Annotated in this window: 50 protein-coding genes (2 of these 50 only partly in view); 28 read left to right on the forward strand and 22 right to left on the reverse strand. The window is 67.5% G+C overall.

Features of this window, described 5'->3' with window-relative positions; all coding sequences use genetic code 11:
* A protein-coding gene (locus ASE63_RS25180) for a zinc-dependent alcohol dehydrogenase family protein (RefSeq protein WP_056808238.1) crosses the window boundary here: on the forward strand, positions 1-851 show its 3' portion. Its footprint begins 274 nt before the window's first position; only the last 851 of its 1,125 coding nucleotides appear in the window; its start codon lies beyond the left edge, outside the window; it ends in the stop codon at positions 849-851.
* 91 nt (positions 852-942) lie between these two features.
* Here the strand turns inward: ASE63_RS25180 and ASE63_RS25185 are convergent, their stop codons facing one another.
* The 6 genes from ASE63_RS25185 to ASE63_RS25210 form a co-directional block, all read right to left on the reverse strand.
* Complete coding sequence (locus ASE63_RS25185) at positions 943-2,376, reverse strand: aldehyde dehydrogenase family protein (RefSeq protein WP_056808240.1); 1,434 nt, start codon at positions 2,374-2,376, stop codon at positions 943-945.
* A 125-nt stretch (positions 2,377-2,501) separates the two neighbouring features.
* The gene (locus tag ASE63_RS25190; protein ID WP_056808241.1) at positions 2,502-3,203 is read right to left on the reverse strand and encodes an ATP-binding cassette domain-containing protein; all 702 of its coding nucleotides are present in this window, start codon (positions 3,201-3,203) and stop codon (positions 2,502-2,504) included.
* A 3-nt stretch (positions 3,204-3,206) separates the two neighbouring features.
* Complete coding sequence (locus ASE63_RS25195) at positions 3,207-3,956, reverse strand: ABC transporter ATP-binding protein (protein ID WP_056808242.1); 750 nt, start codon at positions 3,954-3,956, stop codon at positions 3,207-3,209.
* Complete coding sequence (locus ASE63_RS25200) at positions 3,953-4,906, reverse strand: branched-chain amino acid ABC transporter permease (protein ID WP_056808245.1); 954 nt, start codon at positions 4,904-4,906, stop codon at positions 3,953-3,955. The genes ASE63_RS25195 and ASE63_RS25200 overlap by 4 nt, the downstream gene beginning before the upstream one ends.
* A complete protein-coding gene (locus tag ASE63_RS25205; protein WP_056808247.1) occupies positions 4,906-5,811 on the reverse strand; it encodes a branched-chain amino acid ABC transporter permease in 906 nt (301 codons plus the stop codon). The genes ASE63_RS25200 and ASE63_RS25205 overlap by 1 nt, the downstream gene beginning before the upstream one ends.
* 144 nt (positions 5,812-5,955) lie before the next feature.
* Positions 5,956-7,260, reverse strand: a complete 1,305-nt coding sequence (locus ASE63_RS25210) for an ABC transporter substrate-binding protein (RefSeq protein WP_056808249.1) — start codon at positions 7,258-7,260, stop codon at positions 5,956-5,958.
* 237 nt (positions 7,261-7,497) lie between these two features.
* Between ASE63_RS25210 and ASE63_RS25215 the strand changes: the two genes are divergently transcribed.
* Both ASE63_RS25215 and ASE63_RS25220 read left to right on the forward strand, forming a co-directional pair.
* Positions 7,498-8,628 carry a CoA transferase gene (locus ASE63_RS25215; RefSeq protein ID WP_056808251.1) on the forward strand — a complete coding sequence of 377 codons (1,131 nt, stop codon included), beginning with the start codon at positions 7,498-7,500 and terminating at the stop codon, positions 8,626-8,628.
* A gap of 55 nt (positions 8,629-8,683) precedes the next feature.
* Entirely contained in the window at positions 8,684-9,532 is an 849-nt protein-coding gene (locus ASE63_RS25220; RefSeq protein ID WP_056808252.1) for a MaoC family dehydratase N-terminal domain-containing protein, read from the forward strand.
* An 18-nt stretch (positions 9,533-9,550) separates the two neighbouring features.
* Here the strand turns inward: ASE63_RS25220 and ASE63_RS25225 are convergent, their stop codons facing one another.
* Positions 9,551-10,513, reverse strand: a complete 963-nt coding sequence (locus ASE63_RS25225; RefSeq protein WP_056808254.1) for a LysR substrate-binding domain-containing protein — start codon at positions 10,511-10,513, stop codon at positions 9,551-9,553.
* Positions 10,514-10,841: 328 nt separating this feature from the next.
* Here ASE63_RS25225 and ASE63_RS25230 point away from each other — a divergent pair, with 328 nt between their 5' ends.
* On the forward strand, positions 10,842-11,792 hold the full coding sequence (locus tag ASE63_RS25230) for an MBL fold metallo-hydrolase (protein WP_156410613.1): 951 nt from the start codon (positions 10,842-10,844) through the stop codon (positions 11,790-11,792).
* Positions 11,793-12,007: 215 nt separating this feature from the next.
* On the opposite strand, the gene ASE63_RS25235 is transcribed toward ASE63_RS25230, so the two are convergent.
* Entirely contained in the window at positions 12,008-12,979 is a 972-nt protein-coding gene (locus ASE63_RS25235) for a LysR family transcriptional regulator (protein ID WP_056808257.1), read from the reverse strand.
* A 203-nt stretch (positions 12,980-13,182) separates the two neighbouring features.
* On the opposite strand from ASE63_RS25235, the gene ASE63_RS25240 reads away from it, so the two are divergent.
* The 12 genes from ASE63_RS25240 (at position 13,183) to ASE63_RS25295 (ending at position 26,006) form a co-directional block, all read left to right on the forward strand.
* Positions 13,183-14,007, forward strand: a complete 825-nt coding sequence (locus tag ASE63_RS25240) for a creatininase family protein (RefSeq protein WP_056808394.1) — start codon at positions 13,183-13,185, stop codon at positions 14,005-14,007.
* A gap of 111 nt (positions 14,008-14,118) precedes the next feature.
* Positions 14,119-15,795: a gamma-glutamyltransferase gene (gene ggt, locus ASE63_RS25245; RefSeq protein WP_056808258.1), complete on the forward strand. Its 1,677-nt coding sequence runs from the start codon at positions 14,119-14,121 to the stop codon at positions 15,793-15,795.
* A 41-nt stretch (positions 15,796-15,836) separates the two neighbouring features.
* Complete coding sequence (locus tag ASE63_RS25250) at positions 15,837-16,802, forward strand: 2-hydroxyacid dehydrogenase (RefSeq protein ID WP_056808260.1); 966 nt, start codon at positions 15,837-15,839, stop codon at positions 16,800-16,802.
* 119 nt (positions 16,803-16,921) lie between these two features.
* Positions 16,922-18,586, forward strand: coding sequence for a cytochrome-c oxidase, cbb3-type subunit I (gene ccoN / locus ASE63_RS25255; RefSeq protein WP_056808261.1), 1,665 nt, complete (start codon positions 16,922-16,924; stop codon positions 18,584-18,586).
* 13 nt (positions 18,587-18,599) lie between these two features.
* On the forward strand, positions 18,600-19,385 hold the full coding sequence (ccoO, locus tag ASE63_RS25260) for a cytochrome-c oxidase, cbb3-type subunit II (protein WP_056808263.1): 786 nt from the start codon (positions 18,600-18,602) through the stop codon (positions 19,383-19,385).
* 11 nt (positions 19,386-19,396) lie between these two features.
* The gene (locus tag ASE63_RS25265; RefSeq protein WP_056808266.1) at positions 19,397-19,552 is read left to right on the forward strand and encodes a cbb3-type cytochrome c oxidase subunit 3; all 156 of its coding nucleotides are present in this window, start codon (positions 19,397-19,399) and stop codon (positions 19,550-19,552) included.
* Positions 19,553-19,555: 3 nt separating this feature from the next.
* A complete protein-coding gene (ccoP, locus tag ASE63_RS25270; RefSeq protein WP_056808267.1) occupies positions 19,556-20,443 on the forward strand; it encodes a cytochrome-c oxidase, cbb3-type subunit III in 888 nt (295 codons plus the stop codon).
* A 3-nt stretch (positions 20,444-20,446) separates the two neighbouring features.
* Positions 20,447-21,889, forward strand: a complete 1,443-nt coding sequence (gene ccoG / locus ASE63_RS25275) for a cytochrome c oxidase accessory protein CcoG (protein ID WP_056808269.1) — start codon at positions 20,447-20,449, stop codon at positions 21,887-21,889.
* A gap of 49 nt (positions 21,890-21,938) precedes the next feature.
* The gene (locus ASE63_RS25280) at positions 21,939-22,463 is read left to right on the forward strand and encodes a FixH family protein (RefSeq protein WP_162261832.1); all 525 of its coding nucleotides are present in this window, start codon (positions 21,939-21,941) and stop codon (positions 22,461-22,463) included.
* A gap of 4 nt (positions 22,464-22,467) precedes the next feature.
* Positions 22,468-24,675 carry a heavy metal translocating P-type ATPase gene (locus ASE63_RS25285; RefSeq protein WP_056808272.1) on the forward strand — a complete coding sequence of 736 codons (2,208 nt, stop codon included), beginning with the start codon at positions 22,468-22,470 and terminating at the stop codon, positions 24,673-24,675.
* Positions 24,672-24,896: a cbb3-type cytochrome oxidase assembly protein CcoS gene (ccoS, locus tag ASE63_RS25290; protein ID WP_056808275.1), complete on the forward strand. Its 225-nt coding sequence runs from the start codon at positions 24,672-24,674 to the stop codon at positions 24,894-24,896. Before ASE63_RS25285 ends, ccoS begins: the two co-directional genes overlap by 4 nt.
* A gap of 93 nt (positions 24,897-24,989) precedes the next feature.
* Positions 24,990-26,006 (forward strand): NAD-dependent epimerase, encoded by a 1,017-nt coding sequence (locus tag ASE63_RS25295; RefSeq protein ID WP_056808277.1) that lies wholly within the window; start codon positions 24,990-24,992, stop codon positions 26,004-26,006.
* Between the two features lie 118 nt (positions 26,007-26,124).
* Here the strand turns inward: ASE63_RS25295 and ASE63_RS25300 are convergent, their stop codons facing one another.
* The 3 genes from ASE63_RS25300 to ASE63_RS25310 all read right to left on the reverse strand — a co-directional run bounded on the left by ASE63_RS25300 (position 26,125) and on the right by ASE63_RS25310 (position 29,265).
* Positions 26,125-27,213: an SMP-30/gluconolactonase/LRE family protein gene (locus tag ASE63_RS25300; RefSeq protein WP_162261833.1), complete on the reverse strand. Its 1,089-nt coding sequence runs from the start codon at positions 27,211-27,213 to the stop codon at positions 26,125-26,127.
* Positions 27,214-27,410: 197 nt separating this feature from the next.
* Complete coding sequence (locus ASE63_RS25305; protein ID WP_056808280.1) at positions 27,411-28,124, reverse strand: ribonuclease activity regulator RraA; 714 nt, start codon at positions 28,122-28,124, stop codon at positions 27,411-27,413.
* A gap of 166 nt (positions 28,125-28,290) precedes the next feature.
* Entirely contained in the window at positions 28,291-29,265 is a 975-nt protein-coding gene (locus ASE63_RS25310; RefSeq protein WP_056808282.1) for a tripartite tricarboxylate transporter substrate binding protein, read from the reverse strand.
* Between the two features lie 218 nt (positions 29,266-29,483).
* Here ASE63_RS25310 and ASE63_RS25315 point away from each other — a divergent pair, with 218 nt between their 5' ends.
* The 4 genes from ASE63_RS25315 (at position 29,484) to ASE63_RS25330 (ending at position 33,870) form a co-directional block, all read left to right on the forward strand.
* On the forward strand, positions 29,484-30,188 hold the full coding sequence (locus ASE63_RS25315) for a GntR family transcriptional regulator (RefSeq protein ID WP_200962623.1): 705 nt from the start codon (positions 29,484-29,486) through the stop codon (positions 30,186-30,188).
* The gene (locus ASE63_RS25320; RefSeq protein WP_056808284.1) at positions 30,178-31,092 is read left to right on the forward strand and encodes a dihydrodipicolinate synthase family protein; all 915 of its coding nucleotides are present in this window, start codon (positions 30,178-30,180) and stop codon (positions 31,090-31,092) included. Before ASE63_RS25315 ends, ASE63_RS25320 begins: the two co-directional genes overlap by 11 nt.
* 138 nt (positions 31,093-31,230) lie before the next feature.
* Positions 31,231-32,964, forward strand: a complete 1,734-nt coding sequence (araD, locus tag ASE63_RS25325) for an L-arabinonate dehydratase (protein WP_056808286.1) — start codon at positions 31,231-31,233, stop codon at positions 32,962-32,964.
* Positions 32,965-33,117: 153 nt separating this feature from the next.
* Positions 33,118-33,870: an FkbM family methyltransferase gene (locus ASE63_RS25330; RefSeq protein ID WP_156410604.1), complete on the forward strand. Its 753-nt coding sequence runs from the start codon at positions 33,118-33,120 to the stop codon at positions 33,868-33,870.
* A 33-nt stretch (positions 33,871-33,903) separates the two neighbouring features.
* Here ASE63_RS25330 and ASE63_RS25335 read toward each other — a convergent pair whose 3' ends face one another.
* Complete coding sequence (locus ASE63_RS25335; RefSeq protein ID WP_056808398.1) at positions 33,904-34,653, reverse strand: aspartate/glutamate racemase family protein; 750 nt, start codon at positions 34,651-34,653, stop codon at positions 33,904-33,906.
* A gap of 222 nt (positions 34,654-34,875) precedes the next feature.
* Between ASE63_RS25335 and ASE63_RS25340 the strand changes: the two genes are divergently transcribed.
* From ASE63_RS25340 to ASE63_RS25350, 3 genes are all read left to right on the forward strand, one after another.
* Positions 34,876-35,250: a VanZ family protein gene (locus ASE63_RS25340; RefSeq protein WP_056808290.1), complete on the forward strand. Its 375-nt coding sequence runs from the start codon at positions 34,876-34,878 to the stop codon at positions 35,248-35,250.
* A 230-nt stretch (positions 35,251-35,480) separates the two neighbouring features.
* Positions 35,481-36,935: an undecaprenyl-phosphate glucose phosphotransferase gene (locus tag ASE63_RS25345; protein ID WP_056808292.1), complete on the forward strand. Its 1,455-nt coding sequence runs from the start codon at positions 35,481-35,483 to the stop codon at positions 36,933-36,935.
* Positions 36,936-37,080: 145 nt separating this feature from the next.
* Positions 37,081-38,220, forward strand: coding sequence for an AGE family epimerase/isomerase (locus ASE63_RS25350; RefSeq protein WP_056808294.1), 1,140 nt, complete (start codon positions 37,081-37,083; stop codon positions 38,218-38,220).
* Positions 38,221-38,273: 53 nt separating this feature from the next.
* On the opposite strand, the gene ASE63_RS25355 is transcribed toward ASE63_RS25350, so the two are convergent.
* The 8 genes from ASE63_RS25355 to ASE63_RS25390 all read right to left on the reverse strand — a co-directional run bounded on the left by ASE63_RS25355 (position 38,274) and on the right by ASE63_RS25390 (position 48,347).
* Complete coding sequence (locus tag ASE63_RS25355) at positions 38,274-39,056, reverse strand: enoyl-CoA hydratase/isomerase family protein (protein ID WP_056808296.1); 783 nt, start codon at positions 39,054-39,056, stop codon at positions 38,274-38,276.
* Positions 39,057-39,216: 160 nt separating this feature from the next.
* Positions 39,217-40,836, reverse strand: coding sequence for an ABC transporter ATP-binding protein (locus tag ASE63_RS25360; protein ID WP_056808297.1), 1,620 nt, complete (start codon positions 40,834-40,836; stop codon positions 39,217-39,219).
* Positions 40,833-41,696, reverse strand: coding sequence for an ABC transporter permease (locus ASE63_RS25365; protein ID WP_348271378.1), 864 nt, complete (start codon positions 41,694-41,696; stop codon positions 40,833-40,835). Before ASE63_RS25365 ends, ASE63_RS25360 begins: the two co-directional genes overlap by 4 nt.
* Before the next feature lie 59 nt (positions 41,697-41,755).
* A complete protein-coding gene (locus ASE63_RS25370; RefSeq protein WP_056808298.1) occupies positions 41,756-42,697 on the reverse strand; it encodes an ABC transporter permease in 942 nt (313 codons plus the stop codon).
* 33 nt (positions 42,698-42,730) lie between these two features.
* Positions 42,731-44,296 carry an ABC transporter substrate-binding protein gene (locus ASE63_RS25375; RefSeq protein ID WP_244491594.1) on the reverse strand — a complete coding sequence of 522 codons (1,566 nt, stop codon included), beginning with the start codon at positions 44,294-44,296 and terminating at the stop codon, positions 42,731-42,733.
* Between the two features lie 167 nt (positions 44,297-44,463).
* Positions 44,464-45,600 (reverse strand): M20/M25/M40 family metallo-hydrolase, encoded by a 1,137-nt coding sequence (locus ASE63_RS25380; protein WP_056808402.1) that lies wholly within the window; start codon positions 45,598-45,600, stop codon positions 44,464-44,466.
* A 55-nt stretch (positions 45,601-45,655) separates the two neighbouring features.
* A complete protein-coding gene (locus ASE63_RS25385) occupies positions 45,656-46,816 on the reverse strand; it encodes a M20 aminoacylase family protein (RefSeq protein WP_056808302.1) in 1,161 nt (386 codons plus the stop codon).
* A 31-nt stretch (positions 46,817-46,847) separates the two neighbouring features.
* Positions 46,848-48,347 carry a M81 family metallopeptidase gene (locus tag ASE63_RS25390; protein ID WP_056808304.1) on the reverse strand — a complete coding sequence of 500 codons (1,500 nt, stop codon included), beginning with the start codon at positions 48,345-48,347 and terminating at the stop codon, positions 46,848-46,850.
* Between the two features lie 292 nt (positions 48,348-48,639).
* Between ASE63_RS25390 and ASE63_RS25395 the strand changes: the two genes are divergently transcribed.
* The 3 genes from ASE63_RS25395 (at position 48,640) to ASE63_RS25405 (ending at position 52,917) form a co-directional block, all read left to right on the forward strand.
* A complete protein-coding gene (locus ASE63_RS25395; RefSeq protein ID WP_056808405.1) occupies positions 48,640-49,920 on the forward strand; it encodes an extracellular solute-binding protein in 1,281 nt (426 codons plus the stop codon).
* A 156-nt stretch (positions 49,921-50,076) separates the two neighbouring features.
* Positions 50,077-51,798 carry an iron ABC transporter permease gene (locus ASE63_RS25400; protein WP_056808306.1) on the forward strand — a complete coding sequence of 574 codons (1,722 nt, stop codon included), beginning with the start codon at positions 50,077-50,079 and terminating at the stop codon, positions 51,796-51,798.
* A gap of 18 nt (positions 51,799-51,816) precedes the next feature.
* Positions 51,817-52,917: an ABC transporter ATP-binding protein gene (locus ASE63_RS25405; protein ID WP_156410605.1), complete on the forward strand. Its 1,101-nt coding sequence runs from the start codon at positions 51,817-51,819 to the stop codon at positions 52,915-52,917.
* Between the two features lie 9 nt (positions 52,918-52,926).
* On the opposite strand, the gene ASE63_RS25410 is transcribed toward ASE63_RS25405, so the two are convergent.
* Both ASE63_RS25410 and ASE63_RS25415 read right to left on the reverse strand, forming a co-directional pair.
* Entirely contained in the window at positions 52,927-53,700 is a 774-nt protein-coding gene (locus ASE63_RS25410) for a ferredoxin--NADP reductase (RefSeq protein ID WP_056808310.1), read from the reverse strand.
* 187 nt (positions 53,701-53,887) lie between these two features.
* Positions 53,888-55,216, reverse strand: a complete 1,329-nt coding sequence (locus ASE63_RS25415) for an FAD-binding oxidoreductase (RefSeq protein ID WP_056808313.1) — start codon at positions 55,214-55,216, stop codon at positions 53,888-53,890.
* Positions 55,217-55,538: 322 nt separating this feature from the next.
* Between ASE63_RS25415 and ASE63_RS25420 the strand changes: the two genes are divergently transcribed.
* Positions 55,539-56,390: a VOC family protein gene (locus ASE63_RS25420; protein WP_056808315.1), complete on the forward strand. Its 852-nt coding sequence runs from the start codon at positions 55,539-55,541 to the stop codon at positions 56,388-56,390.
* A gap of 100 nt (positions 56,391-56,490) precedes the next feature.
* Positions 56,491-56,668, forward strand: the beginning of a protein-coding gene (locus ASE63_RS25425) for an ABC transporter substrate-binding protein (RefSeq protein WP_056808317.1). It continues 1,430 nt past the right edge of the window; the window shows 178 of its 1,608 coding nt (coding positions 1-178); it begins with the start codon at positions 56,491-56,493; its stop codon lies beyond the right edge, outside the window.

Genomic DNA, 56,668 nt, shown 5'->3' on the forward strand with positions numbered 1-56,668 from the left:
TCATGGTCTTCGTGCCCTCCTGCGGCCATTGCTCGCCCTGCAGCGAGGGCCGCCCGGCGCTCTGCGAACCCGGCAACGCCGCCAATGGCGTCGGTGAACTGCTCGGCGGCGGCCGCAGGCTCTCGCTCAGTGGCAAGCCGGTGCATCACCATGTCGGCGTCTCCGCCTTCGCCGAACATGCGGTGATCTCGCGCCATTCGCTGGTGAAGATCGAGGCCGACATTCCCCATGAGATCGCGGCGCTGTTCGGCTGCGCGGTGCTGACCGGCGTCGGTGCTGCCGTGAACACGGCCAAGGTCAGGGCCGGCGAGACGGTCGCTGTCGTCGGCCTCGGCGGCGTGGGCTTAAGCGCATTGCTGGGTGCCGCCGCCTGCGGCGCCTCGCGCGTCATCGCGGTCGATCTCTCGGAGGAGAAGCTCGCCGTCGCGCGCGATCTCGGCGCGACCGACACCTTCAACGCCGGCGACCCGGGCGTCGTCGACGCCATCCGCGCCGCCACCAAGGGGGGCGTCGATCATGGGCTGGAGATGGCGGGCTCGGTCAAGGCGCTCGACCTCGCCTATCAGATCACGCGTCGTGGCGGCACGACCACGACGGCAGGCCTTGCCAACCCTGCCCACACGCTGTCGCTCGCCCCGGTCCGGCTCGTCGGCGAGGAGCGGACGCTGAAGGGCTCCTATGTCGGCTCCTGCATCCCGGTGCGCGACATCCCTCGCTTCGTCGAGCTCTACCAGCGCGGCAAGCTGCCGGTGGACAAGCTGATGACCAGTCAGAGTGGGCTCGACGGCATCAACGAGGGTTTCGACGCTCTCAACGAGGGACGCACCATCCGCCACATCATCATGATGTGAGATCGGGCGTCATTCTCGGGCGGAGCGAAGCGCCGACCCGAGAATCTCTTCCAGGAGATGGTCGGGTCAAGCCCGACCATGACGGCAACGATCAACCGTGCTTGTGCACGATCGTCTTGGTCACCGCGAACTCCTCGAGCGCCGCAAAGCCCTTCTCGCGGCCATGGCCGGACTTGCCGGTGCCGCCGAAGGGCAGTTCGATGCCGCCGCCGGCGCCGTAGCCGTTGATGAAGACCTGCCCGGCCCGCACCTTCTTGGCGACGCGCTGCTGGCGCCCGCCATCCTTGGTCCAGACGGCCGCGACGAGGCCGTATTCGGTCGAGTTCGCCAGCTTGATCGCATCGGCCTCGTCGGTGAAGGGGAAGGCCGCGAGCACCGGGCCGAACACCTCTTCCTGCTCCAGCCGGTTGCCGCGCGGCACCTTTCCGAACAGCGTCGGCGTCACGTAGAAGCCGCCATTCGGCACGCCCTGCGCGATCTGCCCCTCGGCGATCACCGGGATACCGGCCTCGCGCGCATTCTGGATGAAGCTCTGCACGCGGCCGCGCTGCTTGGCGTTGATCACCGGGCCGCAATCGAGGTCCATCTCCGGCGTGCCGGCACGCAGCTTGGTGAACTCCTTGGCGACCGCGCCCATGAAGTCGTCATAGACGCGCTCCTGCACCAGCACGCGCGAACCGGCCGAGCAGGTCTGCCCAGTGTTCTGGACGATCGCCTTGCAGACGATCGGCACCGCCGCGTCGAAATCGGCATCGTCGAAGACGATCTGCGGTGATTTACCGCCGAGTTCGAGCGTGCAGGGGATCAGGTGATCGGCGCAGGCATGCTGCACCATCTTGCCGACCTCGGGCGAGCCGGTGAAGGACATGAAATCGATGCCGTGATGGGCCGTGAGCGCCGCCCCCGCCTCATGGCCACGCCCGGTGACGATGTTGATCGCGCCGTCCGGGAAACCGACCTCCGAGGCCAGCACCGCAAGCCGCAGCGCCGTCTGGCAGGCTTCCTCGGCCGGCTTCAGCACGACCGCATTGCCCATGGCGAGCGCGGCCGTCAACGACCTCCCGAACATCTGCGCCGGGTAGTTCCAGGGCAGGATGTGGCCGGTCACGCCATGCGGCTCATGGATGACGTTGACGTTGTAGCCGTTGAGGAAGGGGATGATGTGGCCGTGCACCTTGTCGGCCGCGCCGCCATAGAACTCGAAATAGCGGGCGGTCGCATCGATGTCGGCGCGGGCCTGCGCCATCGGTTTGCCGGTGTCCTGCGCCTCGATCTTCGCCAGTTCCTCGAAATGATCGAGAACCTTGAGGCCGAGCTTCGAGATCAGCCGGCCGCGCTCGGCCGCCGTCAGCTTGCCCCAGGCGCCCTCATAAGCGGCGCGCGCCGCCTTCACCGCGTCGTCGATGTCCTCGGCGGTGCCGCAGGCGATGCGGGTGAACTCCTCGCCGGTCGCCGGAGCCAGCACGACCATGGTCTCGCCGCTGCGGCCCGCGACATGGCGTCCGTTGATGAAGTGCTGGGTCATGGCGTCTTCTCCTGTCTCGTCTCCCGTCCTTGCGAGGAGCGCAGCGAAGAAGCTCCAGGGGCGGCAGAGCTCTACGTCCCCCTGGATTGCTTCGCTGCGCTCGCAATGACGGCGGTGGTTCGCAATCAGTGCAGCCCGGCCGCTTCGAGCGAACTCGCAGCCAGGCCGCCGGCCACCTCCGTAACCTCTCCCCGCTCGATCGCATAGGCGCGTTCGGCAAAGCTGCGCAGCAGACTGGGGTTGGATTCGGTGATGAGCAACGCGATCTCGGGATGGCTGTCGCGCAATGCACGCAGGGCGGCCGCATAGCGCTGCGCCAGCACCGGCGCCAGCCCCTGGAACGGCTCGTCGAGCAGGATGACCCGGGTGCCGACCATCAGCGCCCGCGCCAGCGCCGCCATCTTGCCCTGCCCGCCCGAAAGCCCTGCCGCCGCCCGGGGACGCAGTTCGGCGAGTTCCGGCAGAACCTGGTAGATCGCATCGAGCCGCCGCGCGATCTCCGCCGCCGGCACCTTCATCACCTCGGCCGGCAGGCGGATATTCTCCTCTATCGAGAAGCTCGAGAACAGCCGCCGGTCCTCGGGCGCGTAACCGATGCCGAGGCGCGGCCGCTCATGCGGTGGCATCGTCAGGATCGGCCGGCCGTCGAAAGCGATGTCCCCCGCCGTGACCTTCATGAAGCCCATGACCGCGCGCAGAAGACTGGTCTTGCCGGCGCCGTTGCGGCCGATCAGCGCGACCGTCGCGCCCTCGGCCAAGGCGAAATCGACCCTGCGCAGCACCTGCACGCCCTCGATCTCGGCTGAGAGTCCCCTGATCTCCAGCATGGCTCAGACCCCCACGCCGATCACGGTCTCGCGGACCTCCGGATGGTTCAGGATCTCGTCAGGCGTGCCTTCGAGCGCGATCCGCCCGCCCGACCAGACCGCGACGCGGCTGGCATAGCGGGCGACCACGTCCATGTCGTGCTCGACGAAGATCGCCGTGGTGGCGCGTGCGTCGAGCGCGCGCGTCAGCGTGTCCATGACCTGGAACTTCTCATGGCTGGAGACGCCCGAGGTCGGCTCGTCCATGAAGATCAGCTGGGGGTCCAGTGCGAGCGCGACCGCGATGTCGATGAGCTTGCGCATGCCTTCCGGCAGTTCCCGCACCGGCCGCTCCGCCGTCTCACGCAGGCCGACGGAATCCAGCAACGCGACCATCTCATCGCGCCTCGGATGACGATCGAGCCGCTGGAAGGGCGACCATGTCCCCTCGCGCGCGCTCAGCGCCAGAAGCAGGTTTTCCATCACCGTGTTGTCGGTGAAGAGCTGCGGAATCTGGAAGGAACGGCCGATGCCGCGGCGCGTGATCACGCGCGGCGCCAGCGCCGTGACATCCTCGCCCGCGAAGAAGACACGGCCCGATTGCGGCTTGAGATAGCCGGTGCAGAGATTGATGAAGGTGGTCTTCCCGGCGCCGTTCGGCCCGATGATGGCGATGCGCTCATGCCGGCGCACCTCCAGGCTCGCGCCGCTCGCCGCCTGCACGCCGCCGAAGCGAAGTTCCAGGTCGCGGGCCTCGAGGATGAAGCCGGTCATGGAGCGCCCTCCCCCGCGGCCGGCGCCCGCTTACGCCCGGCGATGAGGCCGTAGAGCCCGCTCGGCGCGAAGAAGATGATCACCAGCAGCATGACGCCCAGCACCGCATGCCAGGTCTCGGGTGCATAGACCGCCGCATAGCCGCGGATGATCTGGAACATCAGCGCGCCGAGGAACGGCCCGGCCACGCCGCCGACACCGCCGAGGATCGCGATGAAGACGAACTCGCCGGAGCGCACCCAATAGGCCAGCTCCGGAGTGACATGGCCTGAGACCAGCGCGATGATCGCACCGCCCAAGCCGGCCAGCAGCCCGGAGAGCAGATAGGCGCCGTAGAGCACCTTGCGGCTCGACACGCCAAGATATTCCAGCCGCGTCTCGTTCGACTTGATCGCCTCCAGCGCCTTGCCGCCGGGCGAGGTCAGATAGCGCGCCACGGCCAGCGCCGCGACGGCCGCGAGCGCCAGCGTGATGTAGAACATCCAGAACTCGAAGGCTTCGCGCTCCAGCGTCATGCCAGCGAGCGTCGGCCGCGGCACGCGCTTGCCGTCGGCGCCGCCAGTGATCGAGAACAGTTTCTCCAGCAGCGAGAAGAACACCATCGAGATGGCGAGGTTGAGCATGCCGAAGAAGATCGCCCGGTAGCGCACGATGAAGAGCCCGACCAGCGCCGCGACAAGCCCGGAGGCGGCGGTCGCGATCGGCACCAGCAGCAGCACTTCATGGCCGAGCTTCGCCGCCGCCATGAAGGCCACGACATAAGCGGAGAAGGCGAAGAACAGCCCATGCCCGAACGAGACCTGCCCGGCCCGCAGCAGGACGAGGATGCCGAGCGCGGCCAGCCCCTCGCAGAGCGCGACCGTCAGGATCACCGTCGCCCAGGGCGAGAGCAGCGGGAAGACCATCAGTGCGGCGAGCAGCAGCGCGCCGATGACGAGCTGGCGCGACATCAGACCTTCCTCGTCTGCAGCGTCGTGAACAACCCCTGCGGCTTGATCAGCAGCACCGCGACCATGATCAGATAGGGGATCAGCACGTCGAATTCCGGCGCGAAATAGACCGCGGCCGAACGCCCGAGCCCGATCATCAGGGCCGCCACCGCCGCCCCTTCGATCCGCCCGAGCCCCGCCGTCGCCGCCACGGCGAAGGAGAGCACAATCATGCCGGAACCGATGCCGGGCGTCAGCGAGGTGGTGGCTGAAGAGAGCGCTCCGCCCAGCGCCGCCAGCGACGCGCCGATCATGAAGGTGAAGAGGTAGATGTTGGTCGCGTTGATGCCCATCGCCATCGCGGCCTCGCGGTCCTGCGTCACCGCTACGATGGCGCGACCGAAGGAGGTCCGCCGCAGGAACAGCCGCAGGCCGACGAGCACGGCCAGCGCCACGGCCGGGATCAGGATGAGCTGGTAGCTGGTGTAGTAGATGCCGAAGACCTCGACCGTGCCGAGCCAGTTCATCGGCGCGTTGGCGAAGAGCGGCCGCGTGCCGAAGATCACCTTCTGCGCATCCTCCAGGATCATGAAGACGGCGAAGGTCACGAGAAGCTGCAGCACCTCCTCCTTGCCGTAGATCCGCCGCAGCAGCAGCGCCTCGACGACGCCGCCGACCACGACGCCGACGAGGATCGCCGAAATCAGGAAGATCGGGAAGGACAGCCAGGTCGGCAGGCCCATTCCCGCCGCCGCCAACACCGCGCTCGCCGCGACATAGGCCCCGATCGCGTAGAACGAGCCATGGGCGACGTTGAGCACGCCGAGCACGCCGAAGATCAGCGACAGCCCGACCGCGACCAGGAAGATCAGCGAGCCATAGGCGATGCCGTCGAGCGCGGCGAGGAAGAGCATTTCTGGAGGCATTGCGGCCCGTTCTTCGGAGGTTCAGACCCCGCACCACGTCATTGCGAGGGGCGAAGCGACGAAGCAATCCGGGGGGAGGTAGAGCTCTTCCGCTCCTGGATTGCTTCGCTACGCTCGCAATGACGGATCAGCCTGTTGAGACGCTCACTTCGAATAATCGAAGGTCTCGATCGACTTGTCGTTGACCAGCTCGGGCTTCACCTTGGCGAACCAGTCGAGTGACTTCTCGCCGACCGGCGTCGTCACCAGCTTGCCGGGATAGAGCGCCATCTTGTCGTAGACCGCGAAGGGGAATTCCGGCACGCGCTTGGTGGTGCCGAGCATCTGGTCCTCGAGACCCTGATGGTCGGAGCGAATGGTGATCGTCCCCGTCAGCGACTTGAACTCCAGCCCCTCGAAGGCGGCGATGACCTGCTCCTTCGTCGGCCATTTGCCGCCGGCAGCCGCGCCGGCCTTCTCATAGGCCTTCACCAGTCCGGTCACGGCCTGGTTCATGTGGAAAGTCGGATAGATCGGATAGACGCCGGTCTTGTCCTTGTACCTCTTCACGAAGGCCTGCATTTCCGGCGAGTTCTTGTGCTTCGGGTGCAGGAAGTAGTGGTCGCCGCGCGAGCCGACGATCACGCCGTCGGGCAGCACATTGCCGAGGCGCTCCAGCGAGCTTTCCGCCAGCGGCAGCACGAAGGTCGACTGTTTCAGGAGCCCGCGCGCCGCCGCCTGCTGGATGAAGGTGTCGAGGTCGCCGCCCCAGGAGGTCGAGATCACGACATCGGGCCGCAGCGCCGAGAGGCGGGTGATCTCGGTCGAGAAGTCCGGCGCGCCGAATTTCGGGAAGAGCTCGGCCACGACCTTGACGTCGGGCTTCAGCGCCTTGAGCCCGGCCTGCAGCAGCGCCCAGGATTCACGACCCCAGGCATAGTCCTGGTTGACCACCGCGACCGTCTTGAAGTCGGGCTTGGTCTTCATCAGGTAGAGCAGCGTCGCCATCATCTCGGCGCCGGCATGGCCCTGGGTGCGGACCGAATATTTCCATTTGCCGTCCTCGAAGATCGTCTGCGTCCCGCAATCCCACATCACGTTGACGACCTTGAGGTCCTCCGCGACGGGAGCCAGCGCGTTGCAGGAGCCCGACGAGATCGCGCCGAACATCACCTGCGCGCCCTGGTCCTGCACCACGCGGCGATATTCCGAGATCAGCTGGTTCGTGCCGGCGCCCTCGTCGACATAGACCGGCTTCACCGGCACGCCGAGGATGCCGCCCTTGGCGTTGATCTCCTCGAAGAACAGGTCGGCCGCGTTTTTGCCGGGAACCCCGAAGACCGAGGCCGGCCCGGACAGGAAGGTCGCGATCCCGACCACCAGTTCCTTCGGCTTCTCCTGCGCCCATGCCGGCAGCGCCAGTAGCGCCCCCAATGCGAATGCGGCGGCGGCTGATCCCGTCTTGAGCATCGTGCCTTCTCCCTGGTTTCCCCGGGAGCACGCTCTTTTCGGCGCGCTTCCCAAACTGGAAGGGGTGCATGAGCCTCAGATGAGGACAAGTAGGATAAAGCGATGAGGGCCATAGCGTTTCCCTATGGGAGGCGCCGGGCCAGTCAGGATTTCGATATGGCCGGCATCGCAAATCCCTATTTGACTTCGCGTGCCGCAGCACGCCCGTGTGGCGCCCAATCCGACGGACGAGGAAAGATGACGGACGCCCTCGAGGGAATTCTGGTTGTAGCGCTCGAACAGGCCGTGGCCGTCCCGACCGCGACCTGCAAGCTTGCCGATGCCGGCGCGCGGGTAATCAAGCTGGAGCGGCAGGAGGGCGATTTCGCCCGCGGCTACGACGATTACGCGAAGGGGCAGTCCTCCTATTTCGTCTGGCTCAACCGCGGCAAGGAGTCCTGCCGGGTCGACCTGAAGCAGGCCGGCGACAGGGCCATGGTCGAAGCCATGCTGGCGAAGGCCGACATCTTCATCCAGAATCTCGCCCCCGGCGCCACGACGCGGCTGGGGCTGGGCGCGGCCGCATTGCGCGCCCGCTATCCGAGGCTGATCACCTGCGACGTCTCGGGGTATGCGCCCGGCACGCCGCATCACGTCCGCAAGGCCTATGACCTGCTGGTGCAGGCCGAATCGGGGCTCGCCGCCATCACCGGCACGCAGGATTCCGGCCCCTCCCGCATCGGCGTCTCGATCGCCGACATCGCCACCGGCCAGGCTGCCTATGCCGCGATCCTCGAAGCCCTCCTGCGGCGGGCGCGGACCGGCCAGGGCTCGGCGATCCAGCTTTCGCTCTTCGATACACTCGGCGAGTTGATGAACGTGCCCTACCTCACGCGGCGCTATGGTGGCATCGAACCGCCCCGGCTCGGCCTCGCCCATCCCTCGATCGCGCCCTACGGCGTCTTCACGACCGCCGATGGCAGCGTGCTGATCTCGATCCAGAGCGAGCGCGAATGGCAGATCCTGGCCCGCGAGGTGCTGGGCAGCCCGGCGCTGGCCGAAGACCCGCGCTTCGCGAGCAATGTGCTGCGGGTCCGCCAGCGCGAGGTCCTGGACGCCGAAGTGCAGTCCCTTCTCGCGAACCGGCCGTTCGGCGAGGTCGCCGCCGCGCTCGACCGTCATGCGATCGCCTATGGCACGGTCTCCAGCGTCGGCGATCTGATCACCCACCCCGCCGCGACCACGCTCGCCGTGGCGACGCCGCTCGGCGAGGTCGAGGTGCTGGCCCCGCCCGCTATCGTCGACGGCAACAGGGTCGCCCCACGCCCGGTGCCGGCGCTCGGCCAGCACGACGCGGCGCTGCGCGCCGAGTTCGCCTCGAACTGCTGAACGAGCGACAGACGAAGCTCGTGCAACACGCCCCCTTGCGACCGAAAGCTGCGCCATGGACATCGACCACCTCAGAAGCTGGATCGGCAACACGCAAGAGGCTTCGGACCTGATCACGCCGCGGCTCGTCGCCAGCTATGCGGCAACTTTCGCCCCGCATCTCGCGCCCTGTGCCGCCGGCGAGGCTCCCCTCGCCCTGCACTGGTGCCTCGCGCCGCCGATCGCGCCGATGGCCGCGCTGGGCCTCGACGGGCACCCGGCCAAAGGCGGCTTCCTGCCGCCCGTGCCGCTGCCGCGGCGGATGTGGGCCGGCGGCTCGATCGAAACGCTCGCGCCGCTGCGCGAAGGCGATCTGGTGACGCGGCGCTCGCGCATCGGAGACATCGTCGCCAAGGAAGGCCGTACCGGAGCGCTCTGTTTCGTCGCGGTCGAGCACGAATTCTCCACGCCGCGCGGAGTGGCTCTGCGCGAGCGTCACGACATCGTCTATCGCGAGGCTTCCGCGCAGGCGCCTACCGCCGCGGCCGCCCCGCCGGAAGCGGCCGCGCCCCAGCCCGCCGACCTGGCCTGGGAGGTCGAGGCGAGCCCGGTCCTGCTGTTCCGCTATTCGGCGCTGACCTTCAACGGCCACCGCATCCATTACGACCTGCCCTATGCCACCGGCGAGGAGGGCTATGCCGGGCTCGTCGTCCACGGGCCGATCCAGGCCACGCTGATGCTGAACATCGCCGCGACGCTGTCCGGCAGCGCGACGCTGAAGCTCGACTATCGCGGCCTGAAGCCGCTGATCGCCGGCGGCTCGTTCCAGGTGAAGGCGCGGCGGAAGGATGACGGGACAATCCGGACCTGGACGGAAGGGTCCGACGGCTATGTGCGCATGGAGGGCACGGCGCACCTCACCTGAAGCAGGGCGCCGGCCGTCTCAGCCATAAAGCTCCGGAGGCCCGCTATCTTCGCCCAATGTCGCGGACCAGCTCTCGTCGGTGACGAGGCCGCGCAGGATCTCCCAGGAGAGCTGCCCGATGGCGCGGGCGGCGGCCGGCATCGGCCGTTCCCTCGAAAAGGCGAGATAGACCTTGCGGTGGAGCGAGGGCTGCACGATCGGCCAGGTCTGGAAGATGCCGGCCCGCTCCTGTGCCGCGACCGCCATGCGCGGCAGGATGCTGTAGCCCAGGCCGTGTTCGACCAGCCGCTTGATCTGCCCATAGGACTCGATCTCGATCGCCGGCTGGATGGTGGCTCCCGCCTCCCCGGCCGCCTCGTCGATCTGGTCGCGCAGGCCATGGCCGGGACCGGGCAGGATCAGGTCGAGCGGGGCAGCATCGGCGAGGGCGACGGGCGTTCCCGCCTCGGCCGGCGCCTGCGCCGCACCCGCCGCCGCGAACAGGCAGAGTTCCTCGGTCAGGACGTGGTGGATGCCGAGCCCCTTCGGATCCGAGGTCGAGTAGATCACGGCGAGATCGACCTCGCCGCGCCTGAGCCAGTCCAGCACGAAGCCGCTCATCGCCTCGGCGATACGGATGCGGATCGCCGGATAGCGGCCGCGCGCCGCCTGGATCAGCGGCACGCTGAACTGCTCGCTGACCGTGCCGGGCAGGCCGATCCTGACCTCGCCGGCTGGCAGCTCGGCCTCGCCGCGCACCTGCTCGGGCAGTGCCGCAAATTCGGCGAGGATCGAACGTGCCCGCGTCAGCAGGCGCTCGCCTGCTTCCGTCGGCAGGACGCCGCGCGTGCCGCGATGCAGCAGCGCAACCCCCAGCTCCTCCTCCATATGGCGCAGATGCTGGCTCAACGCCGGTTGCGCCACACGCAGCTTCGTCGCCGCCTTGGAGAAGGAGCCCTGCTCGACAATGGCCGCAAAATAGCGGAGCTGGCGTAGATCCATCGCCGTTTTCGTCTCGCAGTGACCGCGCTCGTGCCTGAATAGCCGGGTGGGGTGGCGAAGGCCAGCGCGGGCGCCCCGCGGCACAGGGGAGCGCCCGTCGTTACGCAGCGGCAGCTTTGCGTTATGGTCGCTAGATCGAACCGATATTGGTCCGGCCACTGGCGCAGGTGCATCCTCCCGCCCAGGTGGCGCGACAGGGCTGCTAGGGCCGACACGTTCCACCGCCGAAGAACTGCCGACGGCCGATGCCGGAAGCCACGACCGCACAGGAGGAAATGCCGTGTCCGACGACAAGTTCGTTCCGCCGTCCGCAAGCCGCCGCGGCTTCCTGGGGTCGGCGGCGGCTCTGGCCGCAGGGGCAGTGCTGCCCTTCGGCGCTCCGGCCTTCGCCAAGGCGCCGCTCTCCAAGACCCAGCCCGCCTATTTCTATCGCTTCATGCTCGGCAATGCCGAGGTGACGGTCGTCTCGGACGGACCGCTGCCACTCGGCGACCCCGGCACCAGCTTCCTCGGCGTGCCCAAGGAAACCGTCTACGGCATGCTGGAGACGAACTTCCTGCCCAAGGACAACGTCGTCCTCGAGCAGAACATCCCGATCGTGAATTTCGGCGACCGGCTGGTGATGTTCGACACCGGCATGGGCTTCTCGAAGGCCTTCGGCCCGACCACCGGCCGGCTGATGAAGAGCCTAGAGGAAGCCGGATTCAAGCCCGCCGACGTCGACGACATCGTCTGCAGCCACGCCCATATCGATCATATCGGCGGCATCTGCACGGCGGACGGCAAGGCGCTGTTCCCGAATGCCCGCATCCATATCAGCCAGGTCGACTTCGATTTCTGGACCGACGAGAGCAAGCTTGGCTCGCCGCTCAAGGCCTTCATCGAGCATGCGCGCGCCAATCTCCTGCCGGTGCGCGACCGCATCGTCTTCTTCAAGGACCAGCAGGAGTTCCTGCCCGGCGTGCAGGCCCTCGCGGCGCCGGGGCACACGGCGGGCCACCACATCTTCAAGGTGGCCTCGAACGGCAAGTCCTTCGCCTTCCTCGGCGACCTGACGCACCACGCCATCCTGTTGACCGAGAACCCGCGCCTCGAATTCGCCTATGACAGCGACCCGAAACAGGCCGTGCAATCGCGTGTCCGGCTGCTGACCATGCTGACCGAGGAGAAGATGCCGGTGATGTCCTATCACTTCGCCTGGCCGGGCTTCGGCAATCTCGTCAAGGCAGGCGACGGCTTCCGCTACCTGCCCGCGCCTATGCAGCTCGTGCCGGTCTGAGGGGGCGAAGCAAGAAGGACGAAACGGAGCTTTTGGCTACCGCGTCATTCCGGGCTTCGCGAAGGGAAGAGCCTGGAACCCATAACCGCTGTCCAGGCAGGAGAAGGCGAGCCCGGCGCCGAGCCTACTCGCAAGGCAGGCCGTGTTCGTGGGTTCCGGGCTCAGGCCTGCGGCCTGCCCCGGAATGGCACGCGCTTACAAGCCCAAATCGTCGGCTATGCCGGGTCTGATAGCAGGACTTCGTAAACCGGCGCCCCTCCCGCTTCGTCGATCTCGATCTCCGCTTCGAGCAGGCGCTGGAAGGCGATCTCCGCCGGGCTCATCTCCAGCGACGGGTTGCAGATGAGGTAGAGGTCGGCGCCGAGGCCGACGCCCGCACCGGACAGGTTCCAGAGCGTGCCGGCATCCACCGCATCCTGCACGGACGCGAGCGGCAGGATGCCGATGCCCATGCCGGCGGCGATCATCCGCGCGACCTCCTCCAGATTGGGGCTGGTTCCAACCGTCCGGCTGCCGAGGCCCACCCCTTCCCGCAACGCGACCATCGGTTCCAGCGCCCCGTCCTGCCCGCAGGCGAGGGCGACGAAGGGCTCTTCCGCCAGATCGTGCAGCGGCACGTCGCGGCGGCCATGCAGCGGGTGGTCGCGCCCGCACAGGATGCCGAACTCCTCGCGCAGCAACCGCCTGCAGCTCAGGCCGGCGAGCGGGTTCGGCAGCAGGCAGATCCCGAATGGGCCGAGCTTCTGCGATACCGACCGTACGATGTCCTGGCTGGTCGCGACGTCGATCCGGACCATGACGGAGGGGTGGTTGCGGTTGAGCCGGGTCAGCGCCCGGTCCAGTGCCGGCAGGACGACATGGGTCACGACCTGGATCCGGACCAGCCCGGTCAGCTCGTCATGCTCCTCCGAGAGCTTGTCGCCGATCCGGGCGACACTGCGATAGATCTCGACGCATTCCTTATGGAGCAGCTCGCCGCGCTTGGTCAGGACGAAGCGGCGGCTGTCGCGCTGCACGAGTTGCCCGCCGAGCGTTTCCTCCAGCCGCTGCAGGGCGGCGCTCACCGAAGGCTGGCGCACCAGCAGCCGCTCGGCCGCGCGCGTGATGCTGCGCTCCTCGACGATCACCAGGAACGTGTGCAGGAGGTTCCAGTTCAGGTGATGCAGTTTCGGGCGCTTTGCCGTCACGAACCCTCTCTCCGGCTGCCCGCCGCCCCCGCTCGCGGAGCCCCCTTTTCGCGCCCGCGGAAGGGAATCGCAAGCCAGCCGGCGTGACGGCCCCGGGCCCCATGCCATGAACAGGCGAGGTTCGTGCAAGCGTTCCCGGGTTGCGTCTTGCAGGATGACGATCCAACCCTGTTCGTCCCGACCCCGTCCAAGGATTGCAGCTGATGCCCGCCAAGACCGATCCCCTTGTCCATATGGGTACGATCACCGGCGGGGAGGCCCGCGACATCCTCAAGGACAATCCCGTGATCCTGCTGCCGCTGGGCAGCCATGAGGATCAGGGGCCGCATGCCCCGATGGGCGACTATCTCCTCGCCGAGAAGATCGCCGAGCTCGCCGCCATCCAAGCCAGCAAGGCCGGGACGCGCACGCTGGTCGCGCCCGTGCTGCCATTCGGCGGCGCGGATTTCTTCGGCGCGATGCCGGGCGGCATCGCTCTCTCCCAGGCGACGCTCACCGCCGTCATCGCCGAGATGGTCGATTCGCTGCACCGGCACGGGCTGACCCGCCTCATCGTCCTCAACGGCCATGGCGGCAACGTCGCGCCGATCGCGGAGGTCGCGCGCAAGCTTTTCCTGCGCGATCGCACCGTGCTGCCGAGCCTCTATCTCTGGCGGATCGGCTTCAGCCTGCTGCCCGACATCCTCGGCAAGGAGAAGGCCGTCGCCGCGGCCGGACATGGCGCCGACCCGCTGACCTCTTTCGGCCTGCATCTCCTGCCCGAACTCATGCGCAAGGATCTCGTCCCCGAAGGCAAGCCGATGAAGCGGGATCCGCTTCTGGACCTGCCCTTCACCGGGCTCGGCACGGTCGGTTTCGAGGGCCAGGACGTCGCCCTGCCGAATGAATCGGACGACATCTGCCATCTTGGCGTCTCGCAGGGCGATCCGCGCCTGTGCTCGGCAGAAACCGGCGCCGCGCTGACGGAAAAGCTGACCGGGATCTGCGCACGCTTCATCGCGCATTACGCGAGCAAGGTCCCGGCCTGAGCGCCGCTCTCGATTCCCGCATCGGCCCCATGTCCCGGCCGCTCTCGCCTCCGTCGGACGGACGGAGGATGATGACGCCGTCTTGCCATCGCTTTCGAAAGCCCGCCTGCCATGAACGCCATCACCCCCGCCCCCCGCGTGGCGCGCTTCACCTGCGAGAAGAAGCCGGCCACCGGCTCGCGCGGCATGGTCGTGACCAACCATCCGCTCGCCTCGGCTGCGGGCTCGCAGATTCTGCTCGCCGGCGGCAATGCGGTCGATGCGGCGGTGGCCGCCCTCTTCGCGCTGACCGTGGTCGAGCCGATGATGGTCGGCATCCTCGGCGGTGGCGTCTCGCATATCCGCATGGCGGACGGGCGCCACTCCGTCATCGACAACCTCTCGACCGCACCGGGCAAGGCGACGCCCGAGATGTACGACTGCCTCTCCGACGAGATCGGCAAGCAACGCGACGTGCGCGACCGCGAGAACCTGATCGGCCCCAAGGCGGTCGCGGTGCCGGGAGCCCTCGCCGGCTGGTGCGAGGCGCTCGCCCGCTTCGGCACGCTGCCGCTCGCCGAAGTGCTGCAGCCGGCGATCGCGCTGGCCGAGCGCGGCTTCGTCACCACGCCCTATCTGCGCGACTGCATCGCCGACACCGCCAAGGATCTCGCACGCGATCCCGGCCTCGCGGCGCTGTTCCTGCCCGGCGGCGAGCCGCTGCCGGCCGGCTCTCGACTGGTGCAGACGGACTACGCGCAGACCCTCAAGCTCATCGCGCAAGAGGGGCCGGGCGTGCTCTATGGCGGCCCGCTCGGCAAGGCGCTGGCCGATTTCATGGCGCGCAATGGCGGGCTGATCGACGAGGACGATCTCGCCAGCTACCGCGTCGCGCTGCGCGAGCCGATCGAGGGCAGCTATCGCGGCCATGCCATCTTCGGCCCGCCGCCGCCCTCCTCCTCGGGCGTGCATGTCGTGCAGATGCTCAACATCCTCGAAGGCTATGACATCGGCGCGCTCGGCTTCGGCTCGGCCGATGCCGTTCATCTCCTCGCCGAGGCGCTGAAGATCGCCTTCGCCGACCGCGCTGTCGCGACCGCCGATCCCGCCTTCGTCAAGGTCCCGGTCGCCCGCCTGATCGACAAGGCCTATGCCGCCGAGCGCCGCGCGCTGATCGAGACGGGGGCGGCAAGACGCTGGTCGTCCGGCCTGTCCGGTGGGGAATCGAACGACACAACCCATGTCACGGTCGCGGATTCCGCCGGCAACGTCATCTCCGCGACGCAGACGATCAACGGCGTCTTTGGCGCCTGCACCCAGATTCCCGGAACGGGAATGCTGACCAACAACTACATGTTCAACTTCGATCCCCATCCCGGCCGCGCGCTCTCGATCGCGCCGGGCAAACGCGTCTTCACCTCGATGGCGCCGATGATCGTGCTGAAGGATGGCCGCCTCGCCTTCGCGCTCGGCCTCCCCGGCGCGCTCCGCATCTTCCCCTCGGCGCTGCAGGCGATCGTCAACCTGATCGACCACCGGATGACACTGCAGGAAGCGGTCGAGGCGCCGCGCATCTGGACGGAAGGTGGCGTGCTGGAGTTGGAGGCGGCGATCCCGGATGCGGTGGCCGAGGAGTTGGCACGGCGCGGCCACCCGATCGTGCGTTCGCCACGCATCGCCGGCGGCATGAACGCGATCTCCTTCGATCCGGACGGCACGCTGACCGGCGCCGCCTGCTGGCGCGCCGACGGCACCCCCGTCGGCATCTCGGGCGGCCTCGCCAAGGCCGGCGTCCGCTTTACGATCTAAGACGACCTCCTCACCGCCATCGCCACAAGCCGGACTATCCCATGCCTGAGACCATCTGCCTCCTCGACATGACCACGCCGGAGCGCGCCGAGAAGCTGCGCGCCCTGCTGCCGCCGGGCTTCGTGCTGACCCACGGCACCGCCCGCGGCGAGGAGCACATGAAAGAGATCATCGCCGACGCCGACTATGCCATCGCCGGCCAGGTCGCCGTCGGCGGCGAGGTGCTGCGGGCGGCGAAGAAGCTGAAGCTGCTGCACAAATGGGGCGTCGGTGTCGACAATCTCGATCTCGCCGCGGCCAGGGAGCTCGGCATCACGGTCGCCCGCACGACCGGCAGCAACGCCATTCCCGTCGCCGAGTTCGCGCTCGGGCTCACGCTCTCGGCGCTGCGCTTCATCGGCTATGGCCATGCCGAGCTGAAGAAGGGCCATTGGGCCAGCGGCCCGATGCCCGGCGACGCCTTCATGCTCTCCGGCAAGACCGTCGGCATCGTCGGCTTCGGCGCGATCGGCCAGAACCTGGCGAAGCTGCTCCGCGGCTTCGGCTGCACGATCCTCTACAGCAAGCGCCAGCCGCTATCGCCCGAGGACGAAGCCCGGCTCGGCGTCCGCCATGCGACCTTAAGCGAGATACTGGAACACTCAGATATCGTCTCGCTGCACTGCCCGCTGACGCCGGAGACCGCGAACCTGATCGATGCCGCCGCCTTCAAGGCGATGAAGCGCACCGCCGTGCTGGTCAACGTCGCCCGCGGCGGCGTGGTCGACGAGGCAGCCCTGATCCAGGCGCTGAAGACCCGCGAGATCTCGGGAGCGGCGATGGACGTGTTCTCGATCGAGCCGCTGCCGGCCGACAGCGAGCTGCTCACGCTCGACAATCTGGTGGTGACGCCGCACATCGCCGCAATGGCGGCCGACAACTTCGCCCCCACCGTCTCTCGCATGTTCGCGAACATGGCTCTGGTCTCGGCCGGAAAACCGGTTCCGATCGGCGATCTCGTCCCCTGATCGGCGACGCCGCAGCGCAGCAATCCGCTTGACCTGAATCAAGGTCGCTGCCGCCCCAACAGCTAAGCCTCAACTGGTCGGCCGGCGCGAACAGCGCGGCCAAAAGGCGGGGACTGGGCATGGCGGCGGGCAATCCGATCAGACAAGCGACGATAGGCGAAATCGTCGGCATAATGCTGGCAGCAGCAGCCTTTCTGGGGCTGCTGGTCATAGCGGCGAAGACCGACCATGCGGGCTACGCTTTCCATGCCTTTCTCGGCATGGCGGCTGCGCTGGCCTCGGTCTTCCTCATCGGCAATCGCTGCTTCCGCCCTGGCACCGGGCCGGCGCCGCAGGAGATCGACGGTCGTCCGAACTATAACATGGACCCCGTCAAGTTCGGCGTCATCGCCTCGGTGTTCTGGGGCATCGCCGGATTTGCGGTCGGGCTGATCCTTGCCCTGCAGCTCGCCTATCCCGCGCTCAACTTCGATCTGCCCTGGATCAATTTCGGCCGTTTGCGGCCGCTCCACACCTCGGCGGTGATCTTCGCCTTCGGCGGCAACGTGCTGATCGCGACCTCCTTCTACGTCGTGCAGCGGACCTCGCGCGCCCGCCTCGCGGGCGATCTCTCGCCCTGGTTCGTGATGCTTGGCTACAACCTCTTCATCGTCATCGCCGGCACCGGCTATCTGCTCGGCATCACCCAGAGCAAGGAATACGCCGAGCCCGAATGGTACGCCGATCTCTGGCTGACCATCGTCTGGGTCGTCTACCTCTTCGTGTTCCTGGCGACGCTGGCGAAGCGCAAGGAGCCGCACATCTATGTGGCGAACTGGTTCTACCTCGCCTTCATCCTGACCATCGCCGTCCTGCATATCGGCAACAACCTGGCGCTGCCGGTCTCGGTCTTCTCGCCGCGCTCCTACATCGTCTGGTCCGGCGTTCAGGACGCCATGTTCCAGTGGTGGTACGGCCATAACGCGGTCGGCTTCTTCCTCACCGCCGGCTTCCTCGCGATCGTCTATTACTTCGTGCCCAAGCGCGCGAACCGGCCGGTCTACAGCTACCGACTCTCGATCATCCACTTCTGGGCGCTGATCTTCCTCTACATCTGGGCCGGCCCGCACCACCTGCACTACACCGCCCTGCCCGACTGGGCGCAGACGCTCGGCATGACCTTCTCGATCATGCTCTGGATGCCCTCCTGGGGCGGCATGATCAACGGAATCATGACCCTGTCCGGCGCCTGGGACAAGCTGCGTACCGACCCGGTGCTGCGCATGATGGTGGTCTCGCTCGCCTTCTACGGCATGGCGACCTTCGAGGGGCCGCTGATGTCGATCAAGGCGGTCAACTCGCTGTCGCACTACACCGACTGGACCATCGGACACGTCCATGCCGGCGCGCTCGGCTGGGTCGCGTATATCTCCTTCGGCGCGCTCTATTGCCTCGTGCCCTGGCTCTGGAACCGAAAGGATCTGTATTCGCTCAAGCTCGTGAGTTGGCATTTCTGGATCTCGACGCTCGGTATCGTGTTCTACATCTGCGCGATGTGGGTGTCGGGCATCCTCCAGGGCCTGATGTGGCGGGCCTACACTTCGCTCGGCTTCCTCGAATACTCCTTCATCGAGACGGTCGCGGCGATGCACCCCTTCTATGTCATCCGCGCGCTCGGCGGAGCTCTGTTCCTGATCGGCGCGCTGATCATGGCCTTCAATCTCTGGATGACGGTCCGGCACGGCGCGGAGGACGCCGCCGAGGCGGACTTCACCCGGCAGCCCCAGCTCGTCCCGGCCGAGTAAAGGACCCCTCCCGATGTCGAGCCCCAACATCTCCGCGTCCGCCCCGAAGAAGGCGCTCCCGCGCAAGTCCCTCTGGGCCAAGCACAAGATCTTCGAGACCAACTCCATCGTCCTGATCATCGGCACGCTGCTGGTGATCTCGGTTGGCGGGCTGGTCGAGATCGCCCCGCTCTTCTACCTGAAGAATACGATCGAAAAGGTCGAGGGCATGCGGCCCTATACGCCGCTCGAGCTCGCCGGCCGCGCGATCTATGTCCGCGAGGGCTGCTACAACTGCCACAGCCAGATGATCCGGCCGCTGCGCGACGAGATCGAGCGCTACGGGCATTACTCGCTCGCCGCTGAGAGCATGTACGACAAGCCCTTCCAGTGGGGCTCCAAGCGTACGGGCCCGGACCTCGCCCGCGTCGGCGGCAAGTATTCGGACGAGTGGCAGCGCGTCCATCTCGCAGAGCCGCGCGCGCTGGTGCCGCAGTCGATCATGCCGGGCTATCCCTTCCTGGCCAGGACCGAGCTGAAGTTCGGCGACATCGCCGACGACCTGCGCGCCAACCGCGGCGGCGGCGTGCCCTATACCGACGAGATGATCGCCCAGGCGGAAACCGACCTGAAGGCCCAGGCGACGCCCGACCATCCCAGGGCGGCCGAGCTCGAGGCGCGCTACCCGAAGGTCCAGGCGCGTGACTTCGACGGCGACCCGACCCGCATCACCGAGGCCGACGCGCTGATCGCCTATCTCCAGGTCCTGGGCACGCTCGTCGACTTCAAGCTCTACGACGACAAAGCCAACATCCGCTGAGGAAGGCCATCATGGACACGACCTATCGGTGGCTCGCGCACTTCGCCCAGTCAGCCGGCCTGCTCTACTTCGTCGGCATCTTCCTCTCCGTCTGTCTCTACGCCTTCTGGCCGGCCAATCGCGCCCGCTTCGAAGAGGCTGCCCGCACCCCGTTGCAGGACGATTGAGTCATGAACAAGCATCAGGACACGCCTCACGAGATCGACGCCCATACCGGCCACACCACCACCGGTCATGAATGGGACGGCATCCGCGAACTCAATACGCCGCTTCCGCGCTGGTGGCTCGGCATCTTCTACGCCACCATCGTCTGGTCGGTCGGCTACTGGGTGGTCTACCCGGCCTGGCCGCTGATCAGCGACGCGACCAAGGGCGTGATCGGCTACGCCTCGCGCCTCGAGATCGCGCAGGATCTGGCCCTGCTCCAGCAGCAGCGTGCGGCCCAGGCGAGCGGGCTGGCGGAAGCCTCGCTCGAGCAGATCAAGGCCGATCCCGCCCTGTTCCGCATCGCCATGGCCCAGGGCAAGGCCGCTTTCGGCGACAACTGCTCGGCCTGCCACGGCGTCGGTGGCGCCGGTGCCAAGGGCTACCCCAACCTGAACGACGACGACTGGCTCTGGGGCGGCACGCTCGCCGACATCCACCTGACCCTCGAACACGGCATCCGGGTGGCCGGCAACAACGACACGCGCATCAGCCAGATGCCGGCCTTCGGCAAGGACGGCATGCTCAAGCCGGCCGAGATCCGCGACGTCGCCAACCATGTCCGCGAGTTGGCCGGCCTCTCGACGGAGCCGGGAGCCGATCTCGCCAAGGGACGCGAGCACTATGCGGCGAATTGCGCCGCCTGCCATGGCGACGCCGGCAAGGGCAGCAAGGAGCTCGGCGCGCCCGACCTGACCGACGCCATCTCGCTCTACGGCATGGACCTGGCCTCGCTCACCGAGACCATCTCCAACAGCCGCGCCGGCGTAATGCCCGCCTGGAGCCAGCGCCTCGACGCCACCACGCTGAAGGCGCTGACCGTCTACGTGCATTCGCTTGGCGGAGGCCAGTAGGCCATGTCCATCCACGATGCCGAGGCAGAGGCCGGCCCGCTCTTCGCGGCGACGAGGAAGGTCTATCCGCAGAGCGTGTCCGGCCCCTACCGGCGCACCAAGTGGATCATCCTCGTCCTCTGCCTCGGCATCTACTACCTGCTGCCCTTCCTGCGCTGGGACCGCGGCCCCAACCTGCCGAACCAGGCCATATTGGCCGACATCGGAAACGCCCGCTTCTACTTCTTCTTCATCGAGCTCTGGCCGCAGGAGGTCTATTACTTCACCGGCCTGCTGATCATGGCCGCCTTCGTGCTGTTCCTGATGAACGCTGTCGCGGGGCGGGTCTGGTGCGGCTATCTTTGCCCCCAGACCGTCTGGACCGATCTCTTCCTCGCGGTCGAGCGCTTCTTCGAGGGCGACCGGCGCGAGCGCATCAAGCGCGACGAGGGCCCCTGGGACGCCGACAGGATCTGGCGCAAGAGCGCCAAGCATCTCGTCTGGCTGCTGATCGCCTGGTGGACCGGCGGCGCCTGGGTTCTCTACTTCGCCGACGCCCCGACGCTGGTGCGCCAGCTCGCGGCCTTCGAGGCGCCGATGACGGCCTATGTCTTCATCGGGACCTTGACCTTCACGACCTATGCGCTCGCGGGCATCATGCGCGAGCAGGTCTGCAACTACATGTGCCCCTGGCCGCGCATCCAGGCGGCGCTGACCGACAGCGAGGCGCTCAACGTCACCTATCGCTACGACCGCGGCGATCCGCGCGTCTCGCTGCGGCAGGCGGAACGCCTGCGCAGGCAGGGCGACCCGGCGGGCGACTGCATCGACTGCCGGCAATGCGTCGTCGTCTGCCCCACCGGCATCGACATCCGCGACGGGGCCCAGCTCGACTGCATCCAGTGCGGCCTGTGCATCGACGCCTGCGACAACGTCATGGACAAGATCGGCCGGCCGCACGGGTTGATCGGCTTCGACACCGAAGACAACGTCGAGCGCCGGATCGCAGGCGAGAAGCCGGTCTATCGGCCGCTCCGCCTGCGCACACTGACCTATGCCGCGCTGATCGTGGTCGTCGGCGGGGCGATGGTCTGGCAGCTGGCCACCCGCCGCACCGTCGAGCTCTCGGTTCTGCACGAGCGCGCGCCGCTTTTCGTCAGGCTCAGCGACGGCGCGATCCGCAATGCCTACACCATCCGCATCCTGAACAAGCGGCCGGAAGAGCGCCCGATCGCGCTGTCCGTAGAAGGCCTGCCCGGACTGCGCATCGAGACGGTCGGCGTGCCCGCCACCGCCGATCTGCGCCCGGTCGTGACGGTCGAGCCCGACACCTCGCGCGAGGTCCGCGTGCTGGTGACGCTGCCGGCCGAAATCCATCCCGACAAGTCCCAGACGATCACCTTCACCGCCTCCGATCTGTTCGCCGGCGAGGTCGTGACCGCCCAGGATCATTTCATCGCGCCCTGAGGGGGCAAGCTAGGTCCTGCCAACCATGTCCTGCTGTGGAGCCTTCATCATGCCCGTCGACCTGACCTCGCCGCCCCAGTCACGCCCCGTCGAGCCCTATCGGCTGACGGGCCGCAAGATGCTCGCCTTCATGGTCGCGTTCTTCGTGGTCGTAGCCGGCGCCAATGCCGTAATGATGATCGCCGCGATCCGCACCATGCCCGGCGTCGAGGTGAAGAGCGCCTATGAGACCAGCCAACGCTTCAACGGCGAGATCGCGCGCATGCAGTCGCAGTCCGAGCGCGGCTGGCAGGCCGAAGCGCGCCTGCTCCGCACCGGGCCCGACGCTGCCCTGACCCTGTCGCTGCGCGACCGCGCCGGCAGGTCGGTTACTGGCCTCGCCATCGAGGCCAGGCTGGAACACCCCGCGACGCGCCAGCAGGACCATGCCGCGAGCCTGCGCGAGACCGGCCCCGGTGACTACGAGGCCAGGATCGCCGCCGTGCACGGCGGCAACTGGACGCTCGCCATCAGCGCCCTGCGCGGCGAGGAGCAGGTCTTCAGCTCCCGCAGCCGCGTCGTCCTGAAGGACTAAAACCATGGCCACGCAGCAGGATCTCTCGGTGTTCGTACGCCACGGCGCGGACGGCGTCGCGGGCATGGAGCTGGCGGTCGAGGGCATCCGCTGCGCCGGCTGCATGCAGGCGATCGAGAGCGGGCTCGGGCGCGACGCCGCGATCCTGAAGGCGCGCGTCAACCTCGCTCTGAAGCGCGTCACGGTCGAGTGGCGCGAGGGCGCGCTTCGGCCCGAGGGCGTGATCGAACGCCTGGCCGCGCTCGGCTTCAAGGCCTATCCCTTCCTGCCCTCCGCCGAGCGCGACAGCATCACGCAGGAAGAGAAGCGACTGCTGCGCTACCTCGCGGTCGCCGGCTTCGCCTCGATGAACATCATGCTGCTCTCGGTCTCGGTCTGGTCCGGCAACAGCAGCGACATCAGCCCCGTTACGCGGGACTTCTTCCATTGGCTGTCCGCCCTGATCGCGCTGCCGACGGCAGCCTATTCCGGGCGCCCCTTCTACGAGAGCGCGATGCGCGCGCTGCGGGCCGGCGCCGTCAACATGGACGTCCCGATCACGCTTGGCGTCGTGCTGGCGCTCGGCATGTCCGTGGTCGAGACCGCCAACCATTCCCAACACGCCTATTTCGACGGCGTGACGATGCTGCTCTTCTTCCTGCTCATCGGCCGCTATCTCGACCAGCTGATGCGCCGCCGCACGCGCGACCTCGCCGGCAACCTCGCCGCGCTCAAGGCCGAGACCGCGACGCGCCTCGCCGCCGACGGCACGACGACCATCGTCCCGATCGCGGCCGTCGCCCCGGGCGACCTCGTGCTGGTGCAGCCGGGCGAGCGGGTCTGCGTCGACGGCGTGGTCGAGAGCGGCCGTTCCGAGATCGACCGCAGCCTCGTCACCGGCGAGACCGCGCCCGCCCCGATCACCGCCGGCGGCCAGGTCCATGCCGGTACGATGAACCTCTCCGGCGCGCTCACCGTCCGCGTCGAGGCCGCCGGCACCGGCACGCTGCTCGACGAAATCGACAAGCTGATGGCCCAGGCCGTCGAAAGCCGCTCGCGCTATGTCCGCCTCTCGGACCGCGCCGCCAGGCTCTATGCGCCGGTCGTCCACACCATCGCCTTCGTCACGGTCGTCGGCTGGATCGCTTTCGGACTGGCCTGGCAGCAGGCGCTGATCATCGCGATCACCGTGCTGATCATCACCTGCCCCTGCGCGCTCGGCCTCGCCATCCCGGCGGTCCAGGTGGTCGCCGCCTCGGCGCTGTTCCGCCGCCAGGTCATGCTGAAGGAGGGCGACGCCCTCGAGCGGCTCGCCGAGGCCGACCTCGTCGTCTTCGACAAGACCGGCACCCTGACCCTGCCCGAGCCCGAGCTGCTCAATTGCTGCGCGATCGCTCCCGAAACGCTCCGGGTCGCCGCCGGCCTCGCCGCGGCGAGTCGCCACCCGCTCGCCCAGGCGATCAGCCGCGCCGCCGAAAACCCGGCTCCCGTAGCCGACACGCAGGAGCATCGCGGCGCTGGGCTCGCCGCCATGGTCGAGGGCGAGGAGATGCGCCTCGGCAGCGCCGCATTCTGCGAGACCGAAGGCCTTGCCGCGCAGGTCGGTGCGGCCCATCCCACCGCCTCGCTCATCTGCTGGCGCCACGGCGAGACCTGCGCCGTCTTCGCCATCGGGCAGCGGCTGCGCCCGGACGCACTGTCGTCCATCCAGTCGCTCGGGCGGCTCGGACTCGAGGTGATGATCCTCTCCGGCGACCGCGACACCGCCGTCGCCGCCGTCGCGGGCGAACTCGGCATCGACAGCTGGAAGGCCGGACTGCGGCCGGACGAGAAGCTTGCGGTGCTGGATGCGCTCGCCGCCCGCGGCCGCAAGGTGCTGATGGTCGGGGACGGCCTCAACGATGCGCCGGCCTTGGCCAAGGCGCATGTCTCCATCTCGCCGATCAGCGCGACGCATCTCGCCCAGGCCGCCGCCGACATCGTCTTCCTCGGCGACAGCCTCGGTCCCGTCCCGGCCAGCATCAGGATTGCCCGGCAGGCGCGCGGGCTGATGATGCAGAACCTCTGGTTCGCGGTGCTCTACAACATGGTCGCGGTCCCCATCGCAATCGCGGGGCTGGCGACGCCGCTCGTCGCCGCCGCCGCCATGTCCGGCTCGTCGCTTGTCGTGACCCTCAACGCCCTGCGGGCCGCCAAACGCCCGCCGGAAGCCAATGCGGAGGCCTCGGCATGAACATCCTGGTGATCCTGTTCCCGCTCGCGCTCGGCCTCGGCCTGATGGGGCTCGGCGGCTTCTTCTGGTGCATGCGGAACGGCCAATATGCCGACCTCGAAGGCTCGGGCTGGCGCGTGCTGCAGGATGACGACCTGCAGCCGGGCGAGGCTGTGACGGAAAGTCCGTTTGAGGAAGGCAAGCTCCTGCCGGCGGTGTCGCAGACCTCCGCACTTCGTTGACAGGCAACGCGATCTGCAACATCTGAGGGGTCTCGCGGGACTTCGCTCAGCGCATGCTCCCGCCCTCATTCGCTGAAGGGCGTCGCGGGCCAGATGACCCATGTTTCACCGCAACGCGTCCTGCTGACAGGCGCCGCCGGTTTCGTCGGCTTCCATGTCACGCAGGCGTTGCTGGCGCAGGGCGTCGAGGTGCTCGGCATCGACAACCTGACGCCCTATTACGACCCGGCGCTGAAGCAGGCCCGGCTTGACCGGCTGCTCACCCATAACGGCTTCGCCTTCGAACCGATCGACATCGCCGATCACCACGCGCTGCAGGCGGCCTTCGCCTCGTTCCGGCCCGATGTCGTTATCCATCTCGCGGCGCAGGCCGGGGTGCGTTACTCGCTCGACAATCCGCGCGCCTATGCGCATTCCAATCTCGACGGCTTCCTATCGGTGCTGGAAGCCTGCCGGCATCATCCGGTCCGGCATCTGGTCTATGCCTCGTCGAGCTCGGTCTATGGCGCAAATGCCAAGCTGCCCTTCAGCGAGCATGACGGCGCCGACCACCCGGTCTCGCTCTATGCCGCGACCAAGCGCGCCAACGAGCTGATGGCGCACAGCTATTCGCAGCTCTACGGCATTCCGGCGACGGGCCTGCGCTTCTTCACCGTCTACGGCCCCTGGGGCCGGCCCGACATGGCCTATTTCAAGTTCACCAAGGCGATCCTCGAAGGCAAGCCGATCGAGGTCTATGCCGAGAGCGAGATGAGCCGCGACTTCACCTATGTCGACGACGTCAGCGAGGCGATCGTCAGGCTGGCGGCCCTGCCGCCGGAGCCGGCCGGACAGTCGAACGATCCCGCGACCGCAGCCGCCCCCTGGCGCATCTACAACATCGGCAACCACACGCCGGTCCGCCTCGACCGCTTCATCGCGGTGATCGAGGCCGCCTGCGGCCGGGCTGCGATCAAGCGGCATCTGCCGATGCAGCCCGGTGACGTGCGCGCGACCTATGCGAACGTCTCAGACCTGATGGCCCGGGTGGATTTCAGGCCGGACACGCCGATCGAGACCGGCATCGCCCGCTTCGTCGCCTGGTATCGCGAGTTCTACGGCGCCGCCTGAACGCCGCGCCGTCAAAGCCAGGTCGCCATTGCGAGGGGGCGCAGCCGACGAAGCCAGGGGCGGCAGAGCTCTACGTCCCCTGGATTGCTTCGCTTTGCTCGCAATGACGTTCCGGCCCTCAGACCGCGCCATGCGCCTCGACATAGAGGGCATAGAGCGAGTGGCTGCTCGCGAGGTAGAGCCGGTTGCCCTTCGGCCCGCCGAAGCAGAGATTGGCGCAGCGCTCCGGCAGGCGGATGAAGGCCAGCGGTTTGCCCGCCGGGCTGAACACCATCACGCCGTCGAGATCCTCGGGCTTGCCCCTCAGCGTGAAGACCTTGCGGCCGCTTGCATCCGTCGCCTCGGCATTGAGCGCGCCGTTGCTGCCATAGCCGCACCAGAGATTGCCGTCGCGATCGACCTTGAAGCCGTCGAGCGCACCGAAATCGGCGGCGTCGACCACCTTGGTCTTGTTCGACGCCTTGCCCTGCGCGTCGATGTCGAAGCTCCAGATGCTGCGGTTCGGCGTGCCGCGCCATTCCACGACATAGAGTTTCTTCTCGTCCGGCGAGAATGCGAGGCCGTTGGGATTGACGAGATCGGTGACGACCGCGGTCAGCTTGCCGTCCTTGCCGATGCGATAGACGTTCGTCGTCGCCTGCTCCGGCTTGGCCCGCGACCCTTCCCATTCGCCATTGATGCCGAACAGCGGATCGGTGAACCAGATCGTGTCGTCGGACTTCACGACGATGTCGTTGGGTGCATTGAGCCGCTTGCCCTCGAAGGAATCGGCGAGAACGGTGATCTTGCCGTTCTTCTCGGTGCGGGTGACGCGCCGCGTCACCGAATGCTCGCAGGTCAAAAGCCGCCCCTGCCGGTCGCGCGCATTGCCGTTGGCGAAGTTGGCGTTGTCGCGGAACACCGTGAACGTGTTCTTGACCTCGTCATATTTCATGATGCGGTTGTTCGGGATGTCGCTGACGACAACGTAGCGCCCCTCCGGGAAATAGGCAGGCCCCTCGGCCCAGCGCATGCCGCTGCCGAGCTGCTCCACCGTGCTCGAATAGATCCGGTACTTGGCGAAGCTCGGATCGAGGATCTCGACGGCCGGGTCGGGATAGCGTTGGTTCGGCTTGAATGGAAAGACCTGCGCGAGCGCCGGTGCGGCGATGGCGGTTCCCGCGGCGGCAAACCCGCCGGTGAGCAGGCGACGGCGTGACGTCTCGATCATGTTTCCCCTCCGGATGTTCTTCTGAGTTGCAGGCTTCTTGTCGTCCGTGCAGTCCATGCGGAGGCGCGCCGCGCCGGCAGCGTCCCCGTCAGCCCGATTCGGCCGGGCTCGCCGTCTTCATGCAAGCCCTCGGGAGCTTCGCGCTTGTCTCAAAAGCCGGCTGGCATCCCGGCTCGACGTGGCCCGGGCCGGGCTCAGGACCAGCTCGGCCGCCACTTCGCGAACTCGGCCTTGGTTTCGGCATCGGCCGGGTAGAGCCCGAAGATGCCCTGTCCCGCGCGCACCCGCTCGGAAACGAAGTCCTCATAGGCCGTCTGCTCATAAACCTCGGGCGCGATCTCGTTGGCGAGATGCGCCGGGATCACGCAGACGCCTTCGGCATCGCCGACGATGATGTCGCCGGGATAGACCGCGACATCGCCACAGGCGATCGGCGCGTTGATGTCGAGCGCGTGGTGGCGGATCAGGTTGGTCGGCGCGCTCGGGCGGTTGTGATAGGCCGGGATCGCCATCTCAGCGATCTCGGGGCTGTCGCGGAAGCCGCCATCCGTGACGATGCCGGCCGCGCCGCGCTGCATCAGACGCGACACCAGGATGCCGCCGGCCGATGCCGCGCGCGGGTCCTTGCGGCTGTCGATCACCATGACATGGCCGGGCGGGCAATCCTCGATGGCCCGGCGCTGCGGATGCTGCGTGCCCTCGAAGGTACCGAGATGGTCCAGATCCTCCCGCGCCGGAATGTAGCGCAGCGTGAAGGCCTCGCCGACCATCGACTCCGCTTTCGGCCCCAGCGGCCGGACATCCTGGATGAACTGGTTCCGGAAGCCGCGCTTGAACAGCGCGGTGGTCAGCGTCGCGGTCGAGACTCGCTTAAGCTTCTTGCGGTTCTCGTCGGTGAGGGCGGTCATGTGCGGTTCTTTCCTGGAAGCTCGGCGAAGAGCCGAGCATTTCGTCAGCGTGAGTCGGATGGGGCGGCCGTCGAGAACCGGAGCGCAGCGTACTGAAGTACGTGAGCACCGGAAGCGCAGACGGTCGCCCCAGGCGGCCGCGATGGCGGAATGATCGGCTCTTCGATCACTCGATCCGGACGTTGGCCTTCTTGGCGACCGCGCCCCAGCGCTCGGTCTCGGCCGCGATATGCGCTGCAAACTGCTCGGAGCTCGAACCGACCGGGTCGACACCGAGCTTCTTCAGCTGCTCGATCACCGCCGGCTCCTTCATGATCGCCTGAACCTCGGCGGAGAGCTTGGCGACGGTCTCCTTCGGCACGCCGGCCGGCGCGAAGAAGCCGTGCCAGGAGCTGGCGTCGTAGCCGGGAACGAATTCGGAGAGCGCCGGCAGGTCCGGCGCCACGGCCAGGCGCTTCGGCGTGGCCGTGGCCAGCGCGCGGATCTTGCCCTCCTGCACATGCGGCCAGGCGATGGTAATGTTGTCGAAGCTGACCTGGATCTGTCCGGAGAGCAGGTCCTGCGTCACCTGCCCGCTCGAGCGGTAGGGCACATGCGCCATGTCGGTGCCGGTCTCGACCTTGAACAGCTCGGCGGCCATATGCGTCGAGGTGCCGGCGCCGGACGAGCCGAAGGAGTACTTGCCCGGGTTCTTCTTGAGCAGTTCGATCAGCTCGGGAACCGTCTTGGCCGGCAGGTCGATATTGACCATCAGGATGTTCGGCACGCTCGCGACCTGCGAGATCGGCGCGAAGTCCTTGACGTGATCATAAGGCATCTTCGCATAGACACCCGGGTTGATCGCGTGGGACGAGACCGTGCCCATGCTCAGCGTGTAGCCGTCCGGCGTGGCGCGCGCGACGGCCGCCGAGCCCGTATTGCCGCCGGCACCTGGCCGGTTCTCGACGATGAACTTGCCGTTGAGGCGCGCGCCCAGCCGGTCGGCGAGGATGCGGCCGAGCAGGTCGGTCGTGCCGCCCGCGGCGAAGGGCACGATGATCGTCACCACCTTGTTGCCCGGATAGCTCGACTGCGCCAGCGCCGGACCAGCCAGCACCGCCAGTGACGCGGCCGTAGCCAGCAGCGTTCTGCGATTCAGCATCTTCTCTCCTCCCGATCAATCGGCGCCGGATGGCACCGGTCTTCCTGCGCCGTTCATCGGCGCTTGCATGTCGCATAGCATATGATTCCAGATTTGAAATCTGAAATTTCAGACTTGCTCACGCTTGCCCTTTGTGGTGTGTGATGCGGTGATGGCGCCGGGAAGGAGCGGCCGCGAACGGATTCGCGGCGGCTGCCGCAGCGCCTGTCGGAACTGAAATGTCTGAAGCCCTGACGATCGAACCTGTCGCCCCGCATCTGCTGCGCTCCCTGCGCGAGCATGTGCATGAGCGGCTGCGCCGGGCGATCGTCGCCGGCCGGTTCCGCAACGGCGAGCGGCTGAACGAGCGCCATCTGGCCGAGATGCTCGGCGTCAGCACCACCCCTGTAAAGGACGCGATCCGCAAGCTGGAAAGCGAGGGGCTGGTGCGGACCGAGGCCCGACGCGGCGTCTTCGTCGAGTTCTCGGCCCGTCAGGCGCTCGAGATGGCGCTGGGCCGCGCGGCGCTGGAAAGCGTGATGGCCCATATTGCCGCCAACCGGATGAGCCCGTCCGACGTCGCGGAGATCGCACGGCTGATCGAGGAGATGGCGCATGCGACCGAGCACAGTGCGCTCGAGGACCTGGTCACGCTGAACGAAGCCTATCACGGCGCGATCCACCGGATTTCGGGCTGCACCTATCTTGAGCGGCGCCTCGACGGCCAGCGCATGTACGATCACGCCCAGCGCATCGCGTTGCTGTCGGAACCGGCCGAGCGCGCCCAGGGTTTCGAGGAACACCGCAAAATCTTCGAGGCGCTCAGAGCCCGTGAGCCGGCGCTCGCGGAACAAAGAATGCGTCGACACATCGTCCGCTCGGCGAAAGCCCATGTGCGGCAGGTGTTCGGCGCCGATGCGGAAGGGTTGGATTATGACGAATGACAAGGTGCGGACCGCGGTCCGCGGCATTTCGGGCGTGCATGTCACGGCCTGGAAGGCCGACGGCGAGGCCGATTGGGCGCTGACCGGAAGGATCGTGCGCGGGATCGCCGAGGCCGGCATCCACAACATCGTTTCGGCCGGCAACACCGGCGAGTTCTATCCGATGACGGCCGAGGAGGTTCAGCGCTGCCATGCGGTCGCGGCCGAGGCCGCCGCCGGCAAGGCGCTGGTCACCGCCGGCATCGGGAGGTCTCTGCGCGAGGCCATCGCGACCGGCAGGCTCGCAGCGACGGCTGGCTGCGACGCGGTGATGGTCCACCACCCGCTCGACCCCTTCGCCGCGCCGCAATCGCAGGCGGACTACTTCCTCGCCATAGCGGACGCGCTGACCATTCCGGTGGTCGCCTATATCCGCTCCGAGGCGATCGGCGTGAAGGACCTCGCCCGCGTCGCGACCCATGCCAATGTCGCGGGCGTGAAGTTCGCGTCCACCAGCATGATGCTGCTGGCCGATTGCGTGCGCGAGACCGAAGGCACCTCCGCCAACTGGATCTGCGGCCTCGCCGAGGGCTGGGCGGCGCCGTTCTACGCGCTCGGCGCGCGCGGCTTCACCTCGGGCCTGATCAACGTCGCGCCCGAGCGTTCGCTCGCGGTCTGGCGCGCACTGGAGGCCGGCGACTACGAGACTGCCCGCCGCGAGGTCGACGCCATCGCCGGCTTCGAGAAGCTGCGCACGAAATACGGCAACGGCGCCAACGTCACCGTGGTCAAGGAGGCGCTCGGCCTTCTCGGCACGAAGGTCGGCCCGGTACGCCTGCCCGGCCTGCCGGAGCTGAACGAGGCCGAGCGCACGGAGCTGCGCGCCATCGTCGGCAGCTGGGGCGCGGCCAAGGCGGCGGAATGAAGACCGTCATTCTCGGGCGAAGCGAAGCGTAGACCCGAGAATCTCATGACGAGAACCCGCTGGTTTCCGAGATGGTCGGGTGAAGCCCGACCACGGCGCCAGCACCGCTTAGAACGATAAGAGTTCGAGGAAACACCCATGTCGTCCCACCGCCGCAAGACACCCGATACCCTGCGTTCGAAGCGCTGGTTCGGGGCGAGCGACCTGCGCTCCTTCGGGCATCGCTCGCGGGCGCTGCAGATGGGCTTCGGCCATGACGAGTTCATGGGCAAGCCGGTCATCGGCATCATCAACACCTGGTCCGAGATCAACCCCTGCCACACCCATCTGCGCGACCGCGCCGACGCGGTGAAGCGCGCGGTCTGGGCGGCAGGCGGTTTCCCGGTCGAGATCCCGGTGATGTCGGCCTCGGAGCAGTACCAGAAGCCGACGACGATGCTCTATCGCAACTTCCTGGCGATGGAGACGGAGGAATCGATCCGCTCCCACCCGCTCGATGGCGCGGTGCTGCTCGGTGGCTGCGACAAGTCCACACCTGCCCTGATCATGGGCGCCTGCAGCGCCGGCCTGCCCTTCATCTTCGTGCCGGCCGGGCCGATGCTGCGCGGCAACTGGGCCGGCAAGATCCTCGGTTCAGGCGCCGACGTCTGGAAGTACTGGGCGGAAAAGGAAGCCGGCAACATCACCGACGACCAGTGGAAGGACATGGAGAGCGGCATCGCCCGCTCGCACGGCACCTGCATGACCATGGGCACCGCCGCGACCATGATGAGCCATGCCGAGGTGCTGGGCCTGACCTTGCCCGGCGCCTCCGCCATTCCCGCCGCCGACGCCGCCCATCCGCGCATGGCGGCGGCATCCGGCACGCGCATCGTCGAGATGGTCTGGGAGGACCTGACGCCGGATCGCATCCTGACCCGCGAAAGCTTCGAGAACGCGTTGACCGTCCACATGGCCGTCGCGGGCTCGACCAATGCGATCATCCATCTCATCGCGATGGCCGGGCGGGCCGGCGTGACGCTGACGCCCGACGATTTCGACGCCTTCTCGCGCAAGGTGCCGGTGATCGCAAATCTGCGCCCCTCCGGCGACTTCCTGATGGAGGATTTCTTCTATGCCGGCGGCCTGCCTGCGCTGCTGAAGCAGCTCGAGAGCAAGCTCCACACCGACGCCATGACCGTGACCGGAAAGCCGCTTTCGGAGACGATCGCCCTCGCCAAGGTCTACAACGACGACGTCATCCGCCCGCTCGACAACGCCGTGACCACCGCCAACGGTCTCGCCGTGCTGAAGGGAAACCTCGCGCCCGACGGCTGCGTCATCAAGCCCTCGGCCGCCGAGCCCCGCCTGCTGAAGCATTCCGGTCCGGCGCTGGTCTTCGAGGACTACGATGCGATGATGAAGGCGGTGAATGACGAGAGCCTCGACGTCACGCCAGACCACGTCATGGTGCTGAAGAACTGCGGCCCCGTCGGCGGCCCGGGCATGCCGGAATGGGGCATGATGCCGATCCCGAAGAAGCTCCTGAAGCAGGGCGTGCGCGACATGCTGCGCATCTCGGATGCGCGCATGTCCGGCACCAGCTACGGCGCTTGCGTGCTCCATGTCGCCCCCGAGGCCTATATCAAGGGGCCGTTGGCAGCGGTGAAGACCGGCGACATCATCACCGTCGACGTCGAGGCGCGCAGCATCTCGGTCGGCCTGACCGACGCCGAGATCACTGAGCGCCTGAAGAGCTGGAAGCCGCCGAACCGCGACTATCCGCGCGGCTGGGGCAAGATGTCCGCGGCCCATATCCGCCAGGCCGACAAGGGCTGCGACTTCGACTATTTGGAGGGCACCGCGAAAATCCCCGAGCCGGAGATCCATTGATCGCTGTCATCGCGGAGGAAGCAATCAAGGCTCGGCGAGCGCAGGCGCGCAGGGTTGCTTGCACCGAGACGCCTCGACGGGAGGAAATTGACGCAAGGTTGCCTGCCGAGGGGCGCTTACCTTAGGTTGTCGTCCCGCCCCCCCCGCGAGACCGTGACCGTGCCACCCGCATCGCCCTCGCGGCCATTGTCCTGGCAAGCCGCCTTCGAGGCGCCGACTCATTCGCAGATCGAGCAGGAGCGCTGGGTCCTGGGCATGTGCCAGGGCCGCCGCGCCGGCCGCTTTGCCGAGATCGGCGCCTTCGACGGCGTGCTGCACAGCAACACCTACCGGCTCGAACTCGATTTCGGCTGGAGCGGCGTGCTGGTCGAGCCCAACCCGCAGCTCTTCGCCAACCTCGCGCAAAACCGCAGCGCTCTCTGCCTCCGGAAGGCGGTGCACCGCGAAGGCGGCCTGACGCTCTCCTTCATCGCCTCGCAGGAAATCGGCACGCTCACCGAATATGCCGAGGCAGATGCCTATGCCGAGCATCGCCGGCAAGCGATCCGGGCGAACGGCCTGATCGAGGTCGAGACCATCACCTTCGCCGCGATGGCCGAGGCCGATGACCGCGGCCATCACGGCTTCGACTATGTCTCACTCGATACCGAGGGCTCGGAACTCGACATCCTGGCCACGATCGATTTCGCCCGGCATCGGATCGCGCTCTTCACCATCGAGCACAATTTCGTCGAGCCTCGCCGCGAGACGATGCGGCTGCTACTGGCGGAGGCAGGCTACCAGCGCCTGAATGTCGGTTTCGACGACTGGTACTGGCATGAGGGCCATCTGGAGGCGCGCAACGGCGGCACGCTACCCGACATCGCCGCCATCAACGCGCATGTGAAGAGCATCTATCACGATTGAGCCAGGAGGCCGGCATCGGCCGCCGCTGGCTGCTCAGCCGAAGACGCGCGGCCTCAGGCCCGCATGGAACCAGGTGATCATCGAATAGATGTCGTAGACCGGCAGCCCGGTCGCCGCCTGCACGTCGGCGGCATAGGGCGGCATGTTGGTGCATTCGAGCACGATCGCGCCGACATCCGGATTGGCCTTTGCCAGCGCCAGCGCCGCCTCGACCACGTCCTGCCAGGCGAGATCGACGTCCATGTCGTCCTTCTCGGCCTTGATCAGCACGCGGAAGAACTCGCGGCCGTTCTCGGTGCCGGTGACCGGCGTATCGAGCGGCACGCCCGCCCCTTCCAGATGCTTCGGTGTCAGGCTCCCCTTGGAGACCGTGACGACGCCGACGCGCTTGCCGGGAGGCAGCGTGGCCTGCACCCAGGGCACCTGCATCAGCGAGGAGGTCGCGACCGGCACGCCCACCGCCTCGGCCAGTTCGCGCTGGAACAGGGCGAGGAAGCCGCAATTGGTGGTGATCGCCTCGGCACCGAGCCGCACCAGCTCGCGCGCCGCCTCAACGAAATCCGGTAGCAACCCGGCCGCGCCCTGCATCACGACGCGATCGGGGCTCGCCCCGCCGACGACGCGATAGAGCACGGGGAAAGGCCAGGTCGCACCATTGCCCATGTCGCCGAGGATGCGGGGAAAGCGCGCTTCCAGCATCAGGATTCCAAGCGGCGCGCCATAGATCGCCTTGCCGCCGCGGGCGATCCGCGAGGCCTGGGCGGTGACGGCAGTGGTCGGCATGGCGGCGTCCTTCGGCTGATCGACCGGCAAGAGGTAGCGCGGCCGGGTGGCGAACGCCACCGCGGCGCAGCGCCCGCTCGTCTTAGCCGGATTAGCAGTTGCCCGGGCTCGCGAACATGCCCATAACCCGCCTGCTGCGGCCTTCACGAGCCGGCCTGCCGCCCCGCGACGAGGCGGCGTGATCATTGCAAGGGCACGGGCGAACGGGGCGGGACGCAGCTTTTGGACGGCATCGACATAACCCTGCGGCGGATCGCGACCGCCATCGGCTGGAGCGCAGTGCTGGCCATCGCCTTCGTGACCGTGGCCCCGATCGGGCACCGCCCGCATCTGCCTGGCCTGGGTCCCGATATCGAGCGTTTCTGCGCCTTTCTGCTTCTCGCGGGCTCGATGGCCTTCGCCTACCCGAAGCGCCGCTTCATGGTCCTCGTCCTGACGATCGGGCTTGCCATCGGCCTCGAAGCCGCCCAGCTGCTCGAGCCGACGCGTCACGGACGGCCACATGACGTCGTCATCAAGGCCGCCGGGGCCCTGGCCGGCACCATGCTCGCGCTCCTGATGGAGCGGTTCGCCCGTGGTTTGCGCCGGGCTGTCTGACGTCACCTGCCTCCTTCGTGCCGAAATGGCACACAACAGCAAAGCACATCGCCCGATTGCGATGGTGGCACCGACTTTGACGGCTTTCTCGCCAATCTGAGACAAGCGGCGACCGGCATGCGGTTTGCGGTTCCTCTGCCGGGCGCACCCCCGGCCGCATGGCTGTGCCGGAGCGAAGCGTCCCGACCGTACGGCCTCGGCCGTGCGCGATGCGGAGCGACCGAGCCGAGATGACCGTCAACGACCTGAACCTCGCAGTCGGCGCGGCGACCGAGGAGCGCGCCAGCCTCTGGCGCTACTGCCTCTGGCTCGTCATGGCCGCGACCGACGCCGTCGTCGTGATGGCGACCGTCGGCCTCGTCTCGCTGGGCTATCACCTTCAGGCCTATGGCCATGGCCCGGCGGAGCAGGTCACGCTCGAGCTCGCCACGATGCTCGCGGCGATCTTCGTCTTCACCAATGCGATGCGCGGCCGCTACCAGATCGCCAATTACCTCTCGACGAAGGGCCAGATCGCCTCGGCGTTCTCGGTCTGGAACGTGACGATGGTGGCCTTCATCGCCATCCTCTTCCTCGCCAAGATCGTCGATCACTATTCGCGCGCCGTCATTCTCGCGAGCTACCTCGCCGGCATACCGGTGATTGCGCTCGCCCGCTCGGGGATGGCCCGCGCCATCTCGATCGCCAGCAGGACCGGACGCATCACCAGCGAGCGCGTCTTCCTCATCGGCCGCGAACAGGAGGTGATGTCGTTCGTCTCGCGGCACCAGCCCTGGGACGTCGGCTTCGCCATCGTCGATGTCGCCTTCCTGCGCGGCAATGACCAGCGTCGCACCGCCGACCCGGCCGCCGCGCTTGCCGCCGATCTCACCAGCGCGGCCGCAACCTGCCGGATGAAGCGGCCCGACTCGGTCTTCATCGCCCTGCCCTGGTCGGACCAGGAAACCATCGACGCCTGCGTCGATGCCTTCATGAACCTCCCGGTCGCAATCCACCTGACGCCCGAGCGGATCATGGACCGTTTCCGGACGCCGCACATCGTCCGCACCGGCACGCTCTCCAGCCTGCGCCTGACGCGGCCGGCCCTCTCCATGGCCGAGGTCGCGCTGAAACGCGCGGCCGACATCGTCGGCGCCTTGTCGATCCTGGTCGTGACCGCTCCGCTGCTGCTGATCGTCGCCGCGCTGATCAAGCTCGACTCACCCGGCCCCGTGCTGTTCCGCCAGCGCCGCTACGGCTTCAACCGGCAGGCCTTCCGCATCTTCAAGTTCCGCACCATGACGACGACGGAGGACGGGGACGTCATCGTCCAGGCCAAGCAGAACGACCCGCGGGTCACCCGCATCGGCCGGTTCCTGCGGCATTACAACCTGGACGAACTGCCGCAACTGCTCAATGTGATCGCAGGCCAGATGTCGCTCGTCGGACCCCGCCCCCACGCGCTTGCCCATGACTGGGAGTTCGAGCGCAAGATCGCGCTCTATGCGCGGCGCCACAACGTCAGGCCCGGCATCACCGGCTGGGCGCAGGTCAACGGACTGCGCGGCGAGACCGACACCGACGAGAAGATGGCCAAACGCATCGACTTCGACCACTGGTACATCGACAACTGGTCGTTCTGGCTCGACATCGCGATCCTGCTGCGCACCGTTCTGAGCCCTAAGGCGTACCTCAATGCGCGTTGATCCCCCTTCTTTTGCGTCGGGGGACACCGCTGGCCAGCGCGCGATCCCACGCCTAGCATTGCCCTAAGGTCAGCGCGATTTCCGGAAGACGAGGGCGGCCGCAGCGGACCGAGGCGCCATCTGCCCAAGCGGAAAGGGCCTGCAAGTGCCTGGACCTGTCTCGAAACTCTCGCGTTGGCTCTGCGACGAGGCGCTTCCCTTCTGGCAGTCGCGCGGGCGCGACGTGGTCTTCGGCGGCGTGCATGAGCGGCTGCGCTGGGACGGTGCGCCCGACGTCGCCACCGCAAAGCGCGTCCGCGTCCAGGCGCGCCAGATCTACTGCTATTCGCACGCCAGCGCTCTCGGCTGGTTCGATGGGCTCGGCTTCGCCGGCGCGACGCTGGACTGGCTGCTGGAGAAGGCGGCCAGCCCCGATGGCGGCCCTGGCTTCGTCCACCTGCTCCAGCCCGACGGCAGCGTCGCCAACCCGCTGCGCGACACCTATGACCATGCCTTCATCCTTCTGGCGCTGGCCTGGTACGCCAAGGCCAGCGGCGATGCGCAGGCTCGCGCCCTGATCGGCGCGACGCTCGATTTCCTCGACGAGTGGATGCTCTGCACGGACGGCTCCTACCGCGAGGGTGTGCCGCCCGCCCTGCCACGCCGCCAGAACCCGCACATGCATCTGTTCGAGGCGATGCTCGCCCTGCACGAGACGCTCGCCTTTCCCGGCGCGCTCGAACGCGCAGGCAAGCTGCGCTCCATGCTGCTGGAGCGCTTCCTCGCGCCTACCGGGCTGCTGCTCGAGTTCTTCGACGACGACTGGCGGCCCGCTTCGGGCGATGTCGGCCGCATCGTCGAACCCGGCCATCTGGCGGAGTGGTGCTGGCTGCTGCGCCGCTATGAAAGGGCCGCGGGACTTGCGCCGGACACCCTGCCCTCGGCTCTCATCGATGCGGCCGAGGCGACGGCCGATCCCGCGACCGGCTTCCTGATCGACGAGGCGTTCAGCGACGGAACCTGCTCCCGCCGCAGCCGCAGGCTCTGGCCCCAGACCGAATGGGCGAAGGCCTGGCTCTCGGAGCAGCGCGCCGGTCGCCCCGGCGCCGGGGCGAAGGCAGCACATGCGCTCGGGCAGCTCTCGACCTGCTATCTCGGCCAGCCCCTGCCCGGAGCCTGGATCGACCAGATGGACGACACCGGCCGGCCCCTCGTGGACACGATTCCCGCGAGCACGCTCTATCACGTCTTCGCTGCAGCCGTGGAGGCAGACGCGGTCCTGCTGGAGCAGAGAGCATTCGCCTGATCGAGCGGTCGCTCAGGCGTTATCGGGCGCCTGCCCTTCCCAGAGCCGTGCGCCTACTTGCCCTGCCATTGCGGCGGCCGCTTGCCGAGGAATGCTTCCATGCCCTCCCGGAAATCGGCGCTGCTGTAGCACATCACCACGAGATCGTTTCCGCCCTCGGCCGGCAGCGACGCACCGGCGAGGCGGCGCAGCGCCTCCTTCGTGGCCCGCATCGTCAGCGGCGCGTGCCCGCGGATCGTCGTGGCGAGTTCCTGAGCCCGCGCCATCAGAGCCGCATGATCGGCGACGAGCTCGTTGTAGAGCCCGATGCGATGGCCTTCCTCGGCCTCGATCAGCCTCGCGGTGAAGACGATGTCCTTGACCCGCGCCGGCCCGAGCAGCGCGGCGAGCCGGGCGTAGTTCGTCATCGACAGGCAGTTTCCGAGCGTCCGCGCGACCGGAAAGCCGAAGCGTGCCGTCGTCGTCGCGACCCGCAGATCGCAGGCGCAGGCGATGCTCGCCCCGCCGCCCGTGACGGCTCCCGAGATCGCCGCGATGGTCGGGATCGTGCAGGCCTCGATGGCGGTGATGACGCGATCGATCCTCTCCTCATAGGCCAGCGCGTCCTCCGGCGTGGCGAAGGAGCGGAATTGGGAGATGTCGGTGCCCGCGGCGAAGGCCTTCTCGCCCGCGCCGGTGAGGATCAGCACCTTCGGCGCGCCATGGGCGGCGGGATCGCTGCAGATCGCCGCGAGCCGCTCATACATCGCAAAGGTCAGGGCGTTGCGGGCCTGCGGCCGGTTCAGGGTGATCGTGCCGACCTCGTCCCGGACCTCGTAGAGAATCTCGTCATCCATTCAGGCTCACTCCCTAGGCATCTTATTGGGCCGACGCCGCCATGGCGTTGCCGGGCGAGTCGGGTCGAAAGGAGCCGGACTATCCGTGCCCTCCGGCAGAGCGTCAACGCTTGGTGCCGGCCATCCCGGCCTGTCCGCGACGCGCAGCCGCTCGGCGGCCTCAGGCCGCACCGGTCGCGAAATGGCGGCCCGGCGCGGCCTCGATCAGGGCGCGAGTATAGCTGTGCGCCGGCGCGGAGAAGACCTGCGCGGTCGCGCCCTGCTCGACGATGGCGCCCTTCTCCATCACCACGATCCGGTCGCAGATCTGCGCCGCGACCCTGAGGTCATGGGTGATGAACAGGATCGCCAGGTTGAAGCGCTCCTGCACGTCGGCAAGCAGCGCCAGAACCTGCTTCTGCACGGAGACGTCGAGCGCCGAGACGGCCTCGTCCGCGATCAGGATCTCCGGCTCCATCGCCAGGGCGCGAGCGATCGCGATGCGTTGGCGCTGTCCTCCGGAGAACTGGTGCGGATAGCGCTCCAGCGCCGCGGGCTGCAGCCCGACCAGCTTCATCAGCTCGCGCGCACGCGCCAAGGCGTCATCCGCGCCCAGGCCGAAATTCATCGGTCCTTCGACGATCGAGGCGCCGACCGTCCGGCGCGGATTGAGCGAGCGGAACGGGTCCTGGAACACGACCTGGATCTTGCGGCGATAGGGCCGGAGCTTGCCCTCCGAGAGATTGGCGATGTCGATGTCCGGCACCAGGATCGCGCCCTCGCTCGGCGGCATCAGCCGGGCGACGCAGCGCGCCACCGTCGTCTTGCCGGAACCGGATTCGCCGACGATACCAACGGTCTCGCCGCGCCGGACCGTTATCGCCACGTCGCGCGCGGCGTTCACCACACGCGCCTTCCGGAACAGCGCCTTGGAGCTGTAGGTCTTGGCGAGGCCGACCGTCTCCAGCGCCACGGGGCCGAGCACGGGCCTGCGCTCGGCCGGCGTCAGGCTCGGCACCGAGGCGATCAGCATCTTCGTGTAGGGATGGCGCGGCCGCGTCAGGATCTCGGCCGCCGGCCCCTGCTCGACCACGCGGCCCTTCTCCATCACGACGACGCGGTCGGCGATCTCGGCGACGACGCCGAAATCATGCGTTATGAACAGCACGCCGGTGCCGCGCCGCTCCTGCATCTCCTTGATGAGCTTGAGGATCTGCGCCTGCGTCGTGACGTCGAGGGCCGTCGTCGGCTCGTCGGCGATCAGCAGCGCGGGATCGAGGATCAGCGCCGCCGCGATCATCACGCGCTGGCGCTGCCCGCCCGAGATCTGGTGCGGATAGGAGGCATGCATCCGCTCCGGTTCCGGCAGGCGCATCGCCTCCAGCATCTCCAGTACGCGCTTGCGCCGCTCGGCGGACGCAAGCTCGGTATGGATGCGCAGGACCTCCTCGATCTGGTCACCGATGGTCAGCACCGGGTTCAGCGCCGTCATCGGCTCCTGGAAGATCATCGCCATGCGGTCGCCGCGCAGCGCCCTGAGGCGCTGCGGCGTGGCGGCGAGGAGGTCCTCGCCTTCGAGCCTGATGGCGCCCGCGACCGGCTTCAGCGCCTTGGCCAACAGACCCATCACCGAAAAGGCCGTGACCGACTTGCCCGAGCCGGACTCGCCGACGACGCAGACGATCTCGCCCGCCGCGACGCTGAGCGAGACGCCCTCGACCGCATGAGCACGGTCGCCGCCGCCGGGCAGCGCGATGCTGAGGCCGGCGATTTCGAGAACGGGTGTCTGTGCGTCGCTCATCGGCCAGCCATCTTGGGATCGAGCGTATCGCGCAGGCCGTCGCCCAGCATGTTCACCGCGAGCACGGTGAGGCCGAGGAAGATGCCGGGATAGAGGATGTTGTGCGGGAAGACCCGGAACAGGTTGCGCCCCTCGGCCATGATGTTGCCCCAGGTCGGGATCTCCGGTGGGATGCCGATGCCGAGGAAGGACAGGATCGCCTCGACGAGAATGGCGGAGGCCGCGATGAAGGTGCCCTGCACGATCAGCGGCGCGATCGTGTTGGGCAGGATATGGAGCACCATCAGCTTCGGCAGCCGCGTGCCGGCCATGATCGCCGCCTCGACATAGGGCTCCTCGCGCACCGACAGCACGATCGAGCGCACCAGCCTGACCACGCGCGGTATCTCCGGAATGATGATGGCGATGATCACCGAGCTTAGCCCGCTGCGGAACAGCGAGACGACGGCGATGGCGAGCAATATGCCCGGTATCGCCATCAGCCCGTCCATGAAGCGCATGATGATGCCGTCGAGCGGGCGGACATAGCCGGCGACGAGCCCGATCACGAGGCCGATCGCGATCGAGATCGAGGCGACCGAGACCGCGATCAGCAGCGAGACGCGCGCGCCGTAGACCACGCGGCTATAGACGTCGCGCCCGAGCGAATCCGTGCCCATGCGATGCTTGAAGACAGTCGTCGAGCCGTCATCGGCGCGGATCGTCCGCTCGAAGCCCGGCACCTTGTTGCGCGTGCTCGGGTTGATCGCAGTGGGGTCGATGGTGCCGAGCCAGGGCGCCAGCAGGCCGATCAGCGTCATCACCAGCAGCACGGTGCCGCCGATCGCGACGACCGGGTTGAGCACGAGCCGCTTCAGGATCGTGCGGGCCGGCGCCGCAGGTTCCGCCGCGACCGGCGCAAGGATGGTCGGTTCGGCGCTCAATAGCGGATCCTCGGGTCGAACAGGCTGTAGGCGAGGTCGATCAGAAGGTTGATCCCGACATAGACGCCGGAGAACAGCAGGATCACGGCCTGGATCGTCGGGTAGTCGCGGGCCAGCACCGCATCGACCGTCAGCCGGCCGAGGCCTGGAATCGCGAAGACACTCTCCGTCACCACCACGCCGCCGATCAGGAGCGCGATGCCGATGCCGACGACGGTGACGATCGGCACCGCCGCGTTCTTCAGCGCATGCCGGAACAGGATCTTGCGCTCGACCTGCCCCTTGGCCCGTGCGGTGCGGATATAGTCCTCGCTCAGCACCTCGAGCACGCTCGCCCGCGTCATCCGCGCGATCAGCGCGATATAGATCACCGAGAGCGTCACCGCCGGCAGCACCAGCCGCTGCAGGAAGCCTCCGAAACCGCCGGACAGCGGCTGGTAGCCCTGCACCGGGAACCAGCCGAGCGTGATCGCGAAGATGTAGATCAGCGCATAGCCGATCACGAAGACCGGCACCGAGAAGCCCAGCACCGAGAAGCCCATGACGATGCGGTCGATCCAGGAGCCGTGCTTGTAGGCTGCGAGCACGCCGAGCGGGATCGCCACGCAGACCGCGATCAGCATCGTCGCGAAGGCGAGCGACAGCGTCGGCTCGACGCGCCCCATGATCAGCTCGCCGATCGGCTTCTTGAAGAAGAAGCTCTCGCCGAGATTGCCCTGCAGGAGGTTGCCGGCCCAGATCGCGAACTGCGCCAGGATCGGCTGGTCGAGGCCGAGCCGGTTGCGGATAAGCGCGATCTGCTCGGTCGTGGCGTTGTCGCCGGCGATGACCGCCGCCGGATCGCCCGGCGTCAGCCTGAGCATCAGGAAGACGAGGACGGCGACGATCACGAGGACCGGGATCGTCGCCAGCAGGCGCCGCAGGATGTAGCTCAGCATCGGCTCCGGCTCCGCGCTGTCAGCGAGGCCACCTCACTTCTTCTCGATGTTCCAGAACACCGGCGCGGCGGCCGAGAGGATGCCGGTGACGTTGCTGCGCGTCGCGATCGGCACATAGTACTGGCCGAGATGGACATGCGTCACGACCTCGCGCTGGCGCATCTGCACCGCCTCGGCGATGGCCTTCTGCTTGGCCGGATCGGTCTCGCGGGCGAAGTCGTCGCGCAGCTTCTCCATCTGCTCGTCGCAGGGCCAGCCAAAGGCGGCCTTGTCGCAGCTGGAATTGAGGAAACCGGTCATCACCGGGTTGAGGATGTCGGCCGAGACCCAGGAGGTCTGCATCAGGTTCCAGCCGCCCTTGTCCACCGGCTCCTTGCGGACGCGACGGGAGACGACCGTCTGCCAGTCCGAGGACTGCATGTCGACCTTGAAGCCTCCGCGCTCGAGCAGCTGCTTGGCGACGGGGCCGAGATTGGTCAGCACCTGCAGGTCGGTCGAGTGCAGCAGCACGATCGGCGTGCCGTCATAGCCGGCCTCCTTGAGCAGGGCCTTCGACTTCTCGAAATTGGATTCGAGCAGCCCTTCCATGCCCTTCTCGCTCGCGAGCGGCGTGCCGCAGACGAAGAGCGACTTGCAGATCTTGTAGTATTCCGGGTTGCCGACGGTAGCGTCGAGGAAGTCCTTCTGGTTCAGCGCATAGAACAGCGCCTGTCGGACCTTGGGATTGTCGAAGGGCTTCTGCGTATGGTTCGGCCGCATCGTGTATTGCAGCCCGAGCGGGTTGTAGTTGGTCAGCGTGATCGACTTGTCGTCCTTGAGCAGCGGGATCAGGTCGTAGGCAGGCTGCTCGATCATGTCGATCTCGCCTGCCAGCAGCGCGTTGACCGCCTGCTGCTGGTCTGCGACCGCCAGCCATTCGACCCGGTCGAGCTTGGCGACCTTCCCGCCGGCGAGCCCCGAGGCCGGCTCGGCACGCGGCTTGTAGTCCTTGAACTTGGTGTAGACGATCTTGTCGCCGGGCTTCCATTCGTCAGTCTTGAGCACGAAGGGGCCCGAGCCGATGAATTCCGAGATCTGGGTGTTCGGGTCGGTCTCCGCCACGCGCTTCGGCATCATGAAGGGGACGTTCGACGAGGGTTTGGCGAGGCCGAAGAGCAGCAGGCCCGTCGGCGATTTCAGCTTGATGGTGAAGCTCTTGGCATCGTCGGCGCTCATGCTGTCGACGAAGGTCATCAGCTTGAGTCCGATCGGGTCCTTCGCGCCCCAGCGCTTGATCGAGGCGACGCAGTCCTCGGCGGTGACCGGCTTGCCGTCATGCCAGAGCAGGCCGTCGCGCAGCGTGAACTTGTAGGTCAGTTTGTCCGGCGACTCGGTAAAGCCATCGACCATCTGCGGCTTGATCTCGCCCTTCCCGTCCAGCGCGAAGAGCGTGTCGTAGATCATGTAGCCGTGGTTGCGGACGATATAGGCGGTGGTCCAGATCGGATCGACGATCTTGACGTCGGAGTGCATCACCACTTTCAGAGTGGTCTGGGCCTGGGCAAGGCTGCTGCCCGCCAGCAGCGCGGCGGCTGCGGCGACGATAGTCCAACGCGACATCATAAGCTGATCTCCCCTCTGACCGTCATGCGGTCGGTTCTTGCCGATCGTGATGTGCTGATCTGTTGAGTGGCCCGGTTGCTAACCTCGTGATTTAGGTTCCGTTTCGGTCGGCACCGCCCATGCAGGCGGCATGCCATGTCAAAGCCATGCTCGCCCGATTGCGCTCAGCCGGTCAACCTCGCCAGAAGCCCGGCCATCAGCCGGGTTCGCTGCGCCAGGCTCTCGACCTCGATATGCTCCTCCAGCGTGTGGTAGCCGGCGCCGAGCAGGCCGAGCCCGTCGAGCGAGGGGATGCCTGCCGCGCCGGTGAAATTGGCGTCCGAACCGCCGCCGGCCGAGCCGTGCCCCAGCGTCCAGCCGAGTTCGCCGGCAATCTGGCGCGCCAGCCCGAAGAGCTGCAGCGTTGCCTCATCCGGCTCCCAGACCGGCCGCGTCACACCGCGCGTCACGGTGAAGCGCGTACCGTCCTCGTTCTTCACCGACAGCGCCAGCATCCGCTCGACGCCGCGATCCAGATCTTCCTGCCTTTTTGCCATGCTCAAGGCTTCCGCCTTGCATAACGTCGGCACGCAGTTCACCCACTGCCCGCCGGAGATCACGCCGACGCTGAAGGTGCAGTCGTCATCCGTCATCGCCTCGATGGCGAGCAGTTGCTTCGCCATCATGCTCACCGCGGAACGGCCCTTCTTCAGCTGCGAGCCGGCATGGCTCGGGCGACCTTCGGCCAGCAGATTGAAGCGCGCGATCGCATAGCGCCCGGTGACCACGCCATTGCCCGGGCTGCCCGGCTCCGGCACGAGGATGAAGCGGTGCTTGCGCGCCTCTTCCATGATGATCTCGCGCGTGCCGGGGCTGCCGATCTCCTCGTCGCTGGTAAACAGCACGCTGACCGGCAGCGGCGTCTCGATCCCGGCCCTGGCCAGCGCGATCACGGCCTGCAGGGTGGCGAAGGCGCCGCCCTTCATGTCGAGGATGCCGGGCCCGTAGCAGCGCGAGCCCTCGCGCTTGAACGGCAGCGTCTTCAGCGTGCCGACCGGGTGGACGGTGTCGAGATGCGACATCAACAGGATGCCGGGCTCGGCCCGGCGCGGATGCGGGAAGTCGCCCCGGACGCAATCACCGAGCCCGGGCGGCCCGGGAATGCGCGTCACAACTGCGCCTGCGGCGGCCAGTTCGGCCGCGGCGAGATCCATCATCCTGTTGACGGCGGCGACGTCGAAGGTCGGGCTCTCGCACTCGATCCAGGGCCTGAGCCCGGCGATCAAGGCATCGGTGTCGAGCGGCAGCGCGTTCGGGTCCATCATTCACCTGTCAGGCTGGTTCATGCGGGGATCGGCGGATGCCGTCGGCAGAAGCTCAAGCCACGGTCCGCGTCTCGACGAGGCGGGCGAGCAGGCTGGCGCCGATCGGCAGGATGCCGTCATCCAGCACGAAGGCCGGGTTGTGCACCGGCACGCTGCCGGCATGGCCGACCCAGGCATAGGCGCCAGGCACGACGCGCAGCATGTCGGCGAAGTCCTCGCTGCCCATCACCGGCTTCGGCTCGGTCAGAACGTTTCCCGCACCGACGATCTCGGCCGCGACCGCAGCCGTCGCCTCGGCCTGGGCCGGGTGGTTGATCAGCACGTCGAAGATGCCGCGGATGTCGACATCGATCTGCACGCCGAAGGTCATCGCCGTCCCGGCCGCGATCTCGCGCATGCGCTCGCGGACGAGCCTGGCGACGTCCGGCGAGAAAGTGCGGATCGTGCCGGCGAGCTTCGCCTCCTCCGGAATCACGTTATAGGCCGAGCCGGCGTGGAATTGCGTGATCGAGAGCACGGCGGCCTCGCGCGGATCGGCGTTGCGGCTGACGATGGTCTGCAACGCCGCCGCCAGCGAGATCGCCGCCACGACCGGGTCGCGACCGACATGCGGCATCGCGCCATGGCTGCCCTTGCCCGTGATCTTGATGTCGAAGAAATCGGCGCCGGCCATCGCGGGCCCGGGGAAGACGGCGATCTGGCCGGGGTCGAGATTGGGGGCGTTGTGGAGCCCGTATATCTCGTCGCAGGGGAAGCGCTCGAACAGATTGTCGGCGAGCATCGCGCGCGCGCCGCCGAGCCCCTCCTCCGCCGGCTGGAAGACGAAGATCGCCGTCCCGGCGAAACCGCGATTCTCGGCTAGATAGCGCGCCGCGCCGAGCAGCATCGTGGTGTGGCCGTCATGGCCGCAGGCATGCATGCGCCCGGGAATGGTCGAGCGCCAGGGCAGGTTCGTCAGCTCGTCCATCGGCAGCGCGTCCATGTCCGCGCGCAGGCCGATGCGCCGTCCCGGCCCGCCCGTACCCGCGAGCACGCCGACCACGCCCGTGCCGCCGATGCCGCGATGCACCTCGATGCCCCAGGAGGCTAGCTTCTCCGCGACGATGCCGGAGGTACGGACCTCCTCGAAGCCGATCTCGGGATGGGCGTGGATGTCGCGGCGGATGGCGACGAGGTCGTCCTTGAAGGCGTCGATCGCGGAAAGAGCGGGCATGAACAGGTGAACTCCGGAAGGAATGGGCCGGTCAGCCGAAGACGGGGCCGAGCGGCGCAGTGCGCAGGCCGGGGCGCAGATGCTTCCACGGCAGGACGGAGGGGTCGACCGGCATCGGGCCGGGCGCGGCGCAGACCAGGATGGCCTGCGCGATCGGCTCGAAATCGGCGCGGAAATGCACCGAGCTCTTGTTGACGAGGATCGCCTGCTCGGTCGGCTCGATGCCGACCTGGCGGTACATCGCCTGGTCGGCCATCTGCGCCTTGCGCGAGGCCACGACGATCCTGACCCCGCCGATGCGCAAGGCCGCGCAGGGCCCGAGATTCATCCGCGAACCGCCGAAGAAGGGACCTGGCGCGACGAAGCGGCCATCGGACAATTGCTCGACGATGAATTCCGCTTCCAGCGGCACGTCGCCGGGAATACCCGACTTCGCCCCGAGAGCGGCGTTGATCGTCGCGCCGACCCCGGCCTTGTGCGCCAGCGCGGCAACCTCCGGATCGACGATCAGCCCGATCGCGGCGCGCACCGCACCGTTCCGGACCAACGCCCGCGCCATGCCCATCGTGTCGGAATCCCCGCCGGCCCCGGGATTGTCCTGCGTGTCGGCGATGACGATCGGCCGGGTCGCGCCGCTCGCCAGGGCCATCGCCTCGCGCACGCCCTCGTCGGGCTGGAAGACCTGACCGTTGAAGGCGGCCTCGCTCGCCATCACGCGGGCCGTGATGGCATCCGCAGCCCGGTCGGCATCGGCTTGCGTCGCACCATAGGCTACGACGGTCGGGCCGCAATCGGCGAAGTCGGCGGCCGGGAAGCCGGGCAGGAAGGAGAGCGTCGGCACGCTTTCGTGTTCCAGGGCCGCGAGCTCGCCATAGATCGTCCGGCAGGGCTCCATTGCCGTCGCCTGCCAGGCGATCGGGATCAGATAGGGGATCTGCCGGAACGCCTTGGCGTCGCGCTTGGCCGTGCCGATCAGCTTGGCGAGATAGGTCGTGGCGCGGCTGCCGGTCAGCGCCATGTCGACATGCGGATAGGTCCGGTAGGCGACCAGCGCGTCAGCGCTGTCGACCATCAGCTGCGTGACGTTGCCATGCAGATCGAGGCTCGCGACCAGAGGCACGTCGGGCCCGATCGCCTCGCGCACGCGGCGCAGCGTCTCGCCCTCGCCGTCCGGAAAGCCCTCCGCCACCATCGCGCCGTGCAGGTCGAGATAGACACCGTCGAGCGGCAACGCGGCGGCGATGCGCTCGACGAGTTCGCCGAGCAGCCCCTCGAAGGCTTCGGCGGTGACATGCGCCGAGGGGCTTGCCGCGCACCACAGCGTCGGCACCATCTCCCAGCCAAGCCCGCGCGCCGTCTCGACGAAGCCCGACGCGCCGACATTGACGTTGTGGACCGCAGCGAAGATCTCCTCGCCGCGTGCCAGCGCCGGCCAGCCGCCGCCCTGGACGAAGGCGTCGAGCCCCGCCTTGCTCGGCGCGAAGGTATTCGTCTCGTGCAGGAACCCGCCGAAGGCGATGCGTGGCGACATGGGACGAAGGCTCCGGTCAGGCAACGGGACCGGCGCAGGTAATCACGCAAGGTCCGCGGCTCCAAGGGCCAAATCGCGCATGGATGCCCAACGGACAGGCAGGTCTGCCTCGCCGACGATCGGGCATGATGACAAGCGGGCGCGCTATGTGACAGTTTGATGACTTGCCGCGGCCTGCCCGCGGCACTGCCTTGCTCGACCGGCCTCGACGCCGGCGATGCTCAACGATTTTGGGAGGAAGACAATGTTTACACGCAGGATCGCGCTCGCGACCGCGCTCGGCCTGGCTGTCATGGCCCCGGCCGCACACGCCCAGGCGCCGTCAGGCAAGGTCACGGTGGTGACCTCCTTCTCCAAGGACGTCACCGACCCGATCAAGAAGGCCTTCGAGAAGGCGGTGCCCGGCGTGACGCTGGAGGTCCAGAACCGCAACACCAATGCGGGCGTGAAATATCTCGAGGAGACCAAGGCGAACAACCAGGTCGACCTGTTCTGGGCCTCGGCGCCGGACGCCTTCGAGGTCCTGAAGGGCAAGCAGTTGCTCTCAGCCTACAAGCCCAAGGCGACCGGCATCCCCGACAAGATCGGCTCCTATCCGATCAACGATCCCGCCGGCTTCTATTCCGGCTTCGCCGCTTCCGGCTACGGGATCATGTGGAACGACCGCTATGCCAAGGCCAACAAGCTGCCCGAGCCGAAGGATTGGCAGGACCTCGCCAAACCCGCCTTCTACGACCATGTCTCGATCGCCTCGCCCGCCCGCTCCGGCACGACCCATCTGACCATCGAGACGATCCTTCAGGGCGAGGGCTGGGACAAGGGCTGGCGCACCATCAAGGAGATGGCCGGCAACTTCAATTCCATCACCGAGCGCTCCTTCGGCGTGCCCGAGGCGGTGAATTCCGGACAGGTCGGCGTCGGCATCGTCATCGACTTCTTCGCCTTCTCGGCCCAGGCTTCGGGCTTCCCGGTCAAGTTCGTCTACCCGACGGTAACGACCGTCGTGCCGGCCAATGTCGGCATCGTCACCAATGCGCCGAACAAGGCCGCCGCCGAGGCCTTCGTCGAGTTCCTGCTCTCGCCGACCGGCCAGGAAGTGCTGCTCGAGCCCGGCATCCGCCGCCTGCCGGTCAATCCGGCCGTCTATGCCAAGGCCGGCGCCGACTATCCCAACCCCTTCACCGATCCGCGCTTCCAGAAGATGATCGGCTTCGACGTCGACAAGTCGGAGGCCCGCACGGCCGTCGTCGATACGCTGTTCGACCAGCTGATCTCCTTCCAGCTCGATGCGCTGAAGGGCGTCACCAAGACGCTGCACGAGGTCGATGCGGCGCTCGCCAAGAAGCCGAACCCGCAGGCCAAGGCGCTCGCCGACGAGGCCCGCAACCTGATCGCCGCCATGCCGGTCAGCGAGGCTCAAGGAGCGAGCGCCGAGACCCGCGCCGCCTTCACCGGCGGCAAGGAGAAGGGCGCGCGCCAGGCCGAGCTGGAAAGCCAGTGGGCCAGCTTCGCCCGCGACAACTACGCCAAGGCCAAGGCCAAGGCCGACGAGGCGCTGAAGGCGGCGCGCTGAGCGACCTCCCGTGAAACGCCGTCATGCTCGCCCTTGTGGCGAGCATCCACGTCTTGAACACAGGCCTCGACCAGCGACGACGTGGATGGTCGGGACAAGCCCGACCATGACGGCAGAGGCTGGAGCGATGCCAGCGACGCGTGAAGCACAAAGCGCATGACAGCCATCCCCACCGCCGCCGCCCTCCCCCGTGCCCGCCGCCTCTCCGCCACGCCCGGCCAGATCGCGCTCGCGTTGGCGATCGCCGCCTTCCTGCTGCTGTTCCTGGGGCTGCCGGTCGGAACCGTGCTCTATGTCGCCTTCACGGAGAAGGGCACCAGCACCTTCACGCTGGTCAATTTCTACGACTTCTTCCGCACCGAGCTGTTTATGCGCTCGCTGTGGAATTCCTTCTACGTCTCGGCGATGTCCGTGGTCTGGGCCTCTGTCTTCGCCCTGCCACTTGCCTATCTCACCACGCGCTTCGTCTTCCGCGGCGCGCTCCTGGTGCAGACGCTCGGCTTCCTGCCGCTGATCATGCCGCCCTTCGTCGGCGCCGTGGCGATGCAGCTCTTTTTCGGCCGCAACGGCTCGGTCAACCTGCTGCTGGACGACTGGTTCGGCTTCAAGATCGGCTTCATGGAGGGGCTGAACGGCGTCATCTTCGTCCAGTCGGTCCACTACTTCCCCTTCATCCTGATCAATCTCTCAGCCGCGCTGCGCAACATCGACCGGGCGATGGAGGAGGCCGCGCAGAATCTCGGCTCCTCGGGCTTCCGGCTGTTCCGCCGCATCGTCTTCCCGCTGGCGCTGCCGGGTTACCTTGCCGGTGCGTCGCTCGTCTTCGTCAAGGTCTTCGACGATCTGGCGACGCCGCTTCTCCTCAACGTCAAGGACATGCTCGCCCCGCAGGCCTATCTGCGGGTGACCTCGATCGGCATCGCCGACCCGATGGGTTACGTCATCTCCGTCGTGCTGATCGTCGCCTCCGTCGTCGCGATGTGGCTCTCCGCCCTGGCGCTGAAAGGCCGCGACTACGCCACGACGCAGCGCGGTGGCGGCGGCCTCGCCCGGCGCAAGATGACACCCTGGGAGGCCGTGCTCGGCTACGGCGTCGTCATCCTGATCCTGGCGCTGGTGCTGGCGCCGCACCTGGGCCTGCTTCTGCTGTCCTTCGCCACGATCTGGTCGTTCTCGCCGCTTCCGGACGGCTTCACCACGGCGCATTACGCCCGCGTCTTCGGCGAGAGTTCGCTCTACATCAAGAACACGCTGATCTATGCCACCCTCGCCGGCGGCATCGACATCGTGCTCGGCGTCGCCATCGCCTATCTGGTGCTGCGCACCAAGCTGATCGGCCGCGAATGGCTCGACTGGGCGGCATCCGCCGCGCTCGCCATCCCCGGCGTCGTGCTGGGCATCGGCTATCTCAGGACCTTCTACGGCGTCACCCTGCCCGACGGCACGCCACTCGCGACGCTGTGGATCACTATCGTGCTCGCGCTCGCCATCCGCCGCCTGCCCTATGCGCTGCGGGCCTGCTACGCAGCGCTCCAGCAGATCTCCGTCTCGCTGGAGGAGGCGGCGGAGAACCTCGGCGCCACCAAGGCCCGCACCGTGCGGCGCGTCGTCGTGCCGCTGATGGCGGGCGGCATCCTCGCCGGCTTCGTCACCTCGTTCTCGACGGCGGCCGTCGAGCTCTCGGCGACGCTGATGCTGGTGCAGTCCAACTCCGACGCGCCGCTCGCCTATGGGCTCTACGTCTTCATGCAGTCGGCTGCGGGGCGCGGGCCGGGGGCTGCGCTCGGCGTCGTCGCCGTGCTGCTCGTCGCGCTCTGCACCTTCATCTCGCACGTCATCATCGAACGCAGCCAGAAGGCCAAAGGCATGGGGCATTGAATGAGAATGGCCATTGACATGAACGCGATTGCCCCCCTGACCACGCCTGCCGTTTCCGTCGACATCGAAGGCGTGAACCTGTCCTATGGCGACAACCACGTCCTCAAGAACGTCGACCTCGCTATCCGCCCAGGTGAGTTCTTCGCCTTCCTCGGCCCCTCCGGCTGCGGCAAGACCACGCTGCTGCGCCTGATTGCCGGCTTCAACCAGGCCGATACCGGCCGCGTCACGATCGGCGGCAAGGACATCTCCACCCTGCCGCCGTGGAAGCGCGATGTCGGCATGGTCTTCCAGTCCTATGCGCTCTGGCCGCATATGAGCGTCGCCCGCAACGTCGCCTTCGGGCTCGAGGAGCGCGGCGTCGGCCGCGACGAGGTCAAGCGGCGCGTCGGCGTCGCGCTCGATCTCGTCGGCCTCGGCCATCTCGCCGAGCGGCGCCCCTCGCAGCTCTCCGGCGGCCAGCAGCAGCGCGTCGCCGTCGCCCGCACCGTCGCGGTCGAGCCCAAGGTGCTGCTGCTCGACGAGCCGCTCTCCAACCTCGATGCCAAGATGCGCGTCCAGGTCCGCCGCGAGCTGCGCGACCTGCAGCAGCGCCTCGGCCTGACCACGATCTTCGTCACCCACGACCAGGAGGAAGCGAACACGATCTGCGACCGCATCGCCGTGATGAATGACGGCATCGTCCAGCAGGTTGGCACGCCGATGGAGCTCTATGAGCACCCGGCCAATCTCTTCGTCGCGAATTTCCTCGGCACCGCCAACATCCTCGACGGGAAGGTCGCCGGAACGGGTGCTGACCGCCATTTCGACATCGAAGGCGGCCTGCGCCTGCCGATCGCAGCCGATGCCGAGGTGCCGGAGGGCGCCAAGCTGGTCTTCCGGCCGCAGCATGCGAACCTCGCGCAGCCTTCGGCCGCCGCAGCGGGCCCGGGTTTGGCGCTACCCTGCGTGGTCGCGCATCGCGAGTTCCTGGGCGCCAGCGTCCGCTACGGGGTGAAAATCGGCACGACCGAGGTCGCGGTCGATATGCCCTTCCAGTCGGGCCGCGACCTGCACGAGATCGGCGCCGCCGCAACGGTCACCCTCTCTCCGCACGCGCTGATCTGGCTGGCGCGCTGAAGCGCGCCGTCACTTCTCGACGAAGGCGCGCTCCACGACATAGCTCGCGGGCGTCGAGCTCGACCCCTCGACGAAGCCCTTGGCCTCGAGCAGCAGCTTCATGTCGGCGAGCATGGCCGGGCTGCCGCAGAGCATGGCGCGATCATGCTCGACATCGATCGCAGGCAGGCCCAGCGACGCGTACCAGTCGGCGGATTCGAACAGCTCCGTGACCCGGCCGCGATTGGGATAATCCTCGCGCGTCACCGTGGGGTGATAGACCAGCTGCTGCGAGACCATCTCACCGATCAACTCGTCATTCGGCAGCTCGCTGCGGATGTAGTTCTCATAGGCCAGCTCCGATACCAGCCGGACGCCATGGACCAGCACGACCTTCTCGAAGCGCTCATAGGTGGAAGGATCGCGGATCAGGCTCATGAAGGGCGCGAGCCCCGTACCGGTAGCGAGGAAATAGAGGTTGCGGCCCGGCAGCAGGTTGTCGTGCAGCAGCGTGCCGGTCGGCTTGCGCCCGATCAGAACCTCGTCGCCCGGCACGATGTTCTGCAGCCGCGAGGTCAGGGGGCCGTTCTGCACCTTGATGCTGAGGAATTCGAGCTGCTCGTCATAGACCGCCGAGGCCATGCTGTAGGCGCGCAGGAGGGGGCGGCCCTCGACCATCAGGCCGATCATCGCGAACTGGCCGCTCTCGAAGCGGAAGGCGGGACTGCGGGTCGTGCGGAAGCTGAACAGCGTGTCGTTCCAGTGATGAACCGACAGGACCTTCTCGACATACTGATTGCTCATACGTGTTTTTTCCGTCCGACCTGCTTCGATCCGCCGCCTGCCGGCGGGTTACTTCCGTCAAAATGGCGCGGCCACTCCTCTGCCAAGCCGGCCTCGAACGCAAGCTTTCGCATGCGTTCTTTCATTCTCAGCGCGGAAACCCGCCATGCGGCCTGAGGCCGCGCCCGGCGCTCGGGAGTTGCCGCCCCTAGATCTCCCTGGCGTCGAGCGTCCGGTAGAGTGGCAGCGCAAACGGCGCGATCCGGCGCAGCAGCCCCTGTACCGGCTGCGCCTTCGGCTCGGAGAACGGCAGGCCCAGCGTGCCGAGCGGCACGCCTTGCGTCGCCTGCGCCAGCTCCCGCCCGAGCGAGATCGAGAGCGCGACCGCACGCCCGTTGCAGCCGACCCAGCCGAAACCGTTCGGCCCGAGCTGGTGGATGCGCGGATAGCCCGGCACCTGCGGCTTGAGCACATCGTCCGGCGTCATGCCGACATACCCCGACCAGACATAGTCGAAGGACACTTCGCCGAGCTGCGGCCAGAGCCGCTTCAGCTTGTCGCCGATCGGCCCGCGTAGATTGTTGCCGCCCTTGCCGGGAAAAACGGCCGCTCCGCCGGTGACGAGCCGGTTGCGAGCGTCCCAGCGCGCGAAGATCAGCTCGCGATGCGTGTCCGACACCGCCTGCCGGGCGGGGATGATCGTCTTCGCAATGTTGTCGCTGATCGGCTGGGTCGCCATCTGCCAGGACAGCACGGGAATGACCTCCTGTGCGATCTCCGGCGCCAGCCCGCGCTCGAACTCGCCCGTATAGGCATTTGTCGCCAGCACCAGCGCCCGCGCCGTCACCGAGCCTTTCGCCGTGCGCACCACCCAGCGGTCGCCCTCGCGCGCCATGCTGCTGACGGGCGAGCGCGCATGGATCGTGGCGCCCAGCTTCAGCGCGACCTCGGCCAGCCCGCGCGCCAGCGCCAGCGGATTGATATGCCCGCCGGTCCGGTTCCAGAAGCCGCCGAACCAGGCTTCCGAGCCCAGCATCTTCGCCGCCGCCTCTCGATCAAGCAGCTCGACCGGCGCGCCGATCGCCGACCATTCGCGCACGCGCTTCTCGGCCAGCTTGAAGCGTCCCGGCGAATGCACAGGCTGGATCCAGCCGGCCTGCTCGGCCTCGGCCGGCACCTCGTATCTGCGCACGAGATCGAAGAGATATTGCGCGCTGTCGCGCAGCACCGCGTTGAAGCGTTCGCCCGCCTCGCCATGGCGCGCCACCATCGCGGAGGGATCGTGCCCGGCGAGCGTCGGGATGACCTGCCCATTGTTGCGGCCCGATGCGCCCCAGCCGGGCTCGGCCGCCTCGACCACCACCACCCCAACGCCGTTCTCACGCAGATGGATCGCGGTCGACAACCCGGTGAAGCCGGCGCCGATCACCACCACATCGGCCTGCACGTCACCGGCGAGCGCACCCAGCACGGGGCCGGCGGGCGCCGTCGCGGCCCAGAGCGAGGGCGGCCAGGTGACGGGGGTGGAGGTCGGCATCGCGGTAACTTTCAGGACTTGTTCAGCGGATGAGCGCGGTGGATCGCCGGGCGGCCGCATCCTTGCCGCCCGCTCGGCCGGAGGCAAGAGGCGCTTATTTCATCGTTGCGGCCAACGGAGATCAGAATTCTACAATAAAGCATCGAAACGAATGAATTATTCCAAACTACGTCTTCGACTATTCTTACGTTGGAATTTTTATCCCCCGATGGCTATGTCTGCAGCGCAGCAGGGGGCTGCTGGAAGCATCGGGCCGGGCAATTGCGCCAGGTCGGCGCTTCGGATGAACTCGGCCCTCCGCTGATCCATTGAAGGGCCTGCCATGTCGCTCAAGCATATCCTCGGCCTCGATCACGTCGTGGTCACCGTTCGCGACCTCGATGCCGCCGCCGAGCAATGGCGCGGCCTAGGTTTCACCGTTTCGCCGCGCGGCACCCATTCGCCGATCCTCGGCACCGGCAACTACACGATCATGTTCGGCGAAGACTATGTCGAGCTGCTCGGCATCCTGACCGAGACCGAGCAGAACAAGCCGACGCGCGACTATCTCGCCAAGCGCGAGGGCCTCGAACGTGCCGCCTTCACCACCGACGATGCTGCCGCCGGCGCCGAAGAACTGAAGAGCCGAGGCTTTCCGGCGCTGGGCCCGATCCATTTCGGACGCCCGGTCGAATTGCCCGGCGGCGGCACCGGCGAAGCGAAGTTCAACGTCTTCCGCTGGCCGCTCGAGGAGCAGCCCGGGGGCCTGCGCATCTTCGCCTGCCAGCATCTGACCCGCGAGACCGTCTGGATTCCCGAACTTCAGAGTCACGCCAACGGCGCCAGCCGCCTGGTCCGGCTCGAAATCCTCACCGCCGATCCTAAGGCCGCAGCCGAACACCTCGCCCGCCTGATCGACGAGCCCGCCCGCGCCGATGGCGACGGCTGGCTGGTTCCCTCCGGCGGCAAGCGCGCCGATTTCCTGTTCTATGACGCTGCCGGCTTCGCCCGCCGCTACCCCGATGCCGTCCGCGACGGCGCGGCGAGCGAAGGCGCCACTGCACTCGTCGTCGCCAGCGGCGACCTCGCCGGCGCGAAGGCTGCCCTCGGCGCGCGTGGCGTTGCCCATGACGGCGCCGTCAGCGTCGCCGCAAGCGCCGCCAACGGCATCGTCCTGAGCTTCCTGCCGCAGTAGCAGGCAAACACCGCTTTTATTTAAGCGCGACCGCCGTTGACGGTCGTGCTCGCCGCTCACATCGTTTCCCTTACGCGACCTCAGAGACGAGGATTTTCCCATGGACATGACCCGCCGCGCCGCGCTCCTGACCAGCGCCGCCATCGCCTCCAGCGTTGCCTTCCCGATGCGCTCGCTCTTCGCCCAGGAGACCCCGCGCAAGGGCGGCGTCTTCACCGTCCATTACGGTGCCGAGCAGCGCCAGCTGAACCCCAGCCTTCAGGCCTCGACCGGCGTCT

This window comes from Allobosea sp. Root381 (genome assembly GCF_001429395.1).
GTDB lineage: Bacteria > Pseudomonadota > Alphaproteobacteria > Rhizobiales > Beijerinckiaceae > Allobosea.

What these genes read in the sequence shown, in the direction of transcription:
- ccoO (WP_056808263.1), top strand. Translation starts at nt 18,600, where the DNA reads ATGTCGAGCCCCAACATCTCCGCGTCCGCCCCGAAGAAGGCGCTCCCG.
- ASE63_RS25335 (WP_056808398.1), bottom strand. Translation starts at nt 34,653, where the DNA reads ATGCCGACCACTGCCGTCACCGCCCAGGCCTCGCGGATCGCCCGCGGC.
- ASE63_RS25210 (WP_056808249.1), bottom strand. Translation starts at nt 7,260, where the DNA reads ATGCTCAAGACGGGATCAGCCGCCGCCGCATTCGCATTGGGGGCGCTA.
- araD (WP_056808286.1), top strand. Translation starts at nt 31,231, where the DNA reads ATGTCGTCCCACCGCCGCAAGACACCCGATACCCTGCGTTCGAAGCGC.
- ASE63_RS25250 (WP_056808260.1), top strand. Translation starts at nt 15,837, where the DNA reads ATGCCTGAGACCATCTGCCTCCTCGACATGACCACGCCGGAGCGCGCC.
- ASE63_RS25305 (WP_056808280.1), bottom strand. Translation starts at nt 28,124, where the DNA reads ATGACCGCCCTCACCGACGAGAACCGCAAGAAGCTTAAGCGAGTCTCG.
- ASE63_RS25345 (WP_056808292.1), top strand. Translation starts at nt 35,481, where the DNA reads ATGACCGTCAACGACCTGAACCTCGCAGTCGGCGCGGCGACCGAGGAG.
- ASE63_RS25225 (WP_056808254.1), bottom strand. Translation starts at nt 10,513, where the DNA reads ATGGATCTACGCCAGCTCCGCTATTTTGCGGCCATTGTCGAGCAGGGC.
- ASE63_RS25420 (WP_056808315.1), top strand. Translation starts at nt 55,539, where the DNA reads ATGTCGCTCAAGCATATCCTCGGCCTCGATCACGTCGTGGTCACCGTT.
- ASE63_RS25240 (WP_056808394.1), top strand. Translation starts at nt 13,183, where the DNA reads ATGCCCGCCAAGACCGATCCCCTTGTCCATATGGGTACGATCACCGGC.
- ASE63_RS25405 (WP_156410605.1), top strand. Translation starts at nt 51,817, where the DNA reads ATGAACGCGATTGCCCCCCTGACCACGCCTGCCGTTTCCGTCGACATC.
- ASE63_RS25320 (WP_056808284.1), top strand. Translation starts at nt 30,178, where the DNA reads ATGACGAATGACAAGGTGCGGACCGCGGTCCGCGGCATTTCGGGCGTG.
- ASE63_RS25355 (WP_056808296.1), bottom strand. Translation starts at nt 39,056, where the DNA reads ATGGATGACGAGATTCTCTACGAGGTCCGGGACGAGGTCGGCACGATC.
- ASE63_RS25410 (WP_056808310.1), bottom strand. Translation starts at nt 53,700, where the DNA reads ATGAGCAATCAGTATGTCGAGAAGGTCCTGTCGGTTCATCACTGGAAC.
- ASE63_RS25215 (WP_056808251.1), top strand. Translation starts at nt 7,498, where the DNA reads ATGACGGACGCCCTCGAGGGAATTCTGGTTGTAGCGCTCGAACAGGCC.
- ASE63_RS25265 (WP_056808266.1), top strand. Translation starts at nt 19,397, where the DNA reads ATGGACACGACCTATCGGTGGCTCGCGCACTTCGCCCAGTCAGCCGGC.
- ASE63_RS25360 (WP_056808297.1), bottom strand. Translation starts at nt 40,836, where the DNA reads ATGAGCGACGCACAGACACCCGTTCTCGAAATCGCCGGCCTCAGCATC.
- ASE63_RS25205 (WP_056808247.1), bottom strand. Translation starts at nt 5,811, where the DNA reads ATGCCTCCAGAAATGCTCTTCCTCGCCGCGCTCGACGGCATCGCCTAT.
- ASE63_RS25195 (WP_056808242.1), bottom strand. Translation starts at nt 3,956, where the DNA reads ATGACCGGCTTCATCCTCGAGGCCCGCGACCTGGAACTTCGCTTCGGC.
- ccoP (WP_056808267.1), top strand. Translation starts at nt 19,556, where the DNA reads ATGAACAAGCATCAGGACACGCCTCACGAGATCGACGCCCATACCGGC.
- ASE63_RS25370 (WP_056808298.1), bottom strand. Translation starts at nt 42,697, where the DNA reads ATGCTGAGCTACATCCTGCGGCGCCTGCTGGCGACGATCCCGGTCCTC.
- ASE63_RS25185 (WP_056808240.1), bottom strand. Translation starts at nt 2,376, where the DNA reads ATGACCCAGCACTTCATCAACGGACGCCATGTCGCGGGCCGCAGCGGC.
- ASE63_RS25200 (WP_056808245.1), bottom strand. Translation starts at nt 4,906, where the DNA reads ATGTCGCGCCAGCTCGTCATCGGCGCGCTGCTGCTCGCCGCACTGATG.
- ASE63_RS25315 (WP_200962623.1), top strand. Translation starts at nt 29,484, where the DNA reads ATGTCTGAAGCCCTGACGATCGAACCTGTCGCCCCGCATCTGCTGCGC.
- ASE63_RS25400 (WP_056808306.1), top strand. Translation starts at nt 50,077, where the DNA reads ATGACAGCCATCCCCACCGCCGCCGCCCTCCCCCGTGCCCGCCGCCTC.
- ccoN (WP_056808261.1), top strand. Translation starts at nt 16,922, where the DNA reads ATGGCGGCGGGCAATCCGATCAGACAAGCGACGATAGGCGAAATCGTC.
- ASE63_RS25385 (WP_056808302.1), bottom strand. Translation starts at nt 46,816, where the DNA reads ATGCCCGCTCTTTCCGCGATCGACGCCTTCAAGGACGACCTCGTCGCC.
- ASE63_RS25395 (WP_056808405.1), top strand. Translation starts at nt 48,640, where the DNA reads ATGGCCCCGGCCGCACACGCCCAGGCGCCGTCAGGCAAGGTCACGGTG.
- ASE63_RS25380 (WP_056808402.1), bottom strand. Translation starts at nt 45,600, where the DNA reads ATGGACCCGAACGCGCTGCCGCTCGACACCGATGCCTTGATCGCCGGG.
- ASE63_RS25190 (WP_056808241.1), bottom strand. Translation starts at nt 3,203, where the DNA reads ATGCTGGAGATCAGGGGACTCTCAGCCGAGATCGAGGGCGTGCAGGTG.
- ASE63_RS25390 (WP_056808304.1), bottom strand. Translation starts at nt 48,347, where the DNA reads ATGTCGCCACGCATCGCCTTCGGCGGGTTCCTGCACGAGACGAATACC.
- ccoS (WP_056808275.1), top strand. Translation starts at nt 24,672, where the DNA reads ATGAACATCCTGGTGATCCTGTTCCCGCTCGCGCTCGGCCTCGGCCTG.
- ASE63_RS25375 (WP_244491594.1), bottom strand. Translation starts at nt 44,296, where the DNA reads ATGTCGCGTTGGACTATCGTCGCCGCAGCCGCCGCGCTGCTGGCGGGC.
- ASE63_RS25280 (WP_162261832.1), top strand. Translation starts at nt 21,939, where the DNA reads ATGCCCGTCGACCTGACCTCGCCGCCCCAGTCACGCCCCGTCGAGCCC.
- ASE63_RS25285 (WP_056808272.1), top strand. Translation starts at nt 22,468, where the DNA reads ATGGCCACGCAGCAGGATCTCTCGGTGTTCGTACGCCACGGCGCGGAC.
- ccoG (WP_056808269.1), top strand. Translation starts at nt 20,447, where the DNA reads ATGTCCATCCACGATGCCGAGGCAGAGGCCGGCCCGCTCTTCGCGGCG.
- ggt (WP_056808258.1), top strand. Translation starts at nt 14,119, where the DNA reads ATGAACGCCATCACCCCCGCCCCCCGCGTGGCGCGCTTCACCTGCGAG.
- ASE63_RS25220 (WP_056808252.1), top strand. Translation starts at nt 8,684, where the DNA reads ATGGACATCGACCACCTCAGAAGCTGGATCGGCAACACGCAAGAGGCT.
- ASE63_RS25415 (WP_056808313.1), bottom strand. Translation starts at nt 55,216, where the DNA reads ATGCCGACCTCCACCCCCGTCACCTGGCCGCCCTCGCTCTGGGCCGCG.
- ASE63_RS25310 (WP_056808282.1), bottom strand. Translation starts at nt 29,265, where the DNA reads ATGCTGAATCGCAGAACGCTGCTGGCTACGGCCGCGTCACTGGCGGTG.
- ASE63_RS25295 (WP_056808277.1), top strand. Translation starts at nt 24,990, where the DNA reads ATGACCCATGTTTCACCGCAACGCGTCCTGCTGACAGGCGCCGCCGGT.